48 protein-coding genes, 1 tRNA gene and 1 rRNA gene are annotated in these 52,463 nt (G+C 55.3%); 23 read left to right on the top strand and 27 right to left on the bottom strand.

The genetic code is table 11. The features are described from left to right. Window positions 1-328: 328 nt before the first annotated feature. Both Q371_RS16565 and cmk read right to left on the bottom strand, forming a co-directional pair. Window positions 329-874, bottom strand: coding sequence for a lysophospholipid acyltransferase family protein (locus Q371_RS16565; RefSeq protein WP_034342248.1), 546 nt, complete (start codon window positions 872-874; stop codon window positions 329-331). Continuing rightward, complete coding sequence (gene cmk, locus Q371_RS16560; RefSeq protein WP_342668528.1) at window positions 871-1,497, bottom strand: (d)CMP kinase; 627 nt, start codon at window positions 1,495-1,497, stop codon at window positions 871-873. The genes Q371_RS16565 and cmk overlap by 4 nt, the downstream gene beginning before the upstream one ends. A gap of 46 nt (window positions 1,498-1,543) precedes the next feature. On the opposite strand from cmk, the gene Q371_RS16555 reads away from it, so the two are divergent. Continuing rightward, complete coding sequence (locus Q371_RS16555; protein ID WP_034342246.1) at window positions 1,544-2,290, top strand: peptidylprolyl isomerase; 747 nt, start codon at window positions 1,544-1,546, stop codon at window positions 2,288-2,290. 88 nt (window positions 2,291-2,378) lie between these two features. Here Q371_RS16555 and Q371_RS16550 read toward each other — a convergent pair whose 3' ends face one another. Continuing rightward, window positions 2,379-2,774, bottom strand: a complete 396-nt coding sequence (locus Q371_RS16550; RefSeq protein ID WP_034342244.1) for a VOC family protein — start codon at window positions 2,772-2,774, stop codon at window positions 2,379-2,381. 156 nt (window positions 2,775-2,930) lie between these two features. Between Q371_RS16550 and Q371_RS16545 the strand changes: the two genes are divergently transcribed. Then, window positions 2,931-3,614, top strand: coding sequence for a zinc metallopeptidase (locus Q371_RS16545; RefSeq protein ID WP_034342242.1), 684 nt, complete (start codon window positions 2,931-2,933; stop codon window positions 3,612-3,614). A 113-nt stretch (window positions 3,615-3,727) separates the two neighbouring features. Further along, the gene (locus tag Q371_RS16540) at window positions 3,728-4,321 is read left to right on the top strand and encodes a peptidylprolyl isomerase (protein ID WP_034342266.1); all 594 of its coding nucleotides are present in this window, start codon (window positions 3,728-3,730) and stop codon (window positions 4,319-4,321) included. Window positions 4,322-4,442: 121 nt separating this feature from the next. Here Q371_RS16540 and Q371_RS16535 read toward each other — a convergent pair whose 3' ends face one another. The 6 genes from Q371_RS16535 to Q371_RS16510 form a co-directional block, all read right to left on the bottom strand. Continuing rightward, window positions 4,443-5,753: an ammonium transporter gene (locus tag Q371_RS16535; RefSeq protein ID WP_051964634.1), complete on the bottom strand. Its 1,311-nt coding sequence runs from the start codon at window positions 5,751-5,753 to the stop codon at window positions 4,443-4,445. Between the two features lie 144 nt (window positions 5,754-5,897). Beyond that, entirely contained in the window at window positions 5,898-7,301 is a 1,404-nt protein-coding gene (locus tag Q371_RS16530; protein ID WP_051964632.1) for a cobyric acid synthase, read from the bottom strand. Further along, on the bottom strand, window positions 7,291-8,259 hold the full coding sequence (locus Q371_RS16525) for a pyridoxal phosphate-dependent aminotransferase (RefSeq protein ID WP_034342239.1): 969 nt from the start codon (window positions 8,257-8,259) through the stop codon (window positions 7,291-7,293). The genes Q371_RS16530 and Q371_RS16525 overlap by 11 nt, the downstream gene beginning before the upstream one ends. Next, the gene (gene cbiB, locus Q371_RS16520) at window positions 8,247-9,128 is read right to left on the bottom strand and encodes an adenosylcobinamide-phosphate synthase CbiB (protein ID WP_034342237.1); all 882 of its coding nucleotides are present in this window, start codon (window positions 9,126-9,128) and stop codon (window positions 8,247-8,249) included. The genes Q371_RS16525 and cbiB overlap by 13 nt, the downstream gene beginning before the upstream one ends. 4 nt (window positions 9,129-9,132) lie before the next feature. Beyond that, on the bottom strand, window positions 9,133-9,696 hold the full coding sequence (gene cobO, locus Q371_RS16515) for a cob(I)yrinic acid a,c-diamide adenosyltransferase (protein ID WP_034342235.1): 564 nt from the start codon (window positions 9,694-9,696) through the stop codon (window positions 9,133-9,135). Beyond that, the gene (locus Q371_RS16510) at window positions 9,693-10,331 is read right to left on the bottom strand and encodes an adenosylcobinamide amidohydrolase (protein WP_034342233.1); all 639 of its coding nucleotides are present in this window, start codon (window positions 10,329-10,331) and stop codon (window positions 9,693-9,695) included. Before Q371_RS16510 ends, cobO begins: the two co-directional genes overlap by 4 nt. Window positions 10,332-10,366: 35 nt before the next feature. Between Q371_RS16510 and Q371_RS27110 the strand changes: the two genes are divergently transcribed. Beyond that, entirely contained in the window at window positions 10,367-10,507 is a 141-nt protein-coding gene (locus Q371_RS27110) for a hypothetical protein (protein WP_157442763.1), read from the top strand. Between the two features lie 413 nt (window positions 10,508-10,920). Here Q371_RS27110 and Q371_RS16505 read toward each other — a convergent pair whose 3' ends face one another. Both Q371_RS16505 and Q371_RS16500 read right to left on the bottom strand, forming a co-directional pair. Then, a complete protein-coding gene (locus Q371_RS16505) occupies window positions 10,921-13,344 on the bottom strand; it encodes a YbcC family protein (RefSeq protein WP_211253855.1) in 2,424 nt (807 codons plus the stop codon). Continuing rightward, a complete protein-coding gene (locus Q371_RS16500; RefSeq protein WP_051964630.1) occupies window positions 13,319-14,968 on the bottom strand; it encodes a proton-conducting transporter transmembrane domain-containing protein in 1,650 nt (549 codons plus the stop codon). Before Q371_RS16500 ends, Q371_RS16505 begins: the two co-directional genes overlap by 26 nt. Window positions 14,969-15,164: 196 nt before the next feature. Here Q371_RS16500 and Q371_RS16495 point away from each other — a divergent pair, with 196 nt between their 5' ends. The 5 genes from Q371_RS16495 to Q371_RS16475 all read left to right on the top strand — a co-directional run bounded on the left by Q371_RS16495 (window position 15,165) and on the right by Q371_RS16475 (window position 20,397). Then, window positions 15,165-16,052 carry a LysR family transcriptional regulator gene (locus tag Q371_RS16495; protein ID WP_034342229.1) on the top strand — a complete coding sequence of 296 codons (888 nt, stop codon included), beginning with the start codon at window positions 15,165-15,167 and terminating at the stop codon, window positions 16,050-16,052. Between the two features lie 220 nt (window positions 16,053-16,272). After that, window positions 16,273-17,007 (top strand): adenosylcobinamide-GDP ribazoletransferase, encoded by a 735-nt coding sequence (locus tag Q371_RS16490; protein ID WP_034342226.1) that lies wholly within the window; start codon window positions 16,273-16,275, stop codon window positions 17,005-17,007. Further along, complete coding sequence (gene cobU, locus Q371_RS28165) at window positions 17,004-18,083, top strand: bifunctional adenosylcobinamide kinase/adenosylcobinamide-phosphate guanylyltransferase (RefSeq protein ID WP_169743874.1); 1,080 nt, start codon at window positions 17,004-17,006, stop codon at window positions 18,081-18,083. Before Q371_RS16490 ends, cobU begins: the two co-directional genes overlap by 4 nt. 177 nt (window positions 18,084-18,260) lie before the next feature. Further along, the gene (cobT, locus tag Q371_RS16480) at window positions 18,261-19,298 is read left to right on the top strand and encodes a nicotinate-nucleotide--dimethylbenzimidazole phosphoribosyltransferase (protein ID WP_034342225.1); all 1,038 of its coding nucleotides are present in this window, start codon (window positions 18,261-18,263) and stop codon (window positions 19,296-19,298) included. Window positions 19,299-19,362: 64 nt separating this feature from the next. Next, on the top strand, window positions 19,363-20,397 hold the full coding sequence (locus tag Q371_RS16475; protein WP_034342223.1) for a LacI family DNA-binding transcriptional regulator: 1,035 nt from the start codon (window positions 19,363-19,365) through the stop codon (window positions 20,395-20,397). Window positions 20,398-20,420: 23 nt separating this feature from the next. Here Q371_RS16475 and Q371_RS16470 read toward each other — a convergent pair whose 3' ends face one another. Continuing rightward, window positions 20,421-22,397, bottom strand: a complete 1,977-nt coding sequence (locus tag Q371_RS16470; protein ID WP_034342221.1) for a beta-galactosidase — start codon at window positions 22,395-22,397, stop codon at window positions 20,421-20,423. 198 nt (window positions 22,398-22,595) lie between these two features. Between Q371_RS16470 and Q371_RS16465 the strand changes: the two genes are divergently transcribed. The 5 genes from Q371_RS16465 to Q371_RS16445 all read left to right on the top strand — a co-directional run bounded on the left by Q371_RS16465 (window position 22,596) and on the right by Q371_RS16445 (window position 28,382). Further along, complete coding sequence (locus tag Q371_RS16465; protein WP_034342219.1) at window positions 22,596-23,498, top strand: ABC transporter ATP-binding protein; 903 nt, start codon at window positions 22,596-22,598, stop codon at window positions 23,496-23,498. Continuing rightward, window positions 23,495-24,355: an ABC transporter permease subunit gene (locus Q371_RS16460; RefSeq protein ID WP_034342217.1), complete on the top strand. Its 861-nt coding sequence runs from the start codon at window positions 23,495-23,497 to the stop codon at window positions 24,353-24,355. The genes Q371_RS16465 and Q371_RS16460 overlap by 4 nt, the downstream gene beginning before the upstream one ends. A gap of 259 nt (window positions 24,356-24,614) precedes the next feature. Continuing rightward, window positions 24,615-25,523: a DUF1338 domain-containing protein gene (locus tag Q371_RS16455; RefSeq protein ID WP_034342214.1), complete on the top strand. Its 909-nt coding sequence runs from the start codon at window positions 24,615-24,617 to the stop codon at window positions 25,521-25,523. Further along, window positions 25,520-27,118 (top strand): aldehyde dehydrogenase family protein, encoded by a 1,599-nt coding sequence (locus Q371_RS16450; protein WP_034342212.1) that lies wholly within the window; start codon window positions 25,520-25,522, stop codon window positions 27,116-27,118. The genes Q371_RS16455 and Q371_RS16450 overlap by 4 nt, the downstream gene beginning before the upstream one ends. Before the next feature lie 133 nt (window positions 27,119-27,251). Further along, window positions 27,252-28,382, top strand: a complete 1,131-nt coding sequence (locus tag Q371_RS16445) for a saccharopine dehydrogenase family protein (RefSeq protein ID WP_034342211.1) — start codon at window positions 27,252-27,254, stop codon at window positions 28,380-28,382. A 185-nt stretch (window positions 28,383-28,567) separates the two neighbouring features. Here the strand turns inward: Q371_RS16445 and pyk are convergent, their stop codons facing one another. From pyk to dnaA, 4 genes are all read right to left on the bottom strand, one after another. After that, window positions 28,568-29,989, bottom strand: a complete 1,422-nt coding sequence (pyk, locus tag Q371_RS16440; RefSeq protein ID WP_034342208.1) for a pyruvate kinase — start codon at window positions 29,987-29,989, stop codon at window positions 28,568-28,570. Beyond that, window positions 29,979-31,247 carry a phosphopyruvate hydratase gene (eno, locus tag Q371_RS16435; RefSeq protein WP_034342256.1) on the bottom strand — a complete coding sequence of 423 codons (1,269 nt, stop codon included), beginning with the start codon at window positions 31,245-31,247 and terminating at the stop codon, window positions 29,979-29,981. The genes pyk and eno overlap by 11 nt, the downstream gene beginning before the upstream one ends. 241 nt (window positions 31,248-31,488) lie before the next feature. Further along, window positions 31,489-32,571 carry a DNA polymerase III subunit beta gene (gene dnaN, locus Q371_RS16430; RefSeq protein ID WP_034342206.1) on the bottom strand — a complete coding sequence of 361 codons (1,083 nt, stop codon included), beginning with the start codon at window positions 32,569-32,571 and terminating at the stop codon, window positions 31,489-31,491. 286 nt (window positions 32,572-32,857) lie between these two features. Further along, window positions 32,858-34,234: a chromosomal replication initiator protein DnaA gene (gene dnaA, locus Q371_RS16425; protein WP_034342204.1), complete on the bottom strand. Its 1,377-nt coding sequence runs from the start codon at window positions 34,232-34,234 to the stop codon at window positions 32,858-32,860. Window positions 34,235-34,370: 136 nt separating this feature from the next. Here dnaA and mnmG point away from each other — a divergent pair, with 136 nt between their 5' ends. The 4 genes from mnmG to Q371_RS16405 all read left to right on the top strand — a co-directional run bounded on the left by mnmG (window position 34,371) and on the right by Q371_RS16405 (window position 38,602). Next, window positions 34,371-36,167 carry a tRNA uridine-5-carboxymethylaminomethyl(34) synthesis enzyme MnmG gene (gene mnmG / locus Q371_RS16420; RefSeq protein ID WP_034342202.1) on the top strand — a complete coding sequence of 599 codons (1,797 nt, stop codon included), beginning with the start codon at window positions 34,371-34,373 and terminating at the stop codon, window positions 36,165-36,167. 280 nt (window positions 36,168-36,447) lie between these two features. Then, window positions 36,448-36,987, top strand: coding sequence for a 16S rRNA (guanine(527)-N(7))-methyltransferase RsmG (locus Q371_RS16415; RefSeq protein ID WP_245618364.1), 540 nt, complete (start codon window positions 36,448-36,450; stop codon window positions 36,985-36,987). A 33-nt stretch (window positions 36,988-37,020) separates the two neighbouring features. Then, complete coding sequence (locus Q371_RS16410; protein WP_034342198.1) at window positions 37,021-37,770, top strand: ParA family protein; 750 nt, start codon at window positions 37,021-37,023, stop codon at window positions 37,768-37,770. Beyond that, complete coding sequence (locus tag Q371_RS16405) at window positions 37,754-38,602, top strand: ParB/RepB/Spo0J family partition protein (protein ID WP_034342196.1); 849 nt, start codon at window positions 37,754-37,756, stop codon at window positions 38,600-38,602. The genes Q371_RS16410 and Q371_RS16405 overlap by 17 nt, the downstream gene beginning before the upstream one ends. Before the next feature lie 73 nt (window positions 38,603-38,675). On the opposite strand, the gene Q371_RS16400 is transcribed toward Q371_RS16405, so the two are convergent. Next, window positions 38,676-39,521 carry a sugar phosphate isomerase/epimerase family protein gene (locus Q371_RS16400; RefSeq protein WP_034342194.1) on the bottom strand — a complete coding sequence of 282 codons (846 nt, stop codon included), beginning with the start codon at window positions 39,519-39,521 and terminating at the stop codon, window positions 38,676-38,678. A 61-nt stretch (window positions 39,522-39,582) separates the two neighbouring features. Then, complete coding sequence (locus Q371_RS16395; protein WP_034342192.1) at window positions 39,583-41,223, bottom strand: ribonuclease J; 1,641 nt, start codon at window positions 41,221-41,223, stop codon at window positions 39,583-39,585. 358 nt (window positions 41,224-41,581) lie between these two features. On the opposite strand from Q371_RS16395, the gene Q371_RS16390 reads away from it, so the two are divergent. Beyond that, window positions 41,582-42,454 carry a DUF4384 domain-containing protein gene (locus Q371_RS16390; protein ID WP_034342190.1) on the top strand — a complete coding sequence of 291 codons (873 nt, stop codon included), beginning with the start codon at window positions 41,582-41,584 and terminating at the stop codon, window positions 42,452-42,454. Here the strand turns inward: Q371_RS16390 and Q371_RS16385 are convergent. The 8 genes from Q371_RS16385 to Q371_RS16355 all read right to left on the bottom strand — a co-directional run bounded on the left by Q371_RS16385 (window position 42,430) and on the right by Q371_RS16355 (window position 48,167). Next, a complete protein-coding gene (locus tag Q371_RS16385; RefSeq protein ID WP_051964628.1) occupies window positions 42,430-43,797 on the bottom strand; it encodes an FAD-dependent oxidoreductase in 1,368 nt (455 codons plus the stop codon). The genes Q371_RS16390 and Q371_RS16385 overlap by 25 nt on opposite strands. Window positions 43,798-43,927: 130 nt before the next feature. After that, entirely contained in the window at window positions 43,928-44,062 is a 135-nt protein-coding gene (locus tag Q371_RS28100; protein ID WP_281174324.1) for a hypothetical protein, read from the bottom strand. Window positions 44,063-44,250: 188 nt separating this feature from the next. After that, window positions 44,251-44,327 (bottom strand) — tRNA-Ile (locus Q371_RS16380). Between the two features lie 111 nt (window positions 44,328-44,438). Beyond that, window positions 44,439-45,599 (bottom strand): deoxyguanosinetriphosphate triphosphohydrolase, encoded by a 1,161-nt coding sequence (locus Q371_RS16375; protein ID WP_034342189.1) that lies wholly within the window; start codon window positions 45,597-45,599, stop codon window positions 44,439-44,441. Window positions 45,600-45,671: 72 nt separating this feature from the next. Then, window positions 45,672-46,634, bottom strand: a complete 963-nt coding sequence (gene pfkA / locus Q371_RS16370; RefSeq protein ID WP_051964627.1) for a 6-phosphofructokinase — start codon at window positions 46,632-46,634, stop codon at window positions 45,672-45,674. A 41-nt stretch (window positions 46,635-46,675) separates the two neighbouring features. After that, window positions 46,676-47,497, bottom strand: a complete 822-nt coding sequence (gene rsmI, locus Q371_RS16365; protein WP_034342184.1) for a 16S rRNA (cytidine(1402)-2'-O)-methyltransferase — start codon at window positions 47,495-47,497, stop codon at window positions 46,676-46,678. Between the two features lie 50 nt (window positions 47,498-47,547). Beyond that, window positions 47,548-47,757: a hypothetical protein gene (locus Q371_RS16360; RefSeq protein ID WP_034342181.1), complete on the bottom strand. Its 210-nt coding sequence runs from the start codon at window positions 47,755-47,757 to the stop codon at window positions 47,548-47,550. Further along, window positions 47,754-48,167 (bottom strand): tetratricopeptide repeat protein, encoded by a 414-nt coding sequence (locus Q371_RS16355; protein WP_051964625.1) that lies wholly within the window; start codon window positions 48,165-48,167, stop codon window positions 47,754-47,756. Before Q371_RS16355 ends, Q371_RS16360 begins: the two co-directional genes overlap by 4 nt. A 123-nt stretch (window positions 48,168-48,290) precedes the next feature. Here Q371_RS16355 and Q371_RS16350 point away from each other — a divergent pair, with 123 nt between their 5' ends. The 3 genes from Q371_RS16350 (at window position 48,291) to Q371_RS16340 (ending at window position 51,435) form a co-directional block, all read left to right on the top strand. Further along, window positions 48,291-48,722, top strand: a complete 432-nt coding sequence (locus Q371_RS16350) for a 23S rRNA (pseudouridine(1915)-N(3))-methyltransferase RlmH (RefSeq protein ID WP_034342179.1) — start codon at window positions 48,291-48,293, stop codon at window positions 48,720-48,722. A gap of 117 nt (window positions 48,723-48,839) precedes the next feature. Continuing rightward, entirely contained in the window at window positions 48,840-50,510 is a 1,671-nt protein-coding gene (locus Q371_RS16345; protein WP_034342177.1) for a long-chain fatty acid--CoA ligase, read from the top strand. 106 nt (window positions 50,511-50,616) lie between these two features. Then, window positions 50,617-51,435, top strand: a complete 819-nt coding sequence (locus Q371_RS16340) for a hypothetical protein (RefSeq protein WP_034342175.1) — start codon at window positions 50,617-50,619, stop codon at window positions 51,433-51,435. Here the strand turns inward: Q371_RS16340 and Q371_RS16335 are convergent. Beyond that, a complete protein-coding gene (locus tag Q371_RS16335; RefSeq protein WP_034342173.1) occupies window positions 51,418-51,750 on the bottom strand; it encodes a hypothetical protein in 333 nt (110 codons plus the stop codon). The two genes, Q371_RS16340 and Q371_RS16335, sit on opposite strands and share 18 nt — an antisense overlap. Before the next feature lie 618 nt (window positions 51,751-52,368). Between Q371_RS16335 and Q371_RS16330 the strand changes: the two genes are divergently transcribed. Further along, a 16S ribosomal RNA gene (locus Q371_RS16330) occupies window positions 52,369-52,463 on the top strand; the annotation flags it as partial.

Here is a 52,463-nt window from a genome sequence, read left to right as displayed (position 1 = left end):
GTGGAAGTGGCCACCACTGCACCAGGCGCAGAGACCGTGACCTGGGGGGCTTTGGTGTCCGGGGTGAAACCTGTGCCACATCCAACCAGCAACAGTGCTGTGGTGAACGTCAAACCTAGCGCTTTCTTATACATTCATCACCTCGCAAAAAGCTTTGTTGCAAACCTGACCCGTGGCTGACACCAACCTAGTCAACCATGAACCTGATCCAGCTTTTTGTGCCAACAAGCATAACTTTCTAAGGGAAAAATTGTCAATGTCTCATGCATAAAAAAACAGAACTCTAAAAGTCCTGTTCTGAATAGCCTTTATTCTTTTGGAAAACGAACTACAGCTGTTTCAAATTTTCCAGAGCCTCTGTAAATTTGTGGGTCAGCTCTGGGACTGTGCCCTGGGGCTCAATCGGGTCTCCAAAGCGCACAATCCATTTGCCTTTTTTCTGAACATACACAGGCACAATGGGGGCTTTCGCCTTAAGCGCTATAAGGGAAACCCCTCCCATCACCTGGGAACCACCCCGGGTGCCTTGTGGGAAAATCCCCAGTCCCTCTTCCTCTTCCAGAGCTTTGATGCAGGTGCGGATGGATGAGATGTCGTTTTTGCTCTGGCGGTCCACCGGAATGTTGCCCACATTGAGCATGTACCACTTGAACAGTGGATTGCCAAACAGTTCTTTTTTGGCCATGAAACGCAAGCGCCGTTTGGCCGCAATGGTGATCACAAAAGGATCCATGTTGCCCACATGGTTTCCTGCCACAATCACCCGTCCGGTTCTGGGCACTTTTTCCTGCCCGTACACTTTGAGACCAGAGGGATAGACCAGCAAACTGGTGAGGACCACGGTCACGTCGTACATCCAAGGTTGGGGAATCATGTGTGGACTCCTTTCAAAATGCGCTCCACCACCTGCTCAAGGGTGAGGTCGCTGGTGTCAATCAACAGGGCATCTTCGGCAGGCTTGGACTGCACCTGATCTTCCTGATCCCGCAGTTCCAGAGCCGCCTGAATGCTTGCAATGTCTTCTGGGCGCTCTTTTGCCCGCCTCTGGGCACGCACTTTGCTTCTGGCGGTCAGGTAGAACTTGTGCTTCGCCTGAGGAAACACTGCTGTTCCCATGTCCCGTCCTTCTGCCACAAAAGGGGCAGGCAGTTTTTTGAGTTGCACATTCACCCAATCGCGCACCTGTGGATGCTGGGCGATTTCACTGACCATGCGGTCCACTTCGGAGGTGTGCAAAGCGGAGGTGTAGTTGTGCTCTCCTTGCCAGACTTCGTTTTCTTCTGGATGTGGAATCAGGGTCAGGGGATGGGTTTCCAGAGCCTCCAGAATGGCCTTCTGGTTGCTGGGGTCGATTTGCAGGACATACACCAGATGGGTCACGGCTCTGTATAGATAACCGCTGCTGATGTAGGGGATGTTCAAAGCTCTGGCCACCCGCGATGCCACGCTGGATTTTCCGCTGGCCGCGATGCCGTCGATGGTGATGATCACAGTCACGGGCTTATGGTAATACACTCATTCCCTGTGCGTAAAATAAATGCGTATGAAATCCAAATGGTTGCTTTGTGCGGCTTTACTGACAGCTTCTCTTGCGGCATGCAAACCCAAGGAAGAAGCCACCAATACCACCACCCCTCCGGCCACCGAATCCACTGAACCAGAGACCACCGAGACTCCAGAGCCCACCACCCCTTCGGTGACCGCAGAGCAGGCTCTGGAAGGATTCACCCAGGAAAAGTTCTTGTCTGAGAAACCAGTGCGTTCATTCAAAGAAGAACCGGACCGCATCCTGAAAGACAACACCGATTACGTGGCCAAAATCGTGACCACCCAGGGCGACATTGTGCTGGACCTCTTTGAAGAAGACACCCCCACTTCGGTCAATTCTTTCGTGTGGCTTGCACTCAACCGGTTCTACGAAGGCATCAAATTCCACCGTGTGATTGAAGGCTTTGTGGTTCAGGGCGGAGATCCCAACACCCTGAAAGACGACCGTGGCACCTGGGGGCAGGGCGGTCCCGGTTACCAGTTCGGCCTGGAAGTGCGTCAGAACCTGAACTTCAATGAAAAAGGCATTCTGGGCATGGCCCGTTCTCAGGACCCCAACAGCAACGGAAGCCAGTTTTACATCACTCTGGCACCAGCCACCAATTTGAACGGACAGTACACGGTGTTCGGGAAAGTCATTGCAGGACTTGATGTGCTGGACAAAATCAAGAAGTATGAAGCCCCTGCTGAAGGCGATCCCGACAGCATGAAGACCGTTTCGATTTATACTAAAGGCAAGTAACCCAACAGAAGTTACCTCCGTCTCCCCCGAGGCGGTCCATCGGCCATCTGTATGCTTCTCCCCCACTACCCCACCCCGTAGCCTGTTGCTACGGGTGTGTTTTTTCGAGGGGAAGGATGGATTTGTGCTCGCCTTGCACAATTTCCAGCCGGTTGCCCCAAGGATCGCTCGTGAAAATGCGGGCCACATCCAGCGTGTGGTCCTGAACGTAAGCCACACCCTGCCTGTCAAAGTGTTCCATCACTTGCCGCAGGTCCAGGGTTCTGAAACAGGGATGGGCCTTTTTCTGGGGCACAAAAGGTTTTTCCACCCCGAGGTGCAGTTGTCTGCCGTCTGGCAGGGCAAACCACACGCCACCTCTGGCCCTGAGGGGTGCAGGCTTTGCCAGTTCTTGCAAGCCCAAGAATGACCCATAAAATGCGCGGGCAGTGTCTTCTTTGCCCTCGGGAATGGGGACCAGCACATGATCGAGTCCAGTCAGCATGCTTCAGTTTAAAACAAATCAACACATATTGTATCTACTTTGGTGGCAACACTTTATCTGTTCTTAAGATGCTGTTCCAGAGCACAAAACAGGCAACTTTGAACCCTTTAACCTCATATCCATAGACAAGTGGCAACGCCACTTGAGGAGGTTCCTGTGCTGTTCACCCCTTTCACCCTGCTGATTTTTGCCCTGATCATCGGTTCGTTCCTGATTCAGGGTTACCTGACCCGCACCTACCGCACCTATTCCCAGATCGCCAACACACGTGGCCTGACCGGGGCTCAGGTGGCCCGCAAACTGCTGGATGATGCTGGACTCCACAATGTTCCCGTGGAGATGGCTCCCGGCTTTCTCAGCGACCACTACGACCCCAGAAGCAAAGTGGTGCGCCTGAGTGAACACAACTTCCACCAGCCCAGTCTGGCAGCTGCAGCGGTGGCCGCCCACGAGGTCGGACATGCCCTGCAAGACGCCCAGAGAAACCCTGCTCTGGTCCTGAGAAGCCAACTGGCTCCAGCCCTGATGCTGGGGGCCAATTTCGGACCCCTTCTGGTGGTTCTGGGATTCATCTTCAAACTCAGTGGCCTGACCTTGCTGGGTGTGATGCTGTTTGCCGCTGCCGTGGCCTTCCATCTGATCACCCTGCCTGTGGAGTTTGACGCCTCCAAACGGGCTCTGGTTGATCTGGAAAGCAAGGGTCTGCTGACCTTGCAGGAAAACAGAGGTGCACGCACGGTGCTGAACGCTGCGGCCCTGACCTACATCGCAGGGTTCGCCATCGCTCTGGCCCAGTTGCTGGAATACCTGTACCTGTTCACAGGATCCAGAAACGACTGAAGCTTTTTCGCCTTCTGAAGCGCAGGAAACTGCGCTTTTTTTGTGCCTCGGGCATTTCCCGAAAAGCAGAAAGACGTACTTTTCTTCCCGGCTCTTGTCATACAATGCTGAAGATGAGCGACCAATACATCCCCGAGGGTTACACCCTGACCCCTTTCCTGTCCACCGAACGCAAAACCCGTTTCTCTGACGCTCCCGAATTGGGAGACGGCATCGAGCCCGGCAAACAATACAAGGCCGTTTTTGAAACCAACAAAGGCCGCATCGTGATTGACCTGTACGCCGAGCAAGTGCCCGTGACCGTCAACAACTTCGTGTTCCTGATCCGCAACCACTACTACGATGGCATCGTGTTTCACCGTGTCCTCGAAGACTTCATGGCCCAGACCGGAGACCCCACCGGAACCGGCTCGGGGGGGCCCGGTTACAGCTTTGAAGATGAATTTGATGCAGACCTCCGCCACCGTGGCAAAGGGGTCCTCAGCATGGCCAACCGGGGTCCCAACACCAACGGTTCCCAGCTGTTCATCACCTTTGTGGACACCCCTTGGCTCGATGGCAAACACGCCGTGTTTGGTCGGGTCTCTGAAGGCCTGAATGTGCTGGACAAACTGCAGCGCATTGATCCTCAGCGTCCTTCTGCTTTCATCCAGCCTGACCGCATTGAGCAGGCTTATGTGGTGGAAAAAGGCGCAAAAGACTTTTAAAAGCCATCAGCACTCAGCTGTCAGCGATCAGCAAGAGTGCTTTTGCTCCAGCGGGCTTTAAAATCAACAAAAAAGAGGAGGACTTCAGAAGTCTTCCTCTTGCATTTTGCAGGTGTTCCCATCAGTCTGAGGAGATCAGGACTGGAGCCGCCAGATTGTTGGTGTCCGAGGTGGCAAAACCAAAATCGTCGTTGTTGTAACCAGACTCCTGATGGAGGGCGAGGTCCACGCCGATGCTCTCATCGTGCACGCTGACCCTGAGGGGAATGAACACCTGGGTGATTTTCAGGCTGATGAAGGTCAGGGCAGCACAAAAACCAATGGTGAACACCAGTCCCAGAGCCTGAATGCCAAACTGCACCAGAGGGGCTTTGCCCTGTCCGGTGGTGAAGGCAAAAAGCCCTGTGAACAGGATGCCGACCACTCCGCCCATGCCGTGCACAGCAAACACATCCAGAGAGTCATCGAATTTGAGTTTGTGCTTGTAGGCCAGAATCCAAAACGACACGGTGGTGGCAAGGAAACCCAGCAGCAAAGCGGCCAGAGGGCTGATGAAACCCGCTGCAGGAGTCACTGCAACCAGACCCGCAATGCTTCCGGTCGCTGCACCCAGAGCAGTGGCCCGTTTGGAGTGAATGTATTCCCAGAGCATCCAACTGAGCATGGCAGAGGCTCCGGCTGCGTTGGTGGCGGTGATGGCTCTGGCGGCACTTTCACCGGCGGTCAGGGCAGATCCGGCATTGAAGCCCAGCCATCCGAACCACAGCAGCCCCACACCCAGCAGCACATACACCATGTTGTGGGGCAACACTGGACGTTTGGGCCAGCCCACGCGTCCGCCCACCACCATGGCAGCAATCAGACCCGAGAAACCGCAAGCCACTTCGATGGGGAGGCCTCCAGCAAAGTCCAGCACACCCAGTTTGGCCAGCCATCCATCGGGGGTCCAGAGCCAGTGCACCAGTGGGATGTACACCAGAATGCTCCAGAGGGTGATGAACAGCAGGTAAGCACCAAAACGCATGCGCTCCACCACGGCACCACTGATCAACGCCGGGGTGATGATGGCAAATCCGGTTTGGAACAAAACAAAGACATACTCGGGGATGGTGCCCCAGACCTGACCATCGAGGCCCTGCAGACCGGCATGGGAAAGGTTGCCGATCCAGGTGCCTTCACCGAAGGCGAGGCTGTAACCAAAGGCGATCCACAGGATGGACACGATGGCGATGGCGGCAAAGCTCATCATCATGGTGTTCAGCACACTGCGGGTGGAAACCAGACCCCCGTAAAACAGGGCCAGTCCGGGGGTCATGAGGAGCACCAGAGCGCTTGCAGCAAGCACCCACGCGGTGTCTCCTGTGTCGATTGTGCCGCTGGCAGCCAGGGCGGAGCTGCTGAGCAACACCAACAGGGGAAGAAGGCGCGTCATGACTCCAGAGTAAAGGCACCTGCATTTTGAACCCTCAATTTGTGCAGTCAAGACCAAAAATCATGAACGTATATGCCGAAAAGCTGCATTTTGGTGTTTTTTGTTCATGTGTTTTGAGACGTTTGTCAGCAAAAAGCCAAACATTCAGTCCAGATGCTCCTCCCAGCCAGAGTTGTTGATGGCCTGTTCAGCAATGGCATTCAATTCCTCTTCCATTTTTGCCTTCCAGTCCACAACTTCAGCCTGAACATTCAAGATGTTCAAAAATTCTTGCACAAAAAGTCGATTTTCAAAGAGTCCGTGCAAATAAGCCCCTCTGGTGTTGCCCTGTTGCCATCCCAGACCATCGGGAAGCCACGGCTTTGCACCCAGAGATCTGGTCTGTCCATGGTGGATTTCATAGCCAGAGAGCACCTTCCCTTCATGCTGCACAGAGGTTTGCAGGGTGGTTTTGTTTTCACTGAGGGTGGTTTCCAGAGCCAGCAAACCCAGACCCTCGATGTCTCCACTTTCGATGTGGTGGGGATCGAGGATGTGCTGTCCCAGAAGTTGCATTCCTCCACAAATGCCCAGAATGGGTTTTTGCGAAGCCGCAAATTGCTGGATGTGTGGGGTCCATCCGGTGTCGTTCAGCCAGCGCATGGACTGGGCGGTGTTGCGTGAACCCGGCAAAATCAGGGCATCAAACACCTCAAGATCGCGCACTTCACGCAGGGGAACCACGTTGATGCCGCTCTGGTGGATCAGGGGATCAAATTCATCCAGATTGGAAGCGTAGGGATAACACAGAAGGGCGATGTTCTTCAGGCCGAACTTCGGCTCGGCACGGTAATGGAGGGTGTCCTCCTCGGGGAGTGTGTGGTGCAGCATGTCCACGATGGCCACCACGGGGATTCCGGTTTTCTCCTCAAGCCACATCGGGGCTTCGCGCAGCAGGGTTTTGTCTCCGCGAAACTTGTTGAGGATGAATCCCTTCACCCGTTTTTGCTCCTCCTCGTCCAGACACATCCACGTCCCGAGCAAGTGGGCAAAAGCCCCTCCCTTGTCGATGTCGGCAATCAGGTACACATCTGCTTGGGCTTCCAGAGCCACCCTCATGTTCACGATGTCGCTCTTTTTGAGGTTGATTTCAGCAGGACTTCCAGCTCCCTCAATAATCAGGATTTCTGCTTCCTCTTGCAGGCTGTGTAAAGCCTCCTGCACCACCCCCCAGAGTCTGGGTTTGCGGTCAAACCATGGCAGTAAAGAAATTTCAGGGTCGGGTTTGCCCATCACGATCACCGCACTCTGGGTGTCGGCCATGGGCTTGAGGAGCACCGGATTCATCCGCACGTCGGGCAAAGTGCGGGCAGCAATGGCTTGCAGGTACTGGGCACGGCCCATTTCCAGACCGTCTCGGGTGACCGCAGCAAAGTTGCTCATGTTCTGGGCTTTGAAAGGGCGCACCCGATACCCCAGATTGGCGTAATGCCGACACAGGGCAGCCGTCAGGAAGGACTTGCCTGCATCCGAAGTGCATCCCATCAACATGATGGTTTTAAGGGCCATAGAACCTCCGAAATTCCTGAATGAAGCGTGCATCGTGCTCCAGTTGGGTGCTGACCCGGATGAAGTCTGGATGTCCATAACTGGCACAGTCTCGAACCCGAATGCCTTCTGACTGCAAAAAAGCCGTCAGTTCAGAGGCTCTGGGGGCAGGGACCAGCAAAAAAGGCACCCCCTGAAAAGGGACCTCAAGCCGATCCGCCAGTTTGCGGGCACTGGCCTGCACCAGAGGCAAGGTCTGATCCACGAAACCTTGCGCCTCTGGCAGGGCACGCAACACCAGATCCAGACTGGCTGGAATGTGCCACGCGCTTTGCAGGTTGTAGAGTTGAGCAGCCACCTTTTCACCACAAAGGGCGTAAGCCATGCGCATGCCGACCAATCCGTGCGCCTTGCCCGGAGACTGCAAGCGGATCAGGCGTTCTGAAGTGCCCAGAGGATGCACCCCCAGAAAAGGCAAATAAGCCTCATCCAGCAAAACATAATCCGCACAGTCCAGAAAAGGAGCGAGGTCCACCTCAAGGTCTGCAAAGTGGTGGCCACTCGGGTTGTGGGGGTTGGACAGGTACAGCAACCTGACTTTTTTGAGGGCAGGATTCTGGCGGTCTGTGATGGTCAGGTTGGCCTTGCAAAGCCCTGCGGCTCTGGCAAACTCACCAAAAGGGCTGCCGATGGACAACACCTCATCTCCCGCTTCAAGCAGGGCAAAACAGATGCGGTACATCAGTTCGCTGGCCCCCACCCCGAGCACCACCTGATTTGCCCTCACCTGATGCCAGTCTGCAAGAACCGTGCGGGTTTGCAGGTAGGCGGGCTCTGGATATTCCCTCAGGTCTGCCCTGTGCCATGCCTCCAGCAGCAGTGGACTCGGCCCCAGAGGGTTGCTGTTCACGGAGAAGTCCAGCATCTGGCTCTGGTCCTGCTTGCCTCCGTGGTGTGCCCTTGCGATCAGAGGAAACATGCCACCACTGCCAGAAAGCCCACACTGGCAACAGCCACCTGATGCAGCAACTTCAGGGTGTGGGCCAGATCCTGACGCTCTGGATCACGGAAAGGTCCACCCAGACTGTAGGTGTCCCGTTTGTTCAGGCGCACCCCCACCAGACCCGCCAGAGCCGCCATTGGAAAACCAGAGTTGGGGCTCGGGGTGTTTCTGGCGTCATTCAGCATGGTTTTCCACGCTCTGTAAGAACCGTGCACTGTACAGATCAGGATGCCGGTCAGGCGTGCAGGGATGAAATTCAGCACATCGTCCATGCGGGCAGCCACCTTGCCGAAAAACTCCAGCTCTGGCGTGCGGTAACCCCACATGGCATCTGCGGTGTTGCAGAAGCGGTAAAACGCCACCATCGGCAAACCTCCGATCACAAACCAGAAGAGGGGAGCCGCCAGCGAATCCGAGAGGTTTTCGGAGACAGACTCCATGGCCGCCCCCATCACTTCACTTTCCGAGAGCAGGGAAGTGTCGCGGCTCACCAGATGCCAAGACAGTTCGCGCCTTGCCTCTGGCAGATTGGGGGCATTCAAGACGCTTTCTCCGGCTTTTTTCAGGGCGGTCCATGCCATCAAGGGCTTGAGGCACAGGGCGGTCAGAACCACCTGCATCCAGAGGGGCAACAGAAAAATCAGACCCTGCACAGCCCATGCCACCAGCACCACCAGCCCTGCCCCCACAGCCCAACCCAGCAAACCCGAGAAAAAATCTGGGGGCAGCAACCGTCTGGCCTGCCTCAAAAAATGCCCCATCCAGACCACCGGATGAAACCGCACTGGAGGTTCCCCAAAACGGTCCAGCACGAAGGCCAGCACAAGGACCAGAGCCGTCAGCATGAACTCAGTGTTCGATGCCTTTCTGGGCTGGAATTCCTGCATCAAAGGCATGTTTGATGGGGGTCATTTCGGTGACGGTATCCGCATATTCCACCAGTTCCTGAGGGGCATTTCTGCCGGTCAGGACCACATGCAACATGTGAGGACGGGCTTTGAGGGTTTCCAACACCTCCTGCACATCGATCCAACCCCAGTTGATGGGGTAGGTCACCTCGTCCAGAACCAACAAATCATAATCCCCAGAGAGGATGGCTTCTCTGGCCTCTTTCCAGCCCATCTGGGCCAATTCCTTGCTGTGGTCGAGGTCCTTGCTGGTCCACGAGAAACCATCACCCAGACCTGCAAAGGGAATGTTCAGGGCTTTCAGGCTGCGGTGCTCTCCAAAGTTGGCGCTTTCATGTTTGATGAACTGAAGCAAGCGGGTTCTGAGGCCCCGTCCCTGCGCACGGACCAGCAAACCCAGAGCAGCAGTGGTTTTCCCCTTGCCGTTTCCGGTGTTGATGATGACCAGACCGCGCCTTTCGCCTTGCGGTTTTTCATACGGTTTTTCGGTGTGTGGCTGACTCACAAAAGGGCCTCCCTGAAGGCGGTTTCAAAAGCTCGGGCAATGGCGCGACCCACCGGGGTCACTGCGCCTGCGTATTTTTCGGTTTTGCCGTCCAGCATCACGATGGTCACGGTGTCGGTGCTGGTTCCTGTCCCATCAAAGCCTTCTCGGGTCTGGTGGTCCCTCAGGACCCTTGCCTTGACCTCGGTCACGATCTGCACGGCTTCCACCAGAGCGGCAGTGGGCAAATTCGCCTCGATGCACACAATGGTGTTGATGGTGCCCGGTTCATGGTCACTGATTGGCGTCAGACCGGGCGCACTCAGGTTCCCAAGGCCAGCAGTCACAAAAGCCGTGGCATGGATGCCCCGTTCCTCTGCTCGACCTTCCCCAAATTTCCAGACGTCCACCGCCGTCAGGCAGCACACGGTTTGCTCTGGAGGCAAATTGACCTTCTGCACCTCTTGCAAGACGGCTTCCTGCACGTCTATGGGGCAAAAATCCATGCCCACGGTGCGGTTCAGGACGTAACGGGCTCGGGTCAGGCCACCATTGAAAGGGGCACTGGACAGCACCACCCTCGGTTCCAGAAAATCCAGCACCAGACTGCCGGGTTTGAGGGTCAGACACACCTGCTCGGTTTCCAGACTCTGCATGGCACTCCACACACGAGCGGGCTTGAATTTGCGTTTTGGCGCACCCAATCGCGAGGTTGTTCACCGGGGTGGCATTCGGACTGATGGCCTTCAAAACAGCCAAACACCGTTGCGCGTCAGTTCTGGAATTGCCTTTTCAGGCGTACCAGATTCCCCACTCGGGTTTGCACCCTTAAACCGTCCTACGCGGAGCGGTTCCCAGCGTTTACAGCTTAGCATTTGAGGGGTGTTTCACGTGAAACGGGGCAGAAGGTAGATTTAGGGGCGAGCGGGCAGAGGGACCAGCGCCCAGCGCGAAGCGCCTCAGTGCCGACGGGGCCGCCCCCGAGCGACCCAGCCGATTCAAACCGCTTTGATCGGCGCAGTCGGGTCAAGAAGGCACGTAGTAGGAGGCAAGAAAAGGGCCCCCCCGTGAGCGCGTAGTCAGGGCAAGACAACATGCGGTCCCTTGTTTTGTCAAAGATGGTGTGCCTCGCCCAAAAGATGCATTTGCTAAAGCGTTCAGGGCGAGGCACGCCTCGCCCCTACAGGGTTTCATCTGGAATTTCGAGAGGTTGGAGGGCTCGCTGTCAACTGTCAACTGTGAACTTCAGTTGCTCTCCACTTTCTCCCACTGCAAATTCCCGAGGTACCGCTCAAACCCGCCTTCTTCGGTGATGCGGATCAGGTAGAGCCAGTGGTGGTCCAGCAGATCGCGCACGTTGCCGTGTTTCTGGATGATCTGGTCGATTTCAACTCTGGGGGCCTCGATCAGGACACTGAGCCGGAGGGGTTCATGGATGAATTTTTCACCGTCATGGAGGGACTGCATGGGAAGGCCGGTTTGCAGGTCTCCCCTGCTGCCTTGCAGCACGCCCAAGGTGCCACCCACCACGTTGTGCAGCACTTTGTTGCCACTGCCAAACGCCCGGTTGTCCACGGTGGAACCGTAGTATTGCAGGTTGATCCAGCTTGCCACCACCATCGGGGCCACCATGATCAGTTCGAGAACCTTGAAGCCACTGTCCTGCTTCCACTCGTAGTTGTGCAGGAACACCCGACCCCCGAGGTTCAGTTTGTGGGTGCGGCTTCTGGGCGCAGCGATGAAGGCGGCGTTTCCAGCCAGTCCCCACTCGGGGCGCACCTGAGACCAGTCTTTGCTGCGTCTGGCGATGTCCTGCTCGATTTTCTGACCGGATTGGCCTTCGGTCCCGAGGTAACGGGAGCGTGCAGTGCGGGTCAGGGTTCCGGCTTGATCCAGCCACAGATCCAGTTGTTTGAGGTCGGGCATGTGGGAATCAGGCAGGTTTTCGGTGTCAAATAGGGTCACTTCATCGGTGGTGGTGTTGTGCAAGGCCGCCACGAAGAAGGTGTCAGAAGGCAAGGCGATGCCTTTTGCTTTCAGGCCCACACGTACTGCTGGATCGTTGAGGATTTTGGCAGCGACTCTGGCGTTGGCCTCTCCGGTGTGGCCTCCGCAGGCTCCGCAGTCCAGACCCGAGGCGTGGGGATTGTTAACGGTGCTGCTGCCGTGTCCAGCCAGCACCACCAGACGGGCAAAGTTTTCTTTGAGGGACATCCCCCCCAGCATGTTCTGGGCCAGGGTCAGTTTCTGGTCTGCCGAGAACCCAGAGAGGTCCGGTCCCAACTGGCGGATTTCATGTTCGTGCAGACCGTGGGCACTGGGGTGTTTCACAGGACGGGTGATGTGGAAGCTGTCGCTGGCCAGTTTGAATCCGAAGCCCAGACCCGCCGTTTCCACATAAGCGAAGGAAGACACCGCAGAGGTTTTGAAGGCTTTCCAGACCTGCATGGATTGTTTTCTCAGGAGGCGTGAGGACACCGCATCTTTTTGTTGCTGGGCACTGGAGCCTTGCAGGGTTTCGGGGACTTTCAGGCCAGGCTGGAGAAGCACCGGGCACTGGGCATTCCCCTCGTCTTCAGCCAGAGGCACGTACTGGATGGGGAGGCCGAAGAAGCCTGCGAAACCTCCGGTTTCGATGTCTGCGCTGACGGTTTCCAGAGAGCGGCGGAACACTTCCGAGCGCACATCGATGCAGAACACCATCTGCACGGCTTTTCTGGTGGGGGCATCTGCGCTTTGCTGTCCAGCCAGTTGGCCCAGCAGGCTGCGCTGGAAACCATGCTCGAAAGCCCGTTGCAAGGCAAGTTCAACTTTCAAATTGGGTTTGCTGGTGTCCAGATGGGCCATGCGGAAGGTGGCCCGGTTCCACGGACGCTGGATGCTGAAGTGACCTTTGTAGAGGGCGTATTCAAAGCTCAGTCGCACAGCCAGAAGCTGGATCAGGTCGTCTTTTTTGACCCCGCCCAGTTCGGCATCCCAGGTCTGGTAGCGCACGTAAGAGGCCCAGCCAGAGACCGTGGAAAGGGCGTGGTGCAGGTACACCTCCAAAGCATTTTCTGGAATGCCGAGGGCATCGGTCACCTGACGGATGGCTTCCAGAGGCTGCTCAGAAAGCTGGGACACCCACTTGCGGAATTGTGGCAACCCGAGGACCTCTGGCTGACGGTCAAACTTCGCAGCGGCCCGCCATGCAGCGTAGATGGGCAGGTCCTTCCAGGGCATGGTCCAGACGGCCTGACTCTGGTCGTAGTAAGAAGCGCACCACTTGGAGATTTCTTCGGTGACAATGCGGGCAAAGTGGGTGCCTTTTTCTTCGTCGAGGACTTCGGCAACGGTCAGGGCCTTGTGCACATCTGCTGCAGGAGAGGGCTGGGCAGCAGCCCGTTTCAGGTCATTGACACTGAGGCCATGCTCTTTTGCAGCCACTTCCAGATCACGTTCAGAAATCCGGCCCGAGAGGATTTGCTCGGCGTAGTAACTGCGGGACATCAGCATGTTGGCGTTCATCACTTGCTGAACGGTGTGGGCAGCGGCATCAAACCTCTGGTCGGTCAGGCCAAGAAAGGGGTTCACGGCGACGAAGTGCTTGAGGGGCCAGAGTGGAGGGATGCGGGAAGCGGCTTTCTCAACTTGCTGCACGAATTTAGAATCGGGTGTGGGCAAGGTCATGGCTGGGTCCTTTCTGGGCAGCATCTTCATGGACGTGGGGTTCGATGGGCCAGAGCTTCTCAATCAGGCGGTGGGTGAAGGCATGCACGTACAGACCGTTCAGCAGGTGGATGTAGGCGGCTTGCCACTGGGGCAGGTGGATGCGGTAAGGAAGCAGCATCTGCATCACCAGAGCGGCCATGAACAAGACCACCAGCACCACCGAGAGCACCAGAGCAGTGAGGTTTGCAGGCAGCATCTGGGTGAACACCGAGCCTTGCAGCAGCATTTCCATTCCGGTTTGCAGCCCAAAGTATCCAGCAGCCACGGCCACAGTGAAGCCCAGCCCTTGCAGGAACAGGCGAGGGTTCAGGCGGTCAGACACCGAATTCCACATCAGGTACACCAGACCCATCAGGAGGGTTGAACCAAGCACCAGAAGGCCGGGTTTCTGGTCCAGAGAGGCCCCGAAAGCTGCGCCCACGCCGAAAGTCACACCCACTGCAAGGGTCAGGGAGAGCAGCAGACTGGAGGTTTTGGGGGCACCCAGAGGCTTTTTGAAGCTGGATTTGCTGGTTTCCACCACACTGCCCGAGGACAGGAAGGCGTGGGCTTTGTACAGAGAGTGTCCGATGATGTGCAGCACCGCAGCGGAGAACGCACCCAGACCACACTGAAGCAGCATGAATCCCATCTGGGCCACCGTGGAGTAGGCCAGAGACACTTTGACGCTGTTCTGGGTCAGCATCACCACCGAGCCGTACAGGGCAGTGATTCCGCCGATCAGGGCCAGAGCGGTCATGGTGGAGGGGGCCAGCACCATCACTTCACCCATGCGGACCATCAGGAAACCACCTGCGTTGATGATGCCAGCGTGCAGCAGGGCAGAAACCGGAGTGGGGGTTTCCATCACTTCAGGCAGCCAACTGTGGAAAGGGAACTGGGCGGATTTCAGCACCGCAGCGAAGACCAGCAGTGCAGTGATTTCAGGGATGTAAGGGAGGGAGGTTCCGGCCTCTCTGGCCGCCTGAGCCATCGAGAAGATGCCAGAGAAATCCAAGGTTTTGAAGGACTGGTAGGTCAGGGCAGCAGCACCGATCATGCTCAGGTCGCCCAGACGGCTGGTGATGAATTTCTTGCGGGCAGCCAGCCTTGCACCGAAACGCTCGGGGTAGAAAATCAGCAACTGGTGGAGGCCCAGACTGATGCCCATCCAGACCAGCACGAACATGCCCAGATGACCACTGACCGTCAGGGCCAGCACCGCAGCGATGGTGGCAGACAACCACTTCAGGAAACGGCCTTGCTGGGCATCTCCAGCCAGATAGTTGCGGGTGTAGCGGGTCACGATCAGTCCGATGAAAGACACCAGAGCCAGCATCACAGCAGAGAGGGTGTCAAAGTAAACGCTGAGTTTGAACACCTCGCCCAGAGCAAAGAAACTGTGGCTGACTTTGCCAGTCAGGGCCAGACCCACGGCTGCCACCACCGAGAGGGCAAAGGCCGTCCAGGCCACACGGTCGGTCAGCTGGATCATGTTTCCCACATTTCGGTTGGCCCATTGGGTGGGCACAAGGCCAACCAGCAGGTACGACAAAGGTCCGGCGATCAGCAGCAGGGGAAAGATCAGCGTGAAAAATTCCATGTTCCGTGGTCCTTTCAGCAAACGACATCCCGGCCACCCTCGGGTGGGGGAGGTGAAATCGTCTGTTTTTGTAGAGGTTTGGGCTGCAGTGCGTCCTGCAACTGAAAACAGCATAGCACCGTCTTAATCTTTCGTCTAATAGAATAATTGTTAAAAAACGTTCGCTTTTTTGAATGATTTGAGGTTGAATGGAAACATGGCTTTTCTGAATTACCACCACCTGCGCTACTTTTGGGCGGTTGCCCGTGAAGGCAACCTCACCCGTGCCGCCGAAAAAATGCACCTCTCCCAGTCGGCCTTGTCTGTACAGCTTCGCAAGCTGGAAGAGCACCTCGGGCACCAACTGTTCGAGCGGGAAAACCGCAAACTGGTCCTGACCGAAGTGGGTCGCATCGTGCTCGACCACGCCGAAACCATCTTCAAAACCGGAGATGAACTCCAGAGCCTGCTCAAATCCGGTCAGGCCAGCAACCGGCAGGTGCTCAGGGTAGGTTCGGTGGCGACCCTGTCCCGCAACTTTCAATTCGACTTTCTGAAACCCCTGATGGGCCGCACCGATCTGGAACTGGTGATCCGCTCGGGAAGCCTCCGTGAAATGCTGGCCCAACTGGACGCCCACACGCTGGATCTGGTGCTCTCCAACCTGCCCGTTCCCAGAGACGCCGAAAACCTCTGGCACAGCCACCTGCTGGCAAGACAACGGGTCAGTCTGGTGAAAAAGCCTGTCAAAGGGGAAAAACCTTTCCGTTTTCCTGAAGACCTCAAGACCGTGCCCATCGTGCTGCCCAGCCTGCAAAGTGACATTCGTGCCGATTTCGACCTGATTCTGGAACAGGCCGAAATCCGCCCCCTGATCCTTGCAGAGGTGGACGACATGGCCATGCTGCGCCTGCTGGCACGCGAAACCCCCGGTGTCACGCTGGTCCCTCCCGTGGTGGTGCAAGACGAACTCCGCTCTGGCGTGCTGGTCGAATGCTGCAAAATCCATGACCTGCAAGAAAGCTTCTATGCGATCACCCAGAGCCGCAGGTTTCCGAATCCTCTGGTGGCCCAGTTGATTCAGCAGGTGAAGGGGGAGGTGTAGATCAACCTCAATACACCCAAAATCCCAGATGAACCCCTGTAGGGGCGAGGCGTGCCTCGCCCCGAACGCTTTAGCAAATGCATCTTTTGGGCGAGGCACGCCTCGCCCCTACATCTGCCTTCTGCCTTCTGCCTTCTGCCTTCTGCCTTCTGCCTTCTGCCTTCTGCCTTCTGCCTTGGCCCTCGGCACGGCGCAGCCCCCTCAAGTAAACTGACCTGACATGCTGCGTTCCATCCACCTCGCCCTGACCTTCCTGACCACCCTCCCCCTCCCCGATGTTGGAGAGGTCAAAGCAGGCGAATTCAAAAAAGCGAGTGGATTTTATCCTCTGGCCGGTTATGCCGTGGGTCTGGTGCTGTTTGTGGGCCTCCTATTCGGACAGTTTTTGCCTGCTGGGGTCTCTGGAGCCCTGACCCTTGCCCTGTGGCTCTGGATCACTGGAATGCTGCATTTCGATGGTCTGGTGGACGCCGGAGACGCCTTGCTGGTCATGAAATCTCCCCAGAGGCGTCTGGAGATCCTGAAAGACGTGCACATTGGGGCTTTTGGTCTGGCGGTCGGGGTGATTTCGCTCTTGCTCAAATGGAGCCTGCTGACCGAACTGCACACCCTACACTGGACTGCACTTTTCACGGTGGTCCTTGTGCCTGCCATTGCCCGCTTCGCGGTGCTTTTGCCCATGAATCTTTTCCCTGCTGCCAGAGAAGAATCTTTAGGGGCGCGGTCCAGAGAGGGCTGGTGGCAGATGGGTCTGTTGCTGATCCTGCCCGTTTTGTTCTTTCAGCATGGCCTCTGGCTGATTCTCGGGGGGTTGGTGGTCGCTTTGATGGTGGCCCGTTTTGCTGCAAGCCGTCTGGGAGGAGGCATCAACGGGGATGTGTATGGCGCAATCATCGAATGCACCGAAATCGGGGTTTTGCTGCTCTGGATCATTTTGATGGGGGTAGGACGATGAAAACCCTTTACCTGATCCGCCACGGCAAGACCTTGGACAACCACCTGAAACGCTATCCCGGCTCCGATTCTCCCCTGAGCCCCGAGGGATGGCAAACGGTGCAAAAACTCCGGCCCTTCTTGCCTGCAATGTCCCATGTGCTCAGTTCCCCCAGCTTGAGAACCCTGCAAACCTGTGAAGCTCTGGGGCTTGAGCCTGTGGTGCACCCTGACTTGCAGGAAATGGGCTTTGGCATCATGGCAGGTCACACTTGGGCCGAACTGGAAGCCAAGCATGGTCCAGAGGTGCTGGTGTGGCTGGAGAACATGCAAAACCCAGAGGCACAGACTGGGGCACCAGAAGGTGAATCCGGTCAGGCATTTTTCTCAAGGGTTGGGAATGTGCTGGACAACCTGCCAGAAGGAAACACTGTGCTGGTCACCCATCTGGGTGTGATCCGGGCCATCCTGAAAGTCACCTTGCAGATGGAGCGTTTCGAGATCTCCCCTGCCAGCTTGACCGTTTTGACCGAACATCAAGGGATGTGGATATTGAAACATTTGAATGTCACTTTTCCAGACACGAAACCTTCCAAAAGCATTTTCATCTCTGGAGGGGCGAGGTCTGGTAAAAGTGCTTTTGGCGAAAAACTGGCCGCTGCTTCAGAAAGTCCAGTGACCTACATTGCAACCGCTCAGGCTTTCGATGATGAAATGCTGGAGCGCATCCAGAGGCATCAGGCAGATCGGCCTGCGCATTTTCAGACGCTGGAGGCCCCTCTGGACCTGCTGGGTGCCCTGAAGCAAACCGAAGGCACCATCCTGATCGATTGCCTGAGCCTGTGGGTTTCCAACGGCATGATGCAAGACCTTGGAGAAGCTGAGATCCTGCAAAAAGCCACTGAAGTGTGCGCAGAAATCCAAAAGCGACCTTTTCAAACCATTGTGGTCAGCAACGAGGTGGGGCTGGGCATCGTTCCCATCAACAAACTGGCCCGCCAGTACCGCGACATTCTGGGTCGGGTCAATCAATTGTTTGCCTCTGGCTGCGAGGAAAGTTATTTTTGTGTCTCTGGACAGCCTTTGAAGGTGAAGTGAGTTCACAGTAGACATCAAGACAATCTTTTCCAGCACGCCAAAACCAGAGCATTTCAGAGGCCATCCCGCTGTTTACTGTGATCTGTAAACTGTAAACCCAAAAGCTGCTTCTTTTCGCTGATGGCTGAACGCTGACCGCTGACGGCTTAACCCAAAACAGGTTAGTCTGGACCTGCCATGCAGACTTTACTGAGCAGAATTGAACCGCTGGATGCACAAGCCCTGCAAAAAGCCCTTGAACGTCAGGACCAGCTCACCAAACCCCCCAAATCACTGGGCAAACTGGAAACCCTCGGGGTGCGGTTGGCTGGAATCCAGCGCACCGAAAAACCCGAGATCTCCAGACCTGTCGCAATTGTGTGTGCAGGCGACCACGGTGTGTGTGAGGAGGGGGTCAGCGCCTTTCCTGCCAGCGTCACCCCCCTGATGGTGCTGAATTTTCTGGCCGAAGGGGCTGCCGTCAATGCCATTGCCAGAACTGTGGGGGCAAAGGTGCAGGTCATCAATGCTGGAGTCAATGCCGATTTGCCTGACCATTCGGCTCTGGTGAACACTCCCATCCGCAGAGGCACCCGGAACCTGCGAAAAGAACCTGCTCTGACCAGAGAGGAAGCTGAGAAAGCCATCCTGTTGGGTGCAGAGGTGACCAGCAAAGCCATTCAAGAAGGCGCAGACATCCTGATTCCCGGTGAAATGGGCATCGGCAACACCACCCCCGCTGCTGCGATCACTGCCAGAATGCTGGACCTTGCTCCAGAGCTGGTGACCGGTCGTGGCACAGGCATTTCCGATGAAGGCCTGACCCACAAAATTCAGGTGATTCAGGATGCTTTGAACCGTGCTGGAAGTCATAAAGCGGATCCTCTGGGGGTTCTGGCTGATCTGGGCGGTCTGGAAATCGCTGCCATGACAGGTGTGATGCTGGCTGGAGCGGCACACCGGGTTCCTGTGGTGATCGATGGTTTCATCGCGGGGTCTGCTGCACTCATTGCTGCTGCCCTGTCTCCTCTGGCCAAGGATTGTTTCTTTGCCAGCCACCAGAGCGTGGAAATCGGGCACATCAAACAGCTTTCTGCACTGGGCTTGGAGCCCCTCTTGAATCTGGACATGCGTCTGGGAGAAGGCACAGGAGGGGTGCTTTGTGTGCCCATCTTGCAGGCTGCTGCCAGTGTCCTGAAAAACATGGCCACTTTTGCAGAAGCCGGAATCGGTTGATTTCCACTTGCAGAACTGAAATCTTTTTCAGACCCACCGCGTGATACCCTGAGAGCAGAACACCATGCCCGGTCCTTCCCAGATCACCATTCAAGATGTTGCCAGAGCCGCTGGCGTCTCCCCTGCCACCGTTTCGAGGGTGCTGAACGGCACTGCTGGAGTCAAACCCGAGAAAATCGAGAAAGTGCGTGCTGCTCTGGCGCAATTTGGCTACAAGGCCAATCCTTTTGCCCGCAGCCTGCTTTCAGAGGGTCTCAAAGTGGTCGGTGTGCTGGTGCCCAACCTGCAAGACGAGTTTTATGGCAGCATTGTGACGGCCATCGAGAAAACCCTCAGGGCACAGGGGCTGCAAATGATGTGCGCTCTGGGCCACGATGATGTGCAAGCCGAACAGGAAGCCTTGAGCATGCTGCTGGAACGGGGTCTGGATGGATTGATTCTGCTGGCAGACCACCTGCCAGATGCCCTGCTGCTGGACCTCAAAACCAGAAAAGTGCCTTTTGTGCTGCTCAACCGCTCCATCCCAGAGGTGGCCGAGCACTGCCTCAGGGTGGACAATTTTCAGGGTGGACATCAGGCCACCCGTCATTTGCTGGACCTCGGGCACACCCGGATTGCCCACCTGACCGGACCTTTGAATCGCGCAGACACCTTGGGCCGTTACAACGGTTATTTGCAGGCTTTAAGGGACGCTGGCCTTGAGATGGATGAAGCCCTCGTGCTTTATGCACAGGACGACAACTGGAGTATCGAAGCCGGAGAGGCCATGACCGAGCGCCTGCTGGCCCGCACTTCTTTCACGGCCATCTTTACGGCCAACGATCCTCTGGCCGTTGGGGCATTGAAGGTACTCCATCGCAAAGGTTTTCGTGTCCCAGAGGACATCAGCATTGTGGGGTTTGACAACCGCTCGATCTCTTCATGGGTGAGCCCAGCCCTGACCGTCATGGATTACCCCAAGTACCGCATGGGCGAAACAGCAGCAACCCACCTGATCCAGATGATGTCGGGTCAGCCAACAGCACCGCTTCCTTTGCTTCCTCTGGAACGCATTGAACGGGAATCCACCGCCGCCAGAACAGCAAAGAGAGGGAAATAAATCCCTCTCTTGCTGGGTTTCCTTCATTGCAAAATCAAAACGCCGTAAGCAGGCAACTCCACCTGACCTGCCACATCTTTCCCAGAGAGCAGGTCTTTTTTGTGCTCTGGCAAATCAATGGTCATGGTCTGGGGATGATGGTTCAAGACAAACACCGTTGTTTCACGTGAAACAACCTCGATGCCTGCAGGCACCTGCAATGCTGGCTGGATCTGCAGTTCATCCAGCACGGTTTTGAGATAAAGGCCCATCTGCTCTACAGGCAACTTCACCCCGAGATAATCTGCTCGACCTGCCCCAAAAGCATGGGTGGTGATGGCTGGAAGTCCAGCGTAATAATCTGCTGCGTGGGTGGTAACGGCCTGTGCACCTTCCAGACGGATCACATCGATCCACTGTTCAGCACTCCAGCCATTTTCCAGAGGACGCTTTTCCTCTTTGGAAAGCGCCAACCACTCCTCCACTTTGAGGCCCAGCATTTTGCGGAATGGAGCTGGATATCCGCCCAGATACACATGGTCGTGTTCATTGACGATGCCACTGAAGTAAGACATCACCACACGTCCACCGTTCTGAACATAGGTTTCAATGTTTCTGGCATCTTCTTCTTTGACCAGATACAGGTTGGGAATGCACACCAGACGGTATGGGGAAAGATCATCAGAGGGACGCACAAACTGCACTGTGATGTTCTGCTGGTGAAGAGGGGCGTAAAACTGGGCCACCAGTTCCATCAGGTTCAGGTCTGCATGGGGATGGGAACCCTGTTCCAGACCCCACCAGCTGTTCCAGTCCAGCACAATGGCCACTTCCGCTTTGACTGGATCGTGGCAGAAATCAGGGAGGCGTTTCAGTTCGTTGCCCAGCGTTTCGATTTCCCGCCAGGTTCTGGAGTCGGTGCCATCGTGCGGAACCATGCCAGAGTGGTATTTCTCGGCTCCGGCTTTGCTTTGACGCCACTGGAAATACATGATGCCTCTGGCCCCTCTGGCCAGCAACTGGTAACTCCAGAGCCTCATCTGGCCGGGGCGTTTGGTGTGGTTCAGGGTTCGCCACTGCACCTGATTGGGGGCCTGCTCCATCAGGATCCAAGGCTGGTTCTGTTTCAGAGACCGGGCCACATCCCCCTGAGCTGCACACTCAATGGCTGCTGAGGGGCTGGCAGGATCGGGGTAAATGTCAATGGACACCACATCTTCGATTTCTGACATCTTCCACTGGTCCAGATGCTTGTTGATGCCAATGTAGTTGGTGGTGACCGGAACCTCTGGGGTGATTTCACGCAGGAGGTCGACTTCCATTTGCATGCATTCCTGAAGCATGTCGCTGGAAAACCTACGCCAATCCAGATACTGAGAAGGATTGTAAAAAGTGGGCATGGCTGCTGGAGCCTGAATTTCTGCCCACTCATAATAGGTCTGGCTCCAGAAAGCGGTGCCCCAGGCCTCGTTCAGAGCGTCCAGTGTTGCGTACTTGTGGTGGAGCCAATTGCGAAAGGCACATACCGTTTCTTCTGAAAAGCTCTCGAAGATGTGACAGCCATACTCGTTGTTGATGTGCCACATGGCCAGTGCAGGATGGTTTTTGTACCTGAGGGCCAATTGGCGCACCAACTGGGAGGCTTTTTCACGGTAGATGGGGCTGGCCGGGCTGTACTGCTGTCTGGAGCCCACACCCAGTCGGACTCCGTTTTTGTCCACAGGCAGGCTTTCAGGGTACTTGAGGGCAAACCATGCCGGTGAAGAAGCCGTAGCAGTCGCCAGATTGGCCTTGATGCCATGCTGGTGCAGCATGTCCATGATGCGGTCCAGCCAGGCAAATTCGTACACCCCTTCCTCGGGTTCCAGTCTGGCCCAGCCAAAAATGGCAATGGAAACCAGATTCACGCCAGCCCGTTTCATGAGGGCCATGTCTTCTTGCCAGACCGATTCCGGCCACTGCTCGGGGTTGTAGTCGCAGCCATAGATCAGGGTGTTTTCAAACGCACGCAGGTCAGCCATATTGAAATTCCTTTCAGTTCTCTCTCTCAAGTTTAGGGATTTGATGACCAAAGTCAATTCAGAAAAGGTATTTTGATCTGTATTCATATTCTTCAATTGAAAAATATTTCAGAAAAAGATCCAGAGTGTAACTGGACGTTCCATCTGCTCCTCCACCACACCTTTTCTTAACTTCAGACCCTTTACCCTGAAGTCACCATGGACATCGAAGCCAATAACCTGCACAAGGCTTATCCCCGAAAAGTGGCAGTACAGGACATCAGTTTCTCAGTGGGCTCGGGAGAGGTGTTTGGCTTTCTCGGTCCCAACGGTGCAGGCAAAACCACCACCATCAAAATGCTGCTCGGCCTGACCACCCCCACCAGAGGCAGCGCCAGACTGCTGGGACAGAGCATCCAGAGCCTGCAAGTGAAACGTCAGGTCGGATTTTTACCAGAGCTGTTTCGTTTTCATGATTGGCTGTCGGGCAAAGAACTCCTGAGGTGGCATGGTCGGCTGTGTGGCATGACCCAGAGTGAGCTGGACAAAAGGATTCCTGAGGTGCTGGATCAGGTGGGCCTTTCCCAACACGGAGACCGCAAGGTGAAAGGCTATTCCAAAGGCATGCAGCAACGGGTGGGGCTGGCACAGGCGATTTTGCACAAACCCCAGATTGTCTTTCTGGATGAACCCACCTCTGCTCTGGACCCTCTGGGCCGCAGGCAAGTGAGGAACATCATTTACCAGTTGCAACAGGAGGGAACCACTGTGTTTCTGAATTCCCACCTGCTCTCGGAAGTTGAGTTGACCTGTGACCGGGTGTGCATTGTGCAAAACGGCAAGGTGCTTCGCACGGGTCCTTTGCAAGACCTCCTGAAAGGCACCCTTGAAGTGGAGGTCCAGAGTTCCGGACTGACCGACCCCATCAAACAGGAGTTCTCCCAGTTTGCCGAAGTGCTGGCTTTCAGCGAAAGTGCTGCCAAACTCCGGGTTTCTCAGGAACAGGAAGTGGCCCGAATTGCTGAAATTCTTTTCAAACACCAGAGGCCCATTTATGCCCTCAGCCCCCAGAAACGCACCCTTGAAGAACTGTATGTGTCCCTGATGGAGGCCACACAATGAACAGCATCCTGAAAATCTCTGGCTTCACCTTGCAAGAAGCTTTTGCCAAAAAGCTGATTCTGGCTTTGCTGCTGCTCACCGTGGTTTTTCTGGGATTGTACTTTTATGGGGCCAATGCCCTGCACAACAACCTGATGGAAAGGGCCCAAGAATTGGGCCGGGAGCGCTTACGGAGATCTGATGAAATCTACTCCAGTTTGACCATCATGGGCCTGTACATCGTGAACTTTCTGGGCAGTCTGGTGGGCATCATGCTGGGGGTTTCCACCCTGTCCGGTGAGGTGGAAAGTGGCCTCCTGATGACCATCCTGATCAAACCCATCCGGCGTGCCCAGTTGGTGCTGGGCAAGTGGCTGGGCCTGAGTGTGGTCAGTCTGGTGTACCTGACCCTGCTCTCTTTAGGGGTGATTTATGGCACCCAGATGATCACTGGCTACATCCCCGAGAACTACTGGACCACCGTTCTGTTGATGAATCTGGGCACCTGGATCTTACTCACCAGCACGGTGCTGTGCAGCGCGATTTTCCCCGTTCTGACCAGTGGTGTGGTGATGTTCATGGTGTATGCCCTGTCGTGGACCGGGGGTCTGGTGGGCAACCTCGGGAAACTGACCGATACGCCCCTGATGGTGACCATTGGAAATTATGCCCACTACATTTTTCCCAGCGATGCGATGTGGCGTTTTGCGAGCTATTACCTGCAAACCCCCACCATGCGCATGTTCAGGGAAGACCGGGGAGGCAATCCCTTGATCGGAAACGATCCCATCCAGAGCGGTGATCTGGTTTGGGGTTTTGTGTATCTGGCCCTGATGCTGGGTCTGGCCGTTGCAGTGTTTCAGAAGCGCGATTTGTAGACTCATCAGACTTTCACACTTGCAGTTTGAGAAGACAGACGCCCGATTTGCACTCGGGCGTTAACTTTTGGGCATGCCCCACCCCGGAAACCCGTTGCTGTCAGATTGTATACACTTTACATTTGAAAAGCCGATGGATTTTGAGCCGGGTGTTAGCATGAAGGCAAGAACAGGATAAATGTCCTCTACTCGGACACAACAATCTCTCTGGGACCATCTTTTCAGAGGGATTGTGTCTGTATGAAGAAAGGAATCACCCATGCATGAAACCCTGAAAAAAGTGCTCGGTGGACTGATGCGCCGTTATCAAGAGCGGGTGCCCGATGTGGAAGCCATCATCGAAGCCATGCTCAGAGAAGGCATCATCGAAAACCGTGAACAAATTGAAAACGACCACATCGCTTTCCGCACCATGGGCGTGCCCCAGCTCGGCATCGCTTCCTTCGAAAAAATCTTCCTGCATTACGGCTACCGCAAGCAGGAGAAATACAACTTTGAAGGCAAAAAACTGAACGCCTTCTGGTACGCTCCCCCCTCCCCCGAGTTTCCCCGCATCTTTGTCTCCGAGTTGCGCGTCCATGAGCTTTCCGAGGTGGCCCAGCGCATCATTTACAGCTACACAGACGAGGTGCAAAGTGATCCTGTCGATGACCTGAACCTCGACAACTGGGAAGAGGTGGACGCTTTCTTGCACAAAGCCCTCTGGCGCCTTCCCACCCTTGAGGACTACGAACGCCTGCTGCAGGAGTCCGAATACGCTGCATGGGTGATTTACAACCGCTACTACCTGAACCACTTCACGGTGTCCATCCACAGCCTTCCCGAGGGCTACGACAACATCCAGGGCTACAACGACTTTCTGGAAAGAAACGGCTTCAAGCTCAACGACTCAGGTGGCAAAATCAAGAAAAGCCCGGATGGCCTCTTGCTGCAATCCTCCACCGTTGCTGAAATGATTGAAGCAGCATTTGCCGAAGGCAAAAAGAAAACCATCAGCGGGTCCTACGTCGAATTTGCCGAAAGAAAAGTGCTTCCGGCTTATGGACACCTCCAAAAATCCGAAATCAAGCGCCAGCACCGCCGCGAAGGTTTTGAAGCTGGAAATGCAGATAAAATCTTCGAGAGCACCTACACCACCCAGACCCTCAAAAGGGAGGCCGTCAAGTGACCCAGACTGCTCAGAAACCCAAAACCGGAGAAGCAACCGTGAAGCGTTACATGAACATCATCAACGGCCAACTGGTGGACAGCGAAGCACACTTCCTGAGCCACAACTCTTCCAAGCTCAGTGACGTGCTCGGGGAATTCCCGGTGGCCACCAAAGAGCAGGTCCGTGAAGCCTGCATTGCCGCCAAAACCGCTTTCGAAAAGTGGCGCAAAACCCCCGCTCCCATCCGCGGCAACATCATCGGCAACATTGGCAAAGCCATCGAACGTGAAAAAGAGGCCCTCAGCCGCCTGCTCTCCCGTGAAATGGGCAAAACCCTCAAGGAAGCCCGAGGAGACGTGCAGGAAGCCATCGACACCTGCCACTTCTTCCAGTCGGAAGGCCGCCGCCTGTACGGACAGACCGTGCCCAGCGAAATGCACACCAAAGACCTGATGACTTTCCGCCGTCCTCTGGGCGTGGTGGGCATCATCACCGCTGGCAACTTCCCTGTGGCCGTTCCTGCATGGAAAATCATCCCTGCCCTGCTGACCGGCAACACCATCGTCTGGAAGCCTTCTGAAGATGCCCCCCTGACCAGCTATGCTTTCACCCAGCTTCTCATTGAAGGCGGTCTGCCCGATGGGGTCATGAACCTTGTCTTCGGTCATGGTGGAGGTTCCACCGGCGAATTCCTCGTGGACATGATGGATGAAAAGCGCCTCAACAAAATCGCTTTCACCGGATCCAGCGCTGTGGGACGCAAAATTGGCGAAGTGGCCGGGCGCAACCTCACCCACCCCACCCTTGAACTGGGTGGCAAAAGCCCTCTGGTGGTCATGCGTGATGCCGACCTCGACAACGCGGTTTCTGGTGCGCTCTGGGCTGCTTTCGGCACCGGAGGCCAGCGCTGCACCAGTGCAGGAAACATCATTCTGGACGCCCCCATCTACGAAGAGTTCAAACAGCGTTACCTTGAGCGCGTCCAGAGCATCAAAATCGGCAACCCCGGCGAGCACGATGATGTGCTGTACGGCCCTTTCATCAACGAACGCTTCTTCAAAAGCTGGGAAGCCCACTACGAGCTTGGTGAAAAAGACGGTGCAACCCTGCTGTACGGCAACAAGCGCATCACCCGCGACAACAAACCCGAGGGCTTCATGGGCGACCCTGAAGAGGCCTTCTATGGCTGGCCCACCATCTGGGACAACGTCAGCAAAGACATGCAAATTTTCCAGCGTGAATGCTTCGGTCCCACCATCAACCTGGTGAAAGTGGACGGCATCGATGAAGCCATCGAAGTCGCCAACAGCGTGGAATACGGCCTCTCCAGTGCCATCTACACCAACAACCGCGAATGGGCCTACAAGTTCCGCGAAAACATTCAGGCTGGCATGACCTCCATCAACAACTCCACCACCGGCGCAGAAGCCCACATGCCCTTCGGAGGCACCAAAGCCTCTGGCAACGGCACCCGTGAATCCGGCATCTGGGTGATCGACAACTACACCTACTGGCACGGCGTGAACGACGACATCTCGGGCAAACTGCAACTGGCCCAGATGGAAACCGAATATGCCGATGTCAAAGCCCCTGTGAACGTTTCCGAGCTCTGATTCTCTGGGCGAGGCATGCCTCGCCCCTACATTCTCTTTTCCTCTCCCCCACCCCCCACAATCCAAACCCACATCACCCATACACCATGTGTCGGGGCAAGGTTTCCTTTTGCCCTGAACAGGAGGTCACACCATGAAACGCAAAGTCCTGATTTTCGGTGCTGGAAAAGTCGGCACCACCATTGCCCACCTGCTGCACCACGCCCAGAACTACGAAGTCACCCTTGCAGACAAAAGCGAACAGGCTCTGGAACGGGCCGTCAAAACCGTGCCGGTCAAAAGTGTGGTCCTCGACGCCACCGATGTTGGCATGATGCAAGAAGCCTTCAAGGACGTGGATCAGGTGGTCTCTGCCGGTCCTTACTTCGTGAACAAATTCATCGCAGAGGCCGCCCTGCATGCTGGGGTCAGCTACTTCGACCTCACCGAAGACCGCGAAACCACCGCCCACATCCGCGAACTGGCCAAGCAGGCCAAGTCCGGTCAGGTGTTCATGCCCCAGTGTGGTCTGGCCCCTGGTTTCATCGGCATTTTGGCTGCCGACCTTGCCAGAGGATTCGACTCCATCCTGGACATCAAAATGCGTGTAGGAGCCCTCCCGCAGTTCCCCACCAACATGCTGATGTACAACCTCACCTGGTCCACCGATGGTGTGGTCAACGAATACATCAACCCCTGCGAAGCCCTCCATGACGGCAAAATCGTGGAGATGCAAGCTCTGGAAGGTCTGGAGAGCTTCTCTCTGGACGGCATCACCTACGAGGCCTTCAACACCTCGGGCGGTCTGGGCACCCTCTGCGAAACCCTCGAAGGCAAAGTCCAGAGGCTGGATTACAAGTCGGTGCGTTACCCCGGCCACCGTTACCTGATGCAGTTTTTGATCCGCGACCTGCGCCTCTCTGAGCGCCGTGAAATGCTCAAAGACATTCTGGAAAACGCCCTCCCCATCACCCCTCAGGATGTGGTCCTGACCTTCTGCACCGTGACAGGCTACAAAGATGGCCGCCTGACCCAGGTCAGCGATGCCCGCAAAATCTACGACCAGATGGTGCATGGAGAGCACTGGAGCGCCATCCAGCTCACCACTGCTGCTTCCCTGTGCGCTGTGCTGGACCTCCACGCTGAAGATTTCCTGCCAGAGCAAGGCTTTGTCCGTCAGGAAGATGTGCCCCTCAAGCCTTTCCTCGAAAACCGCTTTGGCCGCTACTATCAGGTGGAACAGGTGGAGCATCTGGCAAACAGTGCGCGCATTGTGCCAGCGTAAAAACGCCGAGGGCCGAGAGCACAGAGCCGAGAGCAAATAAAGCTTTTGCAAAAGCAATTTGCATCATTCCAAAACCTGCGATCATTTTTGACTTGATGATCCTTCATACCCTCGGCGCTTGGCCCTCAGCTCTCGGCAACCAAATAAAAAATGCCCCTCCCGGGGCATTTTTTATTTGGTTTAAATCAGGGAATCCGTGCCACACGCAGCGTATTGGTGGTGCCTTTCATGCCAAAGGGCACACCTGCCACGATCACAATGCGGTCACCGGACTGGGCCAGATCCAGCTCTTGCAGGGTCTGGACTGCCATTTCCACCATGTCATCGGTGTCTTTGGGGTCACGGGTGAGGAGGGGCAACACACCCCACATCAGGGCCAGCTGGTTGACCACCTTGTCGTTGGGGGTCAGGGCCAGAATGGGCTTCTTGGGACGGCGACGGGAGACGCGTGCAGCAGTGGCCCCGGAAGAGGTGAAGCACACGATGGCCTTGGCGTTCAGGAAGCGGGCAATCTCACTGGCAGAGTGAGAAATGGCGTCCTGGGTGGTGTGACGGTCCTCGGGAATCTTGATGAGTTCTTCCTCGTACTGCGAGGTGTTCTCGGCAGTCAGAGCGATTTTGTTCATCATGCCCACGGATTCCACCGGGTACATGCCGCTGGCAGATTCTGCGGAAAGCATCACAGCGTCAGAGCCGTCAAAGATGGCGTTGGCCACGTCGCTGGCTTCTGCACGGGTGGGACGGGGATTGGTGCGCATGCTTTCAAGCATCTGGGTGGCGGTGATCACCGGTTTGCCGGCTTCACGGCACTTGCGGATGATCATTTTTTGAATGACCGGCACCTGTTCGGTGGGCATTTCCACCCCGAGGTCACCACGGGCCACCATGATGCCATCGGCTTCTGCGAGGATCTCGTCGAAGCGGTCCACAGCCTGAGGCTTCTCAATTTTGGCCATCAGTTTGGCACTGGAACCGAGCATTCTCAGGTGATGACGGGCCAGAATCAGGTCGTCGCGGGAGCGCACGAAGCTGAGGGCCACCCAGTCCACACCCAGTTCTGCACCCACACCCAGATCCTGAATGTCTTTGTCAGAAAGGGCAGGAGCGGAAAGGTCGGCTTCGGGGACGTTGATGCCTTTGTTGTTGCTCAGGACACCCCCGATTTCCACTTCGGTGATGATGTCGTTGCCTTTGATCTCTTTGATCCGCAACTCAAGATTGCCGTCATCGAGCAGCAAAGTCATGCCCACACTCACGTCCTGTGGAAGGGGCTTGTAGGTGGTGGACACCCGTTCAGCATTGCCTTCCACATCGTCGGCGGTGAGAACAAAGCGCTGGCCTTTTTCGAGGGTCACAGGGCCGTCTTTGAAGCGTCCAGTGCGGATTTTGGGACCTTGCAGGTCTTGCAAGATGCCCACAGTCACGCCCTTGTTGGCAGCAGCTTCGCGGATCATGTCCACGCGCTTCTTGTGGTCTTCTTTGGTGCCGTGGGAGAAGTTGAGGCGGGCCACGTTCAGGCCAGCATCAATCATCTGCTCCAGAACTTCGATTTTTTCACTTGCTGGACCGATGGTCGCAACAATCTTGGTGGATCTTTTAAAGAGCATCTTTCCCCAGGAATTTGGCAGCCGCTCCGAGTTCGTGCTCGATGCGCAGGAGTTGGTTGTATTTGGCAATGCGGTCACTGCGGCTGGCAGATCCAGTTTTGATCTGTCCGGCGTTGGTGGCCACGGCGAGGTCAGCGATGAAGCTGTCTTCGGATTCACCACTGCGGTGAGAAATCACTGCGGTGTAACCGTTTTTCTGGGCCAGTTCAATGGCGTCCATGGCTTCGGTGAGGCTGCCAATCTGGTTCACTTTCACCAGAATGGAGTTGCCCACTTTGGTGTCAATGCCTTGCTGGAGGCGCTTGACGTTGGTCACGAACAGGTCGTCCCCCACCAGTTGCACTTTATCGCCAATTTTCTGGGTCAGCAGTTCCCAGCCAGCCCAGTCGTCTTCGTGCAGGCCGTCTTCGATGGACACGATGGGGTAACGGGCAGCCCAGTCGGCCCAGAAATCCACCATCTCTTCGCTGGTCAGGATGCGACCTTCGCTTTCGAGGTGGTACTTGCCGTCTTTGTACAGCTCGGAGGTGGCAGGGTCCAGAGCAATGAAAATGTCTTTTCCGGCTTCGTAGCCAGCGTTTTTGATGGCTTCCATCAGCACTTCAAGGGCTTCTTCGTTGCTCTGGAGGTCAGGAGCAAAGCCGCCTTCGTCACCGACGTTGGTGTTGTAGCCGCGCTTCTTCAGCACTTTCTTGAGGGCATGGAACACTTCGGCGCCGTAACGCAGGGCTTCTTTGAAGCTGGGAGCGCCAAGGGGCATGACCATGAATTCCTGGAAGTCCACACGGTTGTCGGCGTGTGCACCACCGTTGATCACATTCATCATGGGGGCAGGCAGCACTTTGGCGTTGTTGCCACCAAGGTAGCGGTAGAGGGGCATGCCAAGGGCGTTGGCAGCAGCTCGGGCGTTGGCCAGAGAAACGGCCAGAATGGCGTTGCCACCCAACTTACTCTTGTTGGGGGTGCCGTCGAGGTCCAGCATGATCTGGTCCACTTTCACTTGGTCCAGAGCATCCACACCGATCAAGGCTGGACGGATGACGTTTTCAACGTTGTCCACAGCCTTTTGCACACCTTTGCCCAGGTAGCGGTCTCCGCCGTCACGCAGCTCGTTGGCTTCGTGGCTGCCGGTGCTGGCTCCCGAGGGAACGATGGCGCGCCCAACGAAACCGCTTTCGAGGTGGACTTCGGCCTCGACAGTGGGATTACCACGGGAATCGAGCACTTCACGGGCGATGATGTTAGCGATTTTCGTCATGATGTCCTCCATAAAAAACTTCCCTTAGGAAGTGTACCTGTGACACTATAACCGATTTTTTCCGGACATTTGTCGATTTGTCTTGTCCGGGACAAAGGTGGTTTGGGGCCCCGGACAGGTTCAAAAACAGGTTTTCTTCTGGTAGAATCGGGGTTTTCCACAATTTTCTGTGGATAACCTGTGGATAAGTCCGGGACCGGGGTCCTTTTCTGGACCGGGTTCAGACTTTTTCAGGCTGTCCTCAGATTCTCAGGGGCACCACCACCGCCAGATAGCCTGACTCATCGGTGGTTTTGAACAGGGCAGGGGTGGTCACTCCAGAGAGCTGCAACACCACATCCCCCTCCATGGGTCCCAGGGCATCCGAAACGAACTTGGCATTGAACCCCAGAGAAATGGCAGGCTCACTGCCCTCCTGCAATACCTCCAAAACCTCCTGAGCCCGTCCGTAATCCCCCTCAGCAATGAGTTGAAGCTTGGACTCCGAGACCAGGAATTCAACCCGGTTATTGGCGTTTTTATCCGCAAGCACAGCCACCCGTGAAACCGCCTCTTTGAGTTTGGAGGCTGGAAGCTGAACGGTCACCTTGATGTTGCTGGGAATCACGCGCTCATAGTCCGGGAATTCACCATCGAGCAACTTGATGTTCATTTTGGTGCGCTCAGAAGCCACCGACAGCAGGTGATCTCCAAAAGTCAGCTTGACCAGCCCTTCCTTGAGGATGCGGTTGAGTTCATCGGCACTCTTGGCAGGCACAATCAGGTTTTTGTCCACCCCCGAACCTGCAAAATCACGCAAGGCCAGACGGAAACCATCAGAAGCCACCAAACGGACCTGTTTGGCCCTGAGCTCAAACTTGATGCCCCTGAAAACCTGTTGAAAGGCTTCTGTGGCCGTGGCATAACGCACGCTGCTCAGGGAGCGGTTGAGTTCTCTGGCATCCATTTCCACATCTGCATGGGAAGGAAACTGGATCTCTGGAAACGCAGAAAGGTCTCCAGTCTGGAGTTTGAAATTGCTTCCTCCAGAGGTGAGGGTGATTTCGTTCTGGTTGAGATTGATTTCCACCAGTTCACCGGGCAGGTTGCGAACAATCTGGGCAAACAGGTGCGCTGGAACAATCACAGCCTGTCCATTTTCGACCTGAGCTGGCACAAAGCTTTCCATGTCCAGCTCCAGATTGGTTCCACTCAAGAAAATTCCTCTGTCAGAGGGCTGAATTTTCACGTAAGAGAGCACGGGGTTGTTGCTTCTGGCAGGAATGACCCTCTCCAGGGTGCTGAGGGCATCACTGAGGAACTTTTTGGTGACCTGAATCTGCATGCGTTTCTCCTCTTTTAAGGATTATATCTATATATATTTTATTCAGTAGTAGTAGTAATAGGGCCTGTGGATACTGTGGAAAACCCTATTTTTTACTGTACAGAACGACAAAGTGCCTGTGGATAAAACTGTGGATAACTCGGCTTTTCCTGTGGATAACCTGTGGATAAGTAAGGCAGTTATCCACAGGGCAAGTTATCCACAGGTTATCCACAGGGTTATCCACAGGTTATCCACAGACTTATCCACAGACTTATCCACAGAAAGTGATTTTTTGCACATGCTGTCATGTGGGGCTCTGTTTCAGCCTCTGGGACAGCTGCTGGGCCACTTTGGAGAGTTCTGTGTCCTTCTGGATCTGCTCGGTCATTTTCTGGATGGCATAGAGCACTGTGGAGTGGTCACGGCTGAAAAACTGACCGATCTCAGGCAAAGAGTGGGTGGTCAGTTCACGGATCATGTACATGGCCATCTGGCGCGGAATCACGATCTCTCTGGCCCGACCTGTCCCTTTCAGGGCTTCTGGGGTGACCCCATAGAAACTGGCCACCGAACGCAGAATGTCACTCATGTCCAGTTGAACGGTGTTGGGGGTGAAGATCTCTGACAGGGCTTTTGCAGCCACTGAACGGTTGACCTCCACATTGTTGAGGCTTGCAAAAGCCACCACCCGCATCAAGGCCCCTTCAAGTTCACGGATGTTGCTGGTGACGTGCTTGGCAATCAATTCCAGCACGTCCTGAGGGACGGTGATTCTGCGGATTTCTGCGTTCATTTTCAGAATGGCAACCCGGGTTTCAAATTCCGGGCTCTGGATGTCGGTGATCAGGCCCCATTCAAATCTGGAACGCAAACGGGCTTCTAAAGTCTCAATGTCCTTGGGTGGACGGTCTGAAGACAGGATGATCTGTTTGTGGTTTTCGTGCAGGGCGTTGAAAGTATGGAAGAATTCTTCCTGCGTGCGTTCCTTGCCCGCCAGAAACTGGATGTCATCCACAAGCAGCAGGTCAATGGACCGGTAGCGGTTACGAAAAGCAGTCATCTTGTCATCGCGGATGGCATTGATCAGGTCGTTGGTGAACGACTCTGTGGAAACATATTCGATCCGCATGTGGGGATGGCGTTCAGACACAAAATGCCCCACTGCATGCATCAAGTGGGTTTTCCCGAGGCCCACATCCCCATAAATGAACAGGGGGTTGTAAGCCCGACCCGGCGATTCTGCCACAGCAACCGCAGCGGCATGGGCCAGATTGTTGTTGGGTCCCACCACAAAATTGTCGAAGATGTACTTGGCGTTCAAGTTGACCCGGTTGGGTTCAATCGGATGCGGTGGGGGAGGGGGGAGCCTGAGCTCAGGGGTCCTGGGGGTGGGGTTCGAGGGTGCACTGGTGTTGGGCAGCAGCATGGCATCTTGCACTGCAGGCAACACCTGAAAACTCACTTTCGGATTTTGGGCGCCCATTTCCCTCATGGCCATCTCGATGAGTTTGACGTAATGGGATTTGAACCACTCCTGTGAAAAGGCATTTTTGACCCCGAGGATCAATTCGCCCTGTTCCACCCCGAGCGGTTTGACGTCCCTGAACCACGTGTGGTACTCCACATCGGAGATGTTTTGCCGCACGTAGTCGAGAATGTTAGTCCAGATGTCCAAAGAGATTACAGCCTCCCTTGTCGTTTTCGTTGTTCAAGCAGGGTCGGTTTTGTCCAGAAACAAAATTGGCGGGCCATGTCGAGACTTATCGTGGCACGCCTCATAGTACCCCTACTAAAAACTAGGGTAAAGTGTATGGGTTATGTCGAGAGTTTTCAACGTGATCGTGATTGGAGGTGGACATGCAGGCATCGAAGCTGCATGGGCCGCCGCCAAATACGGCACTGTCGCAATGATGATATCCAACCCGGCCACCATCGGACGCATGCCCTGCAACCCTGCGGTGGGTGGACCGGGCAAAAGCCAGATGGTCTTTGAACTGACCGCCATGGGTGGCCTGATGGGCCACATCGCGGATGATACCGCCATCCATACCCGCATGCTGAATGCATCCAAAGGGCCTGCTGTGCAGAGTTTGCGCGTTCAGAATGAGCGTGACCAGTATGCTGCCAGAGCGCAGGAATACGTGCTCGGCAATTCGGGCATCGACATCATCCGGGGAGAGGCTGCGGATGTGTATCAGGAGGGGAGCCTCTGGGTGGTGCAGACCATCGATGGGCGCACCCATCCCGCCCGTGCAGTGGTGATCGCAGCGGGAACCTTCATGCGGGGTCTGACCTGGTATGGCCGTCAAGCCCGTCCAGAAGGCCGTCAAGGCGAACCCCCAGCCCGTTTTCTGTCTCAGGCTCTGGAGCGCGGAGGCCACAAACTCAAGCGCTACAAAACCGGAACCCCCCCCAGAGTGCGTGCAGATTCGGTGAATTTTGCGGCATTGCTGGAACTTCCCGCCGATGAACGCACCTACAGCTTCACCGGAAATCCTGCACCCACCGCCACCAAAAGCCCCACATGGCAAACCCACACCACCCCTGAAACCCACCGCCTGATTCAGGAAAACCTGCACCTGTCTCCCATGTATGCCGGAGACATCGAGGGCCTCGGTCCCCGTTACTGTCCCAGCATCGAAGACAAAATTGTGCGTTTCTCGCATCATGACCGTCACTTGCTTTTTGTTGAACCAGACGGCGTAGACACCAGTGAGGTGTACCTGCAGGGCTTCTCCAGCAGTTTGCCTCCGGCTTTGCAAGACCAGATGGTGCGGACCCTGCCCGGTTTTGAACAGGCAGTGATCCAGCGTTACGCTTATGCTGTCGAATACGACGTGGTGGACTCTCTGGAACTCACCCTCAATCTGGAATCCAAATTCATGCCGGGACTGTTTACGGCTGGTCAGATCAACGGAACCAGTGGTTACGAAGAAGCTGCTGCACAAGGGCTGGTGGCAGGAACGGCTGCTGCCAGACGTGCACTGGGCCTTGAAGACCGTTTCTTCACCCGGGAGAGCAGTTACATCGGCGTGATGCTGGACGATCTGGTCTACAAAGGCACCGATGAACCTTACCGCATGATGACTTCCCGTGTGGAGCATCGCCTTCTGGTGCGTCAGGACAATGCCGATCAGCGCATGACCCCCTTTGCCCATGAACTGGGTCTGGTGGATGATGCCTTCCTCAAAGCTGTACAGGACAAATACCAGAGAATTGAAGCAGGCATTCAGCAACTGCGCACCCAGCGCCATCAGGGCATCACCGGAGAGCAACTCCTCCGCAGACCCGACATGACCTTGCAGGATCTGGAAGCGCTGGGCATCAAACTGGAAGGCATGGCCAACTGGCTGGAAGCCGACAGCGTGCAAATCCATGTCAAATACGCAGGTTACATTGAGCGCAGCCGCCAGCAACTGGAATCTGAACGCAAATACGGCGAAAGAAGCCTCTCTGGGATTGATTTCCGTCAAATTTCTGCCCTGTCCAACGAGGCCAGAGAAAAACTCTCCAAGGCCCAGCCCCAAACGGTGGCTCAGGCTTCTCGGGTGCCCGGAGTACGCACTTCGGACATCAGTGCTTTGTTGGTGTATTTGAAGACGCAGCAGGGATAAAAGTACGACAGGGAGGGCTACCCCAGACTGGGGTGGCCCTTTTTGGCATGTCAGAGCCGAGGGCTCAGGGCCAAGGGCAAAAAAATGCTTTGGCTAAAGCTTTGAAATTTACACATCCCCTTGACGATCTTTGCCGTGCACAGCATCATGCTCTCGGCTCTCGGCTCTCGGCTCTCGGCTCTCGGCTCTCGGCTCTGTCTTGGCCCACTACGCGCTCACTGGACGGCCAGTTTCGCGCTGGGCCGTTCGGCTCTCGGCCTCCCTTGCTACAATGTTTCACGTGAAACAGAAGTACAAAGCGCTGGTCAAGCAGTACTCCCGATCTCTGGACCTGTTTGGTCCGGCAGTGGAGATCCATTTCGACATGCACATGGACAGTGCTGAAGCTTATGCCCAGTTCGTCCCAGAGGGAGAAAACTTGCTGGATGTGGGCTCTGGAGGCGGGTTGCCGGGGATTCCGATCGCTCTGGCCCGTCCAGATTTGAAAGTGATTCTGTGTGAAATCCGCCAGCGCAGGGCCTCTTTCCTGAACATCGCACGTTCTCAGCTCGGGCTTTCCAATGTGCGGGTTTTTGCTGGAGATGTGCGCAAATTCAAAGAACCGGTGTCGTGGGTGACGGCACAGGCTGTGGGAGATCTGGATGTGCTGATCAAACTGATCCAGCACACGGTGACCGACGAGTGGCATTTGCTTTCCAGACGCACCAAAGACTGGAAAGCCCCTGAAACTGCTGGTGCCTACCAGATTCAGGAAGAACGCCATCATCTGGATGAAGACGCCGATCTGGTGGTCCTCCATCTGTCTCGAAAACAAGCCTGAGCAGCAGGGGCATCAAGGGTATACTGGAGCCACATGAAAGTGCTCGCATTGGTCAATCAAAAAGGTGGCGTGGGGAAGACCACCACAGCGGTGAATCTGGCGGCCTATCTGGCCAACACCCGCCGTCGGGTTCTGGTGGTGGACATTGACCCGCAAGCCAACGCATCCAGCGGTTTGGGTGTCCGGGGGGCCGAAGCAGGCGTGTATGACGCCCTTCGTGAACCCGAGCGCCTCACCGATTTCATCCAGCAAACCGAAATCAAAAACCTGCATGTGCTTCCAGCCACACCAGATCTGGCAGGTGCAGGGGTAGAACTCACCGATGAACCAGAGGCCCTGAAAAGCCTGCTCTCTGGCCTACAGAAATACGATCTGGTGCTGATTGATGCCCCTCCAAGCCTGGGTCCCTTGACCATCAATGCTCTGGTGGCCGCAGATGCCCTGATTGTGCCTTTGCAAGCAGAATATTACGCTCTGGAGGGCATTGCAGGCTTGATGGACACCATTGAAAGGGTCAGGGAAGGGCTGAACCCTGCCTTGCAGGTGCTTGGCATCGTGATCACCATGTTTGATGGTCGCACCAACCTGTCTGTGCAGATTGAAGAAAACGTGCGCAACCATTTTGGAGATCTGGTGTTCTGGAGCGTGATTCCGCGCAATGTGAGGCTTTCAGAGGCACCCAGCCATGCCAAACCGATCAACCTGTACTCTCCCATGTCCAGTGGTGCTGGAGCCTACAAACGCCTGTCTGATGAGGTGATGCAACGTGTCAAAAAGATCTAACCTCGGGCGGGGACTGGATGCTTTGCTGGGAAAATCCAGCCTGAATCCAGCAAGCACCAGTGCTGGAGAGAAACTCCTCATCCTTTCCATTGACCAGATCCAGCAGGCAGCTTACCAGCCCAGACAGGTTTTTGACCCAGAGGCCCTCTCTGAGCTTGCCGCCAGCATCAAAGAGAAGGGGGTTTTGCAGCCCCTCTTGGTCCGCAAGCAGGGTGAAAAATACGAAATCATTGCTGGGGAAAGGCGTTGGCGTGCAGCCAGATTGGCTGGTCTGACCGAAGTCCCAGTGATATTGAAAGATTTCAATGATCTGGAAGCCCTTGAAATTGCCATCATTGAGAACCTTCAACGGGAAGATCTGAATCCAGTTGAGGAAGCAGTGGCCTACCAGAAACTGCTGGAACAAGGGCTCAATCAGGAAGGGGTGGCTAAAGCCCTTGGAAAAGGCCGCAGCACGGTGGCCAATGCTTTGAGGCTCCTTGCTCTGCCTGCAAAAGCTCTGGAGGCTCTGGAGGGTGGGCAAATTTCAGCAGGCCATGCCAGAGCCATTCTGGCCCTTCCAGAAGACGACCGGTTGTGGGCTCTGGAGCAGATCCTTACCAGAGGACTCAATGTCCGTGATGCTGAAGCCCTCAAAAGGGAACGTCCTGAAAAAGGCAAAACCCCAAAAGCCCCTGAAGAACGCACCTTCAAAACCATTGAACTGGAACTTGCCCGTCATATTGGCACCAAAGTTCGCATTGCTGGCAAGGACAAAGGCAAAATCGAACTGAGTTACCACTCTCAGGAAGAACTGGAACGCTTGTTGGAACTGCTGGGTTACCAGAACTGAGTTGGAGTGAAACCAGCAAGCCAAAACAGGACCACACAGGTCCTGTTTTTTGTGTTTGATGTGAGATGGGATTTTATTGAGATTTTTCGATGGAAGTTGACCAGAGGTTAAACTGTTCTTTCTGGCGCTTCATCATCCAGTCGCAGATCTGGTCCAGATTTCCAACAGGCTCGCCAGACACAGGCAAAGTGTGCTGGTAGGTGGGCGGTCCAAACTCTGGCGTGAGGGTGGTGAATGCCTGACCTCGTTTTTGCTGGGCTTCCCACGTCCACCTCCACCATTTTTCGTGGGTGGAGAGGTGCAGGGCAAACTCTGGAGCAGCAGGATCGGTGACCTGTGGGCCTTCTTCGTAGCCCACTCTGGAATGGATGTGCAGGGCATGCTCGGCAGCCAGACGGATGTTTTCCTCCTGATCGTCCAGCAGACGTTCACAGACATTGACCCAGTGGCTCAGATCACAGGTCAGGCGCAGCTCTGGAAACTTTTTCAGGATGCGTGCTGTGGTCCAGGGGGTGAAGGTGGGCTGTCCACGGTGGGTCTCGAAAGCCAGAGGGACATTCAGGGTGGCTGCAAATTCCAGAGCTGCACTGTAGAACTGGTCCTGCTCACTTTCCGTCCAACTGTCACATCCCCCTTGCACATTGAACAGCACAGGCTGAAAAGGCAAGGCCAGAGCCACCTGATCTTTCAAGGCTTGCAGGTGGGCTTCAGGGGTGCGCTCTGTGGCTGGAAAAGCCGTCAAAACTCCAGCGATGATCTCCAGCCCTTGCTCTTGGGCCAGATGGTGCAATTGCTGAAAATCGGCGGTGAAGACAATGGCGGCTTCAATGCCGGTGTAGCCCCGGGCTTTGAATTCAGGGAGGGCTTGTTCGAGGGGAAGGTCCACGCCCCACAGGCTGCGGAAACATTTGAGTTGCATAACAAAAAACTACCCTCTTTTGGTCAAAGAGGGTAGAGGAGGGCAGAGGAATGCGTGGGGTTCAGTCCACAAGCATGGGGATCAGCACAGGGGTGCGTCCGGTGACTTTGCGGACAAATTTGCGCACAGCCGAATACATGTCATCACGGATGTCTTCCAGAGCGCGTTTTTCACGCATGCCCACTTCGATGACGTCAAGGGCCACACCACGGATGCTGTTCTCCAGTTCGCGGTTGGTGCGGACAAAACCACGGGACACCAGTTCGACGTGGGGCTCTGGGTGCAGCACGGCGGTGATGATCAGGATGCCGTCTTCGGACATGGTGCGACGGTCCAGCAGGATCTCGTCGTTGATGTCGCCCACCCCGAGGCCATCCACATACACATCTCCGGCAGGAACTTTGCCACCGATTTTGAATTCGTCTTTGTTGACCCTGATGATGTCGCCGTTCTGGGCCACGATGATGCGCTTGGGGGGGTTGGGCAGGGCCTGCGCCAGACGGGCATGGTTGATCTGGTGGCGGGGTTCACCGTGCCAGGGCAGGAAGTATTTGGGATTGACCAGATTGAAGATCATCTTGAGTTCTTCCTGGCTGCCGTGTCCAGAGGCGTGCACCTTGTAGGTGGGTGGGTAGTACACCTCAACGCCCAGAGAGTACAGGCGGTTGATCACGGCATTCACAGCTTCTTCGTTGCCGGGAATGGGGCTGGAAGACAGGATCACGGTGTCTCCGGCTTTCAAGCTGAGTTTGGCATGGGTGCCCAATGCAAGTCTGGAAAGCACGCTCATGGGCTGGCCCTGTGAACCGGTGCACATGAACAGCACCTGCTCGTCTTGCAGGTCGCCCATTTCGTCGGTGCTGATCAGGGGGTCTTTGAGGCTCAGGTACCCGAGGTTCTGGGCCACCTGTGCGTATTTGACCATGCTGCGGCCTTCCATCACCACACGGCGACGGTGCTTTTCAGCAATGTTCACGATGTTCTGCACGCGGTGCACATGTGAAGCGAAGGTGGTCACAAACACACGACCTTTGGCAGCAGCCACAATTTTCTCGATGGCGCTGGCCACTTCCTGCTCGCTGGTGGTCTGGCCGGGTCTTTCTGCGTTGGTGCTGTCCGAAATCAGAACCAGCGCACCTTCTGCACCCGCCTGTGCCAGTTTGGACAGATGGGAGGGTTTTCCGTCGGTGGGGTGCTGTTCCAGCTTGAAGTCTCCGGTGTGCACGATGCGTCCCACCGGGGTGTGGATGATCATGCCCGAGTTGTCGGGGATGGAGTGGGTCATGCGGAACAGGTCCACGGTGAAGTATTTGCTGAGCTTGATGCGGTCATCGGTGGTGACCTCTTTGAGCATCAGGTCGGCCTCTTTTACCCCAAACTCACTGAGTTTTTCTTTGAGGAGGCCCAGCGTCAGTTTGGCCCCATAGATGGGCACTCTGGGCAGGCGGGGCAGGATGTAGGGAATGGCCCCAATGTGGTCTTCGTGACCGTGGGTGAGCACCCAGCCTTTGATCAGGCTGGCATTTTGTTGCAAGTAGTCGATGCGGGGGATGACCAGATCGATGCCGGGCATGTGGGAATCTGGGAAAGCCAGACCGCCATCCACCAGCATGATCTCATCTGCGTAACGGAAGGCGAACATGTTCTTGCCAATTTCGCCCATTCCGCCCAGCGGAATGATCTCAAGGTGTTTTTCGCTCATTGTGCTCCTTTGGTTTCTTGTGGTTCTCAATGCTTAAAATTTCAATGGCGTGCTTTGACGCAATATCAAAAAATTATATCAGGCTTTGAAACAAAGCTCAAATTTGTTTCACGTGAAACACTGAGACCCAGCAGAAAACCCTCTCTCAACGACAGATCTGATGTTTCATCCTGCCTCACAACATGGACCAGCAAGAAAAGCAGAATGTTCAAATCGGTCTGTGATTTTGCGTTTCCAAAGGCTAAAATACACTTGATTTTGATTTCTTCAGGTCAATTAAAGACCAACTTCAGCCTTGCTTAAGGTTTGAAAAGTTTTTTTTCACCGAGGCAAGCGGTCCAGTCGGTAATCTGAATGCATGAAACGTTACACAGTTGCTCTCGCTGCTTCCCTGCTTGGTTTCGCTCTGTCTGCACCCCAAATCAGCCCTCAACGCATCATTGTGAATCCTGTGCCCACCGAACTCAGTGTGGATGTGTGGCTGGACAAGAGTGGCAACAGCCCCGCTTATACCCCCGGTGAAAAAGTCACCATTTACACCCGAGTGAATCAGGATGCTTATGTGTACCTGTTCAATGTGGATCCAGATGGCCGTGTGGATCTGATTCTCCCCAACAAGTACGCCAGTGGGGGCAACTTCCTGAAAGCCAACACCACCAAAATGTTCCCGGACCGCAACGATCCTTTCGAGTATGAAATCAGTGCCCCTTATGGTGTGAACAAGGTGCTGGCTCTGGCCTCCAAAACCCAGCTCAACCTGAACGACATTGCCCGCTTCCAGTCCGGCCAGAGTGAAGGTTTTGCCCAGATCACTGTGGAAGGTCAGAACCAACTGGCCCAGAAGCTGTCCATCATCGTGAAACCCATCCCTCAGGACAAGTGGATCACCGACACCGCTTATTACAACGTGGTCAGTGGTGTGGTGGCCCCCCCGGTTCAGCAGTTCCGTGATGTGACCGCCAGCAGTTACCCCGGTGCCCGTGTCAGCGTGCAAAGCCAGAAAGAAGACCGTCTGGTGCTGGAGTTCACCACCAGTGACAGCACCCAGCAGGTCTGGGGTTTCTACCAGAGGGATCTGGAAAGTCAGGGCTACCGTCTGGTGAGCCTCAACCAGAAAAACCGGGATTACGAAGCCCGTTTCACCCGCAAAGCAGGACGGGATGACGACACCCTCACCGTCAAACTGAAATTCAAAAACAAAGGCCGTTACAGCCTCGAACTGCGCTGGTAAACCTCTTTTGACCCTGAAGGCACAACCTGACCTTTGAGCAACACCCTCCACAACACCTCTGGATGAAACAGGGCCTGTGGAGGGTCCATCATGTTGAGGACCCGGAAAAAAGCCATACTGACTTTTTCATCCCTTGTGGCCGCCTGATGCAAACGGACCAGATACCTTTGCACCCACCTCTGGGTGATGGTCAGAGGATGGTCCGGGAAATACCGGCTGTCTTCCAGCTCGACCATGCTCCAGGCGGTGTTCACCACCGGCTGAATGCGTTTGAAAAACCACCGCCAGAGGTCTTTCAAATCCCCCTGACTTTCCTGAAGGCAGTCTTGCAAGTGGTGGGCTTCCAGAGCCGCAACTGTGATGCCCTGTCCGTAGGTGGGATTGAAGCTGCACAAGGCGTCTCCCATCACCAGAAAACCTTTGGGGAACCGGATCAGGCGTTCAAAGTGCCGACGGAGGCTGGCGGGAATCAGATGCCGGACGGCCTCACTGGTGGGTTCGGTCTGGACAAGGATCTGGTACAGGTCTGGAACAGGGAGGCTTTTGGCAAACTGCAGGATGCCTGCATGGGTGGCCTCAGGATGATCGCCACACCATCCGGCCAGAGTGACCGTCCATTGCTGATCTTCAATGGGCAGGGCCAATCCAGCCCGTTTTTCCTGAGGGGCAGCAGGTGTAATCAGAAGGGCCTGCCCTTTCAAAGGATCGGGTTCAGGCATGCGGTACTTGCAGGTTACATAACCGACTTTGGCTGGAATCTCTGAAACGACTGGAGGGGCATAACCCAGTTGTTCCAGCCACTTTGAGGCCTGTGAACCCCTGCCAGAGCCATCCACCACCAGATCGGCGTCCAGTGTGAAGGTGCTGTTCTCTTTTTGAACCTCAACCCCTGTGACTTGCAGGGTTCCTCTGGCATCTGGTTTGGATTGCAGGCCCAGCACTTTGTGGCCTTCCAGAAACCGCACGTTGGGAAGCTTTGCGACCTCCTCACGAAGGGTGGTTTCCAGCAATGCACGGCTGCAAGAGAGGGCAGAAATTCCGACTATGGCATTCTTTTTCCATCCGCCCCACTGGTACCAGCGGGCATAGGTGCCAATGTCGGTTTTGTGGGCACCTGAAGCCCTCAATTGTGCTTCAAGTTCTGGAAAAAAAGCATTCAATTGGTGTGCACCCTGTGCCATCAGCACATGGGAATGCAGGTGTTGGGGAACCCCTTTGCGTGTGCCTTGCCCAAGGGCATCTTTTTCAAGGATGCAGACTTCCTCAAAGTGATCGCTGAGCACCCTGGCTGCACACAATCCACTGAAACTGGCTCCAATCACCAGAGCACGTTTCAGCTTCACAAACACACCTGTGCATTTTTGAATGATTTGACAATCATTCTTTCAATGTATCGCGCTCGAAATACAAATCCTGTGCTGGGCGGCACAAGGGGATTTCCCTTATTTAAGTCACATGTTGCTGGAAAAGCTTTCAGGAGTGGGGGGTGTGCTGTTGTGCATCAAACCGTTCAAAGAGGTGTTCAAAAATTTGAAACACCGCAACCACCATCAGACACAGCAGAGCTGCACACAACAGGGCAAACAGCAGGGCATTGATGACCATCATGGCCTCCTTGGATGAGAACAGGATAGCCCTTCTGGCTTAGGTTCTGCTGAAGTCTTCTGAGAGAAATCTGAAAACTGTGAGTTGCATCATGGGTGAAAGTGGCATTGGTAAAAAGCACAGAAAACAAAAGAAAAAGGCCCGAGCGTTGAGGCTCGGGTTTCTCTTTTCCCTCTGGGAGGAGGGTGTGTTGGTGCGGAAGCCCAGACTTGAACTGGGGACCTCACGCTTATCAGGCGTGCGCTCTAACCAGCTGAGCTACTCCCGCACAAGGCGAAAAGAATGATAGCAGTTTGGTCCAGCCCTGTCAATCTTTTCAGGGGGAGTGCTGCAGACCAGATGTCCGTACAACTTGAAACCCTGGGTGAGCAATCTGGACTCAATGGGCTCTGGGACTGTAAAGACGGCTGTACTCATCCATGGCAAAGCGGTCGGTCATGCCTGCAATGTAGTCGCAAATGGTGCGTTCCAACCCGAGGAGGGGAATGCAATTTTGCACATGCAAAGGAAGCAAGCGGGGTTCTTTCAGGTATGCCGAAAACAACCCATCAATGAAAAGTTCTGCCCGGAAGGTCTGCTGGATTTTGCCGGGATGGTAATAGAGGTGCTGGTACAAAAACGCCTTGAGTTCTTTCATCATCTGGCCCATTTCAGGACCGAAGCCCACCACCACGGTTTTCAGTTTCCGGATGTCCTGTGCACTCTGGATCTGTTGGGTGTTCAGACGGCGCTCGGTTTCTTGCAGGATGTCGTTGATGATCCATCCCAGCAGTTCCCGAATCAACTTGCGGCGACCCAGTTCGCTCAAAGGGTGAACATGCAGGTTCAAGCGGTTCACCAGTGCATCCCACACCTTCAGGCCTTGCAGCATGTCAGGGGTCAGGATGCCGGATTTGATGCCATCGTCCAGGTCATGGGCGTTGTAAGCCACACCATCGGCAATCGCAGCAATCTGGGCTTCCAGAGCCGGTCTGCACTCGGGTTCAAAAGGGGCAGCAAAGGCAGGGAAAGTTTCTGCATCAGCATCGTGTTTGACCATGCCTTCGAGGGTTTCTCGAGTCAAGTTCAGACCAGAGAAGCCTTCATAGCGTTTTTCCAGTTCGGTCACGATGCGAAAAGCCTGTTCGTTGTGGTTGAAACCGCCTGCGTTTCTGGACTTCATCCAACGGTCCAACTGGTGTTCCCCAGCATGCCCAAACGGTGGATGCCCGAGATCGTGTGACAGGGCAATGGTTTCGGTCAGGGTTTCATTGACCCCCAGAGCCACCGCCATGGAGCGTGCCACCTGAGACACCTCCAAGGTGTGGGTGAGCCGGGTGCGATAATAATCCCCCTCGTGGTTCACAAACACCTGGGTTTTGTATTCCAGACGCCGGAACGCGGTGGTGTGCAGGATGCGGTCCCGGTCCTTTTGAAAAGGGAGCCGGTAATTGCTCTCGGGCTCGGGATGCAGACGGCCTTTGGAGTGCAGATTCAATGTGGCATAAGGTGCCAGGGTCTCGGCTTCTTTGTGCATCAGTTCTTCGCGTGAAAGCAACATGCTTTCATTGTCAGACAAAAATGCATGAAAAAACCTCCTGAAAAGCTCAGGAGGTTGGAGTTTGAGTACAGCTCAGACCGACAGGGTCTTCACGCAACTGCGCAGGTGGGCGTTCACGTCTTTGCGTTTCTCCCAGGTGTCTGCGAGGGGGGTGTAAGAGATGTCGTGGTTGGTGACCCCGACCATCACATCGTTTTTGCCTTCCAGCAAAGCGCACACAGCCGCTTCGCCCAGACGGGAGGCCAGAATGCGGTCTTCGGCTTTGGGGCTTCCTCCGCGTTGCACGTGGCCCAGAATGGTCAGGCGGGATTCGAAGCCAGCGGCTTCAATGGCATCCTGCACGCCCTGACCTCCGCCGGGGTATCCTTCAGCGACAATCACGAAGCTGGACTTTTTGCCTTTGGCTTCGCTGTCCTTGAGGGTCTGGATCACTTCATCGATGGGGGTGGGGTGCTCAGGAATCAGCACCTCTTCAGCACCGGAAGCGATACCAACATCCAGGGCAATGAAACCGGCATGGCGTCCCATCACTTCCACCACGAAAATGCGTTCGTGGCTGGCTCCGGTGTCGCGCAGTTTGTCGATGCAGTCCAGAGCGGTGTCCACAGCGGTGAAATACCCGATGGTGTAGTCGGTGCCATACAGGTCATTGTCGATGGTGCCGGGCAATCCGACCACATGGAAACCATGCTCTTCGTGCAGGAAGTGGGCGCCGTGGAAACTGCCGTCTCCTCCGATGCACACCACGCCTTCCACATCCCATTTTTTGAGTTGTTCGGCGGCTTTGGCGCGGCCTTCCGGGTTGCGGAAGTCTTTGGAACGGGCGGTCAGCAACACGGTGCCTCCGCGCTGGATGGTGTTGGCCACATCTCTGGGCCCGAGCAGGCGCATGTCCCCTTCGATCATGCCCTGAAAGCCACGCATGATGCCCACCACTTCAATTCCTTTTCCAGTGGCCGCACGCACCACAGCACGCACAGCCGCATTCATACCGGGCGCATCGCCCCCACTGGTAAACACAGCGATTCGTTTCATGTTTCTTTCCCTCTCCTTGAAGGTCAAGCCCTCGGGGCAAGTCAGCCTGACGCTTCACGCAACTCTAAGGCTATCACGTAAGCGTCATTTTTACGCAAACCTGCCTTGATGAGTTCATCGCGAACTTCACGGGTCCCGAGGCCATCCTGATACAATTTGCGGGCCAATTCACGGAAATCCATGCTTTCATTCACGGCTTTGACAGGAGCAGGGGAGAGCACCACCACGATTTCACCTTTGACCCCTTTTTCAAAGTGCAAAAAAGCCTCTTGCAGGGTGCCACGGTAGGTCTCTTCAAACTTCTTGCTCAGTTCACGCGTGATGGACACCTGACGCTCTGGTCCGCACAGCTTGATCAGTTCTTCAAGGGTGTCGGTCAACCGGTGTGGGCTTTCGTAAAAAGCACTGGTGTGGGTGCGCTCAATCAAAGCTTGCAAACGGCTTTTCCGTTCAGAGCCAGACCTTGGCAAAAACCCTTCAAAAGTGAATGGCTGGGTGGGAAGCCCTGAGAGCACCAGAGCCGGAATCAGTGCGGTGGGTCCGGGCAGCACTTCAATCTGCCCACCCAGAGCCAGCACAATCTGCACCAGTTCTGCACCCGGATCGCTGATGCCGGGGGTGCCTGCATCGCTGACGAAAGCCAGCCTCGGGTGTTTCTCAAGGACCCCCTCTGCCCGGTCTTTGATGGTGTGCTGGTCGAGGCGCACCAGAGGTTTGTCGATGCCGTAGTGTTTCAGCAGGATGCCGGTGTGGCGGGTGTCTTCTGCAGCAACGGCATCACAGTTTTTCAGGACCTCGAGGGCCCTGAGGGTGATGTCGGATAAATTGCCAACGGGTGTGGGAACAAGGGTGACATGAATCACCCCTACAGTCTAAAGGGTGGGTTCACCTGCAGGATGAAGCCAGAGGACCTTCACTCCAGGGTCAGCTTTTCAGCGTAAATGGGTTGGGTCTTGATGCGAACTTTGGCACGTTTGTTGCGACGAATGCGGAGTGCGTTGCTGATGGTGGCGCGCAGCAGTTCCGCCTCGCCCACAGTGACAGTGACCACAGTGCCGTCTGGAAGTTTGACCCCTTCCAGCACGACCACGCCGTCCACCACCACGCCTTTGTAAGCCTTCACAATACTTCCTCCTGCGATCTCAGGGCTTGCAAACGTGTGATCACGTGCTGCACATCCTTGCCCTCCGTTTTTTGCAGTTCCAGAAAACGCTCGTACACTGCGATGGCTTCGCGCCGTTTGCCGACCCTCAGCAGCAATTCTCCGAGGTGTTCTCCTCCCACATAGTATGCACTGTCTGAGTTTGGACTTTGTGAGGTTTGTGCTTTTGCCTGCTCAATTTTGCTGACCGTGGTCCGGTAACGGGAAACCCGCATCCGCACCCACTGGGTCAGGAAAAGCAAGAAGGCCAGCAGCACCACCGAAATCACAATGGTGGACCTTGCCACACCCACGCTGTTCGCAATCCTCACCAGCACTGGAAAGGAAAACGCGAACACCATCACGAAAGCAAGGACCGCTGCATAGTTCATAACTTCTGTGGTCAGTGTACTCCAAAAGCCTGAATTTCCAAAGGGGATTGAAAGATTTTCATCATCCAGAACGGCATCAACAAGGTTTAAAGTCCGCATGATTCTGCATGATAGGGTGAAAGCATGCGATTTCACTTCATCACCGTTGGAGAGCCCAAACTCGAATATGCCAAACAGGGCTGGGACGAGTACCACCAGAGGCTCAGCCGTTACCACAAAGTCAAAACCACCCGCCTGAAAGACAAAGCCGATCCCACACAGGAGGTGCTCAAGGCCGCAGGAAACGCGTACCTGATGCCCCTTGATCCCAGAGGCAAACACCTGACCAGCGAAGAACTGTCTGCACACATCGATCAGGTGGGCCTCTCGGGTCATGGCGAAATTGCTTTTGTGATTGGAGGCCCGGATGGCCACTCCGATGAACTGCGCAAACAGGCCCATTTCCTCTGGAGCATGAGCAAACTGACTTTTCCCCACGATCTGGCCATGGTGGTGATGCTCGAAGCCCTGTACCGGGCCAGCACCATTTCCAAAGGGGAGCCTTACCACCGGTGAAAACTCTGGGTGGCACCTCTCAAAGAAGGCCCCACCTTTTGGACACAAACTGATAAACTGAAACCAAGTTCAAAATTTCATCTTTGACTGCCCTCAGGCAGGACGCGGAGGTTTTCCATGCTCAGCACCATGATGCATTTTCCCCTGACCATTCCCCACATTCTGGAAAGGGTTCAGCGGTATTTCCCGGACCGTGAAGTGGTGTCCCTGATTCCTGCTGGTGTCAACGAGGCAGGACAACCCATTCCCGGCAAGCACCGTTACACCTATGGTCAGATGGCAGCCAGAGCCAAACAATTGGCCAACGCCCTGACCGCAGCAGGGGTGCAAAAAGGGGACCGGGTGGCCACTTTTGCAGTCAACCACTTCCGTCACCTTGAGGCGTATTTTGGGATTCCCATCACAGGGGCAGTGCTGCACACCGTCAACGTGCGCCTCCACCCCGAGCAAATCGCCTACATCATCAACCATGCACAGGACAAAATCCTGCTGATTGACAATGTGTTTGCACGGATGCTGCCTGCTTTGCTTCCCCACTGCCCGAGCATTGAAAAAGTGGTGATCATGGGTCCCACCCCTCAGGCCATTCCGGGCATGCTGGATTACGACCAGTGGATTTCTGCCCAACCCACCACCTTTGATTACCCAGCTCTGGATGAAAACGATGCAGCGGGGATGTGTTACACCTCGGGAACCACTGGGCATCCCAAAGGGGTGGTCTATTCCCACCGTTCCACCTTGCTGCACAGTCTGGCCTCTGCCCTTCCAGACGCCCTGAACCTGAAAATGGCCGACACCATTTTGCCTGTGGTCCCCATGTTCCACGTGAATGCATGGGGCTTGCCTTACACCGCAGCCATGGTGGGGGCCAAGCAGGTGTTTGCCTCGGTGTTCAGTGATGGGGCTTCTCTGGCCAAATTGCTCGCCGAGGAAAAATGCACGCGCACAGCGGGGGTTCCCACCATCTGGATGGGCCTCTTGCAAGAAATCCAGAGGGCCAACGCCGCTGGAACCCCTTATGACCTGAGCCTTTTGGAGATGCTGGTGGTCGGAGGCAGTGCTGCCCCTGAAGGCCTCATTCGTGCGTTTGATCAGGTGGGTCTGCACCTTTTCCATGCCTGGGGCATGACCGAAACCCACCCTCTGGGCACCTGCGCCACTTTGCCTCCCGAGATGGAACTGGAAAGCGAGGAGGGATACCACCACCGTGCAAAACAGGGGATTCCGGTGCCCCTGGTGGAAATCCGTTCCGTGGATGGCGACCTCAACGATGTTCCCCACGATGGCAAGTCCATGGGGGCTTTGCTGGTCCGTGGACCGTGGGTGACAGGTGGATACCACAACAATCCAGAAGGGTCCAGAGCCACACAGGTCAAACTGTCCGATGGCACCACCTGGTTTGACACCGGAGACATCGTCACCATCGATGAAAAAGGCTACATGAGCATTCAGGACCGGGCCAAAGACCTGATCAAGAGTGGTGGCGAGTGGATTTCCAGTGTGGATCTGGAAAATGCCCTGATGGGTCACCCTGCCATTGCTGAAGCTGCCGTGATCGCTGCCCCTCACCCCAAGTGGGAAGAGCGTCCTCTGGGCGTGCTGGTGCTGAAGGCAGGCCAGGAGCAACCCAGCAAAGAAGACCTCAATGCCTTCCTTGAAGGCAAGTTTGCCAAATGGTGGCTCCCCGATGCTTATGTATACGTGGAACAAATCCCCAGAACCACGGTGGGCAAATTCCTGAAACGTGCCCTGCGTGACCAGTTCAAGGACTTTAAACTGGAAGGATAATGTCTTTTCTTTCAGATGTTTTTGCAGCAGGAGGCCTTCGGGCTTTCTGCTGTTTCTGTGTTTTCAAAACCAGAGTTTCCCTGTTTCACGTGAAACGGATGGAGCCATGAGGGTCCTGTGGTTGTGTCTGGATGGCATCGGTCATCCAGAGGATGCACCAGAAGGGAGTTGCTGGGATCAGGAACTGGATGTCCTGCTGCCTCTGGTGATGCAAGGCCAGAAGGTGGATGCCACTCTGGGTGTAGAAGGTTTGCCCCAGAGCGGAACCGGACAGACCAGCATCATCACAGGCATCAATGCCGCACTTCACATGGGCAGGCACTATGGACCTGTGCCGGGCCCCAGTCTCAAACCCCTGATCAAAGAGCACAGCATTCCTGTGCAACTGGTGCAATCAGGAGGCACCTTTCAACTCCTGAATTTTTACCCCCCGGCATACCTGACCCCTGACAGAAAACACGGGGCCATCGTCCAGAGTGTGCTGGATGCTGGAGGACACCTCAACCCACCCGGTTTCCCCAGCATTCGGCCTTCTCTGGGGATACAGTATCAAGAGCCTTATGGGGCTTACCTTCCGCTGAAGGAAATCAGGGAATGGGGGAGAAAGGCAACACAGGCCACCAGAGCTGTGGACCTCATCTTGCTGGACTTGTGGTTCAGCGACTTTCTAGGGCATGCACAAAATGCACAGGCAGCCCGCACCTATTTGCAGCACCTCAATGCTTTCTTGCAAGGGGCAACAGAGGAGGAGGTCAAAATCATCATGACCTCTGACCACGGCAACATGGAAAACACCAGCATCAAAACCCACACCTTTGCCCGTGTCCCCTTTGTCACCGAGGGATTTGCTGCCCACATGGTGAAAGACATTGCAGAGGCCGGCTCAGAAATCAAAAAACTGCTCGGATTAACGAGCAGCCATTGAAAGAGAACGGTTCTTTTTGCGTTTTTTGATGGGCTGGATGTTGCCGTAGTGCTGGTAATAGCCATCCCTCTGGTTGAGGGCATCGTCTTCCAGATCTTCCTGCAAAGCGGCAGGGGGAGAGAGTTCCATGGTCTTGAGCCTCTGGACAATCCCAGAAGGGGTGGTCTTGCGGTGCTGACTGTCATACAGGGGTGGGTCCTTGGAATCCAGCAATTGAACCAGCAGATAATATTTCCGCTCTTCAGGGTCCCATCCGCTGATCACAGCCACATCTCCGTACTCAGGATGTTCGGTGGTGTAGATGCGTGTACTCATACGTTGCTCCTGGAGGGCCAAACCTCGCTTTTTGAATTATAGCATATCTCGTGAGGAAATTATGTTTATAGCGAACCCTCCTCTGATTTCTGGACGGCAGAACACACAGTATATATGCACAAATTCTCTCCGGCTCAAAGCGCAAGAAAGCCTGTTTGGGATGGTTCGCTTCTGAAACAAGTGGCTGAGAGCAAAACAAGGTGGGTAAGCCATCATGTTGAGGGGTTTTTGGGAGGAGATCTGTCAGGATTGCTATTTTTGTACCGAGTCCAGAGTTTTTGTTTTTCCTGTCCCGCCCCAAATTTCCATTGTCCAGCACGCACTTCCTCGGGTGCGCTTGTGTTGTGCCCGAGGGGTGTTGACAGTTTAGGTGATCCGTAGTATTCTTTTCTTCGCCCGAGAGGAAGCGGAGACGCGGAGGGGGAGGGCGGAGTTGTTTGACAGAAGAAGAAGCTTAGTGAGACGGAAGGAGAGCCGACAGGCTCTTGAGAACGGTCTACGGACTCTAGATTCTCGAACAAGAAACCTGTACAGGTTTCTTTGAATACAGCCAAGCGAGTAATGATTGCTTGGACCAAACCAACTTACTACGCAACCTTCGGGATGCGTTTAAGACCATTTATGGAGAGTTTGATCCTGGCTCAGGGTGAACGCTGGCGGCGTGCTTAAGACATGCAAGTCGAACGGGGGATTTCGGTCCTTACGTGGCGCAC

It is taken from the genome of Deinococcus misasensis DSM 22328 (genome assembly GCF_000745915.1).
Taxonomy (GTDB): domain Bacteria; phylum Deinococcota; class Deinococci; order Deinococcales; family Deinococcaceae; genus Deinococcus_C; species Deinococcus_C misasensis.
Note: the sequence above shows the minus strand (reverse complement) of the source record. Positions and strands in the feature narration are given on the sequence as shown.

Excerpts from the sequence above, each read along its gene's own strand:
- Q371_RS16340 (WP_034342175.1), top strand. The coding sequence starts at position 50,617 with ATGAGGGTCCTGTGGTTGTGTCTGGATGGCATCGGTCATCCAGAGGAT.
- pfkA (WP_051964627.1), bottom strand. The coding sequence starts at position 46,634 with ATGAAACGAATCGCTGTGTTTACCAGTGGGGGCGATGCGCCCGGTATG.
- Q371_RS16530 (WP_051964632.1), bottom strand. The coding sequence starts at position 7,301 with ATGGCCCTTAAAACCATCATGTTGATGGGATGCACTTCGGATGCAGGC.
- eno (WP_034342256.1), bottom strand. The coding sequence starts at position 31,247 with ATGACGAAAATCGCTAACATCATCGCCCGTGAAGTGCTCGATTCCCGT.
- Q371_RS16510 (WP_034342233.1), bottom strand. The coding sequence starts at position 10,331 with ATGCAGAGTCTGGAAACCGAGCAGGTGTGTCTGACCCTCAAACCCGGC.
- cbiB (WP_034342237.1), bottom strand. The coding sequence starts at position 9,128 with ATGCTGACGGCTCTGGTCCTTGTGCTGGCCTTCGTGCTGGACCGTTTT.
- Q371_RS16540 (WP_034342266.1), top strand. The coding sequence starts at position 3,728 with ATGAGCGACCAATACATCCCCGAGGGTTACACCCTGACCCCTTTCCTG.
- Q371_RS16525 (WP_034342239.1), bottom strand. The coding sequence starts at position 8,259 with ATGTTTCCTCTGATCGCAAGGGCACACCACGGAGGCAAGCAGGACCAG.
- Q371_RS16465 (WP_034342219.1), top strand. The coding sequence starts at position 22,596 with ATGGACATCGAAGCCAATAACCTGCACAAGGCTTATCCCCGAAAAGTG.
- Q371_RS16490 (WP_034342226.1), top strand. The coding sequence starts at position 16,273 with ATGCTGCGTTCCATCCACCTCGCCCTGACCTTCCTGACCACCCTCCCC.
- Q371_RS16355 (WP_051964625.1), bottom strand. The coding sequence starts at position 48,167 with ATGAACTATGCAGCGGTCCTTGCTTTCGTGATGGTGTTCGCGTTTTCC.
- Q371_RS16460 (WP_034342217.1), top strand. The coding sequence starts at position 23,495 with ATGAACAGCATCCTGAAAATCTCTGGCTTCACCTTGCAAGAAGCTTTT.
- Q371_RS16345 (WP_034342177.1), top strand. The coding sequence starts at position 48,840 with ATGCTCAGCACCATGATGCATTTTCCCCTGACCATTCCCCACATTCTG.
- cobU (WP_169743874.1), top strand. The coding sequence starts at position 17,004 with ATGAAAACCCTTTACCTGATCCGCCACGGCAAGACCTTGGACAACCAC.
- Q371_RS16470 (WP_034342221.1), bottom strand. The coding sequence starts at position 22,397 with ATGGCTGACCTGCGTGCGTTTGAAAACACCCTGATCTATGGCTGCGAC.
- Q371_RS16455 (WP_034342214.1), top strand. The coding sequence starts at position 24,615 with ATGCATGAAACCCTGAAAAAAGTGCTCGGTGGACTGATGCGCCGTTAT.
- Q371_RS16500 (WP_051964630.1), bottom strand. The coding sequence starts at position 14,968 with ATGGAATTTTTCACGCTGATCTTTCCCCTGCTGCTGATCGCCGGACCT.
- Q371_RS16390 (WP_034342190.1), top strand. The coding sequence starts at position 41,582 with ATGAAACGTTACACAGTTGCTCTCGCTGCTTCCCTGCTTGGTTTCGCT.
- Q371_RS16495 (WP_034342229.1), top strand. The coding sequence starts at position 15,165 with ATGGCTTTTCTGAATTACCACCACCTGCGCTACTTTTGGGCGGTTGCC.
- Q371_RS28100 (WP_281174324.1), bottom strand. The coding sequence starts at position 44,062 with ATGATGGTCATCAATGCCCTGCTGTTTGCCCTGTTGTGTGCAGCTCTG.
- Q371_RS16550 (WP_034342244.1), bottom strand. The coding sequence starts at position 2,774 with ATGCTGACTGGACTCGATCATGTGCTGGTCCCCATTCCCGAGGGCAAA.
- Q371_RS16505 (WP_211253855.1), bottom strand. The coding sequence starts at position 13,344 with ATGACCTTGCCCACACCCGATTCTAAATTCGTGCAGCAAGTTGAGAAA.
- Q371_RS16445 (WP_034342211.1), top strand. The coding sequence starts at position 27,252 with ATGAAACGCAAAGTCCTGATTTTCGGTGCTGGAAAAGTCGGCACCACC.
- pyk (WP_034342208.1), bottom strand. The coding sequence starts at position 29,989 with ATGCTCTTTAAAAGATCCACCAAGATTGTTGCGACCATCGGTCCAGCA.
- mnmG (WP_034342202.1), top strand. The coding sequence starts at position 34,371 with ATGTCGAGAGTTTTCAACGTGATCGTGATTGGAGGTGGACATGCAGGC.
- dnaN (WP_034342206.1), bottom strand. The coding sequence starts at position 32,571 with ATGCAGATTCAGGTCACCAAAAAGTTCCTCAGTGATGCCCTCAGCACC.
- Q371_RS16375 (WP_034342189.1), bottom strand. The coding sequence starts at position 45,599 with ATGTTGCTTTCACGCGAAGAACTGATGCACAAAGAAGCCGAGACCCTG.
- Q371_RS16535 (WP_051964634.1), bottom strand. The coding sequence starts at position 5,753 with ATGACGCGCCTTCTTCCCCTGTTGGTGTTGCTCAGCAGCTCCGCCCTG.
- Q371_RS16565 (WP_034342248.1), bottom strand. The coding sequence starts at position 874 with ATGATTCCCCAACCTTGGATGTACGACGTGACCGTGGTCCTCACCAGT.
- Q371_RS16410 (WP_034342198.1), top strand. The coding sequence starts at position 37,021 with ATGAAAGTGCTCGCATTGGTCAATCAAAAAGGTGGCGTGGGGAAGACC.
- Q371_RS16555 (WP_034342246.1), top strand. The coding sequence starts at position 1,544 with ATGAAATCCAAATGGTTGCTTTGTGCGGCTTTACTGACAGCTTCTCTT.
- Q371_RS16350 (WP_034342179.1), top strand. The coding sequence starts at position 48,291 with ATGCGATTTCACTTCATCACCGTTGGAGAGCCCAAACTCGAATATGCC.
- Q371_RS16335 (WP_034342173.1), bottom strand. The coding sequence starts at position 51,750 with ATGAGTACACGCATCTACACCACCGAACATCCTGAGTACGGAGATGTG.
- cobT (WP_034342225.1), top strand. The coding sequence starts at position 18,261 with ATGCAGACTTTACTGAGCAGAATTGAACCGCTGGATGCACAAGCCCTG.
- Q371_RS16475 (WP_034342223.1), top strand. The coding sequence starts at position 19,363 with ATGCCCGGTCCTTCCCAGATCACCATTCAAGATGTTGCCAGAGCCGCT.
- Q371_RS16395 (WP_034342192.1), bottom strand. The coding sequence starts at position 41,223 with ATGAGCGAAAAACACCTTGAGATCATTCCGCTGGGCGGAATGGGCGAA.
- Q371_RS16400 (WP_034342194.1), bottom strand. The coding sequence starts at position 39,521 with ATGCAACTCAAATGTTTCCGCAGCCTGTGGGGCGTGGACCTTCCCCTC.